General features: G+C 58.4%; 43 protein-coding genes, 1 tRNA gene, 1 pseudogene and 1 riboswitch. Of the genes and pseudogenes, 18 read left to right on the forward strand and 27 right to left on the reverse strand.

Annotated elements, in window-relative coordinates; all coding sequences use genetic code 11:
• Window positions 1-118: 118 nt before the first annotated feature.
• A pseudogene (locus ACP7B1_RS23775) lies at window positions 119-417 on the forward strand (DDE-type integrase/transposase/recombinase); the annotation flags it as partial.
• 197 nt (window positions 418-614) lie between these two features.
• On the opposite strand, the gene ACP7B1_RS23780 reads toward ACP7B1_RS23775, so the two are convergent.
• Window positions 615-1,565 carry a flagellin gene (locus tag ACP7B1_RS23780; protein ID WP_426137376.1) on the reverse strand — a complete coding sequence of 317 codons (951 nt, stop codon included), beginning with the start codon at window positions 1,563-1,565 and terminating at the stop codon, window positions 615-617.
• A gap of 632 nt (window positions 1,566-2,197) precedes the next feature.
• Between ACP7B1_RS23780 and ACP7B1_RS23785 the strand changes: the two genes are divergently transcribed.
• A complete protein-coding gene (locus ACP7B1_RS23785) occupies window positions 2,198-3,211 on the forward strand; it encodes a methyltransferase (RefSeq protein ID WP_346307969.1) in 1,014 nt (337 codons plus the stop codon).
• A 573-nt stretch (window positions 3,212-3,784) separates the two neighbouring features.
• Here the strand turns inward: ACP7B1_RS23785 and repC are convergent.
• From repC to ACP7B1_RS23805, 4 genes are all read right to left on the reverse strand, one after another.
• The gene (gene repC, locus ACP7B1_RS23790; protein ID WP_426137377.1) at window positions 3,785-5,173 is read right to left on the reverse strand and encodes a plasmid replication protein RepC; all 1,389 of its coding nucleotides are present in this window, start codon (window positions 5,171-5,173) and stop codon (window positions 3,785-3,787) included.
• Between the two features lie 156 nt (window positions 5,174-5,329).
• Window positions 5,330-6,340: a plasmid partitioning protein RepB gene (gene repB, locus ACP7B1_RS23795; RefSeq protein WP_346307240.1), complete on the reverse strand. Its 1,011-nt coding sequence runs from the start codon at window positions 6,338-6,340 to the stop codon at window positions 5,330-5,332.
• A 3-nt stretch (window positions 6,341-6,343) separates the two neighbouring features.
• Entirely contained in the window at window positions 6,344-7,543 is a 1,200-nt protein-coding gene (gene repA, locus ACP7B1_RS23800) for a plasmid partitioning protein RepA (protein ID WP_346307241.1), read from the reverse strand.
• 389 nt (window positions 7,544-7,932) lie between these two features.
• Window positions 7,933-8,766, reverse strand: coding sequence for an aldo/keto reductase (locus ACP7B1_RS23805; RefSeq protein ID WP_426137378.1), 834 nt, complete (start codon window positions 8,764-8,766; stop codon window positions 7,933-7,935).
• Window positions 8,767-8,891: 125 nt separating this feature from the next.
• Between ACP7B1_RS23805 and ACP7B1_RS23810 the strand changes: the two genes are divergently transcribed.
• Window positions 8,892-9,803, forward strand: a complete 912-nt coding sequence (locus ACP7B1_RS23810) for a LysR family transcriptional regulator (RefSeq protein ID WP_346307573.1) — start codon at window positions 8,892-8,894, stop codon at window positions 9,801-9,803.
• A 52-nt stretch (window positions 9,804-9,855) separates the two neighbouring features.
• On the opposite strand, the gene ACP7B1_RS23815 is transcribed toward ACP7B1_RS23810, so the two are convergent.
• Entirely contained in the window at window positions 9,856-10,206 is a 351-nt protein-coding gene (locus tag ACP7B1_RS23815) for a VOC family protein (protein ID WP_346307572.1), read from the reverse strand.
• Window positions 10,207-10,291: 85 nt separating this feature from the next.
• On the opposite strand from ACP7B1_RS23815, the gene ACP7B1_RS23820 reads away from it, so the two are divergent.
• A complete protein-coding gene (locus ACP7B1_RS23820) occupies window positions 10,292-10,744 on the forward strand; it encodes a DUF3592 domain-containing protein (RefSeq protein WP_346307571.1) in 453 nt (150 codons plus the stop codon).
• 50 nt (window positions 10,745-10,794) lie between these two features.
• Here ACP7B1_RS23820 and ACP7B1_RS23825 read toward each other — a convergent pair whose 3' ends face one another.
• Both ACP7B1_RS23825 and ACP7B1_RS23830 read right to left on the reverse strand, forming a co-directional pair.
• Complete coding sequence (locus tag ACP7B1_RS23825; protein WP_346307570.1) at window positions 10,795-13,938, reverse strand: efflux RND transporter permease subunit; 3,144 nt, start codon at window positions 13,936-13,938, stop codon at window positions 10,795-10,797.
• Entirely contained in the window at window positions 13,935-15,098 is a 1,164-nt protein-coding gene (locus tag ACP7B1_RS23830; RefSeq protein ID WP_346307569.1) for an efflux RND transporter periplasmic adaptor subunit, read from the reverse strand. Before ACP7B1_RS23830 ends, ACP7B1_RS23825 begins: the two co-directional genes overlap by 4 nt.
• 35 nt (window positions 15,099-15,133) lie before the next feature.
• On the opposite strand from ACP7B1_RS23830, the gene ACP7B1_RS23835 reads away from it, so the two are divergent.
• From ACP7B1_RS23835 to ACP7B1_RS23850, 4 genes are all read left to right on the forward strand, one after another.
• On the forward strand, window positions 15,134-15,979 hold the full coding sequence (locus ACP7B1_RS23835; protein ID WP_346307568.1) for a TetR family transcriptional regulator: 846 nt from the start codon (window positions 15,134-15,136) through the stop codon (window positions 15,977-15,979).
• A 152-nt stretch (window positions 15,980-16,131) separates the two neighbouring features.
• Window positions 16,132-16,308: a hypothetical protein gene (locus ACP7B1_RS23840; protein ID WP_346307567.1), complete on the forward strand. Its 177-nt coding sequence runs from the start codon at window positions 16,132-16,134 to the stop codon at window positions 16,306-16,308.
• A 5-nt stretch (window positions 16,309-16,313) separates the two neighbouring features.
• A complete protein-coding gene (locus ACP7B1_RS23845) occupies window positions 16,314-16,607 on the forward strand; it encodes a YkgJ family cysteine cluster protein (RefSeq protein WP_223616087.1) in 294 nt (97 codons plus the stop codon).
• Window positions 16,608-16,800: 193 nt separating this feature from the next.
• Entirely contained in the window at window positions 16,801-17,094 is a 294-nt protein-coding gene (locus ACP7B1_RS23850) for a hypothetical protein (RefSeq protein WP_346307566.1), read from the forward strand.
• A gap of 27 nt (window positions 17,095-17,121) precedes the next feature.
• Here ACP7B1_RS23850 and ACP7B1_RS23855 read toward each other — a convergent pair whose 3' ends face one another.
• The 5 genes from ACP7B1_RS23855 to ACP7B1_RS23875 form a co-directional block, all read right to left on the reverse strand.
• Window positions 17,122-18,411 (reverse strand): Hsp70 family protein, encoded by a 1,290-nt coding sequence (locus tag ACP7B1_RS23855; RefSeq protein ID WP_346307565.1) that lies wholly within the window; start codon window positions 18,409-18,411, stop codon window positions 17,122-17,124.
• Window positions 18,412-18,545: 134 nt separating this feature from the next.
• Window positions 18,546-21,035 carry a DNA translocase FtsK gene (locus ACP7B1_RS23860; protein WP_426137379.1) on the reverse strand — a complete coding sequence of 830 codons (2,490 nt, stop codon included), beginning with the start codon at window positions 21,033-21,035 and terminating at the stop codon, window positions 18,546-18,548.
• 508 nt (window positions 21,036-21,543) lie between these two features.
• Complete coding sequence (locus ACP7B1_RS23865; protein ID WP_426137380.1) at window positions 21,544-22,761, reverse strand: PLP-dependent aminotransferase family protein; 1,218 nt, start codon at window positions 22,759-22,761, stop codon at window positions 21,544-21,546.
• Window positions 22,762-22,870: 109 nt separating this feature from the next.
• Window positions 22,871-24,346 (reverse strand): MFS transporter, encoded by a 1,476-nt coding sequence (locus ACP7B1_RS23870; RefSeq protein WP_346307562.1) that lies wholly within the window; start codon window positions 24,344-24,346, stop codon window positions 22,871-22,873.
• 277 nt (window positions 24,347-24,623) lie between these two features.
• Complete coding sequence (locus ACP7B1_RS23875; RefSeq protein WP_346307561.1) at window positions 24,624-25,913, reverse strand: amidohydrolase family protein; 1,290 nt, start codon at window positions 25,911-25,913, stop codon at window positions 24,624-24,626.
• Between the two features lie 267 nt (window positions 25,914-26,180).
• Between ACP7B1_RS23875 and ACP7B1_RS23880 the strand changes: the two genes are divergently transcribed.
• A complete protein-coding gene (locus tag ACP7B1_RS23880) occupies window positions 26,181-27,245 on the forward strand; it encodes a nucleotidyltransferase domain-containing protein (protein WP_346307560.1) in 1,065 nt (354 codons plus the stop codon).
• A gap of 40 nt (window positions 27,246-27,285) precedes the next feature.
• Here the strand turns inward: ACP7B1_RS23880 and gcvP are convergent, their stop codons facing one another.
• The 5 genes from gcvP to ACP7B1_RS23905 form a co-directional block, all read right to left on the reverse strand.
• Window positions 27,286-30,084 carry an aminomethyl-transferring glycine dehydrogenase gene (gene gcvP / locus ACP7B1_RS23885; RefSeq protein WP_346307559.1) on the reverse strand — a complete coding sequence of 933 codons (2,799 nt, stop codon included), beginning with the start codon at window positions 30,082-30,084 and terminating at the stop codon, window positions 27,286-27,288.
• A gap of 10 nt (window positions 30,085-30,094) precedes the next feature.
• Window positions 30,095-30,463 carry a glycine cleavage system protein GcvH gene (gene gcvH / locus ACP7B1_RS23890; protein WP_223616047.1) on the reverse strand — a complete coding sequence of 123 codons (369 nt, stop codon included), beginning with the start codon at window positions 30,461-30,463 and terminating at the stop codon, window positions 30,095-30,097.
• A 5-nt stretch (window positions 30,464-30,468) separates the two neighbouring features.
• Window positions 30,469-31,572 carry a glycine cleavage system aminomethyltransferase GcvT gene (gcvT, locus tag ACP7B1_RS23895; protein WP_346307558.1) on the reverse strand — a complete coding sequence of 368 codons (1,104 nt, stop codon included), beginning with the start codon at window positions 31,570-31,572 and terminating at the stop codon, window positions 30,469-30,471.
• Window positions 31,573-31,722: 150 nt separating this feature from the next.
• Window positions 31,723-31,819: riboswitch (glycine riboswitch) on the reverse strand.
• 129 nt (window positions 31,820-31,948) lie between these two features.
• Complete coding sequence (locus ACP7B1_RS23900) at window positions 31,949-32,956, reverse strand: adenylate/guanylate cyclase domain-containing protein (RefSeq protein WP_346307557.1); 1,008 nt, start codon at window positions 32,954-32,956, stop codon at window positions 31,949-31,951.
• A gap of 158 nt (window positions 32,957-33,114) precedes the next feature.
• Window positions 33,115-33,387: a hypothetical protein gene (locus ACP7B1_RS23905; RefSeq protein WP_346307556.1), complete on the reverse strand. Its 273-nt coding sequence runs from the start codon at window positions 33,385-33,387 to the stop codon at window positions 33,115-33,117.
• 19 nt (window positions 33,388-33,406) lie between these two features.
• Here ACP7B1_RS23905 and ACP7B1_RS23910 point away from each other — a divergent pair, with 19 nt between their 5' ends.
• The 8 genes from ACP7B1_RS23910 (at window position 33,407) to ACP7B1_RS23945 (ending at window position 42,603) form a co-directional block, all read left to right on the forward strand.
• Window positions 33,407-34,411, forward strand: a complete 1,005-nt coding sequence (locus ACP7B1_RS23910) for an LLM class flavin-dependent oxidoreductase (RefSeq protein ID WP_426137381.1) — start codon at window positions 33,407-33,409, stop codon at window positions 34,409-34,411.
• 16 nt (window positions 34,412-34,427) lie between these two features.
• Window positions 34,428-35,780: an LLM class flavin-dependent oxidoreductase gene (locus tag ACP7B1_RS23915; protein ID WP_426137382.1), complete on the forward strand. Its 1,353-nt coding sequence runs from the start codon at window positions 34,428-34,430 to the stop codon at window positions 35,778-35,780.
• Complete coding sequence (locus tag ACP7B1_RS23920; RefSeq protein ID WP_426137383.1) at window positions 35,780-36,973, forward strand: M20 aminoacylase family protein; 1,194 nt, start codon at window positions 35,780-35,782, stop codon at window positions 36,971-36,973. Before ACP7B1_RS23915 ends, ACP7B1_RS23920 begins: the two co-directional genes overlap by 1 nt.
• Window positions 36,974-36,991: 18 nt before the next feature.
• Window positions 36,992-37,543, forward strand: a complete 552-nt coding sequence (locus tag ACP7B1_RS23925; protein ID WP_346305136.1) for a GNAT family N-acetyltransferase — start codon at window positions 36,992-36,994, stop codon at window positions 37,541-37,543.
• Between the two features lie 220 nt (window positions 37,544-37,763).
• The gene (locus ACP7B1_RS23930; protein WP_346305137.1) at window positions 37,764-39,569 is read left to right on the forward strand and encodes an amino acid ABC transporter permease/ATP-binding protein; all 1,806 of its coding nucleotides are present in this window, start codon (window positions 37,764-37,766) and stop codon (window positions 39,567-39,569) included.
• Between the two features lie 43 nt (window positions 39,570-39,612).
• Window positions 39,613-40,548, forward strand: coding sequence for an ABC transporter substrate-binding protein (locus ACP7B1_RS23935; protein WP_346305138.1), 936 nt, complete (start codon window positions 39,613-39,615; stop codon window positions 40,546-40,548).
• A 35-nt stretch (window positions 40,549-40,583) separates the two neighbouring features.
• Window positions 40,584-41,633, forward strand: coding sequence for an LLM class flavin-dependent oxidoreductase (locus tag ACP7B1_RS23940; protein ID WP_346305139.1), 1,050 nt, complete (start codon window positions 40,584-40,586; stop codon window positions 41,631-41,633).
• Window positions 41,634-41,667: 34 nt separating this feature from the next.
• Window positions 41,668-42,603 carry an ABC transporter substrate-binding protein gene (locus ACP7B1_RS23945; protein WP_346305140.1) on the forward strand — a complete coding sequence of 312 codons (936 nt, stop codon included), beginning with the start codon at window positions 41,668-41,670 and terminating at the stop codon, window positions 42,601-42,603.
• Between the two features lie 56 nt (window positions 42,604-42,659).
• Here ACP7B1_RS23945 and ACP7B1_RS23950 read toward each other — a convergent pair whose 3' ends face one another.
• The 8 genes from ACP7B1_RS23950 to ACP7B1_RS23985 form a co-directional block, all read right to left on the reverse strand.
• A complete protein-coding gene (locus ACP7B1_RS23950) occupies window positions 42,660-45,059 on the reverse strand; it encodes an aldehyde dehydrogenase family protein (protein ID WP_346305141.1) in 2,400 nt (799 codons plus the stop codon).
• 11 nt (window positions 45,060-45,070) lie between these two features.
• Window positions 45,071-46,030 carry a deoxyribose-phosphate aldolase gene (gene deoC, locus ACP7B1_RS23955; RefSeq protein WP_346305142.1) on the reverse strand — a complete coding sequence of 320 codons (960 nt, stop codon included), beginning with the start codon at window positions 46,028-46,030 and terminating at the stop codon, window positions 45,071-45,073.
• 41 nt (window positions 46,031-46,071) lie between these two features.
• Window positions 46,072-47,079 (reverse strand): ABC transporter permease, encoded by a 1,008-nt coding sequence (locus ACP7B1_RS23960; protein ID WP_426137384.1) that lies wholly within the window; start codon window positions 47,077-47,079, stop codon window positions 46,072-46,074.
• Window positions 47,066-48,562, reverse strand: coding sequence for a sugar ABC transporter ATP-binding protein (locus ACP7B1_RS23965; protein ID WP_426137385.1), 1,497 nt, complete (start codon window positions 48,560-48,562; stop codon window positions 47,066-47,068). Before ACP7B1_RS23965 ends, ACP7B1_RS23960 begins: the two co-directional genes overlap by 14 nt.
• Window positions 48,552-49,547, reverse strand: coding sequence for a sugar-binding transcriptional regulator (locus ACP7B1_RS23970; RefSeq protein WP_346305145.1), 996 nt, complete (start codon window positions 49,545-49,547; stop codon window positions 48,552-48,554). The genes ACP7B1_RS23965 and ACP7B1_RS23970 overlap by 11 nt, the downstream gene beginning before the upstream one ends.
• Window positions 49,544-51,064, reverse strand: coding sequence for an FGGY-family carbohydrate kinase (locus tag ACP7B1_RS23975; RefSeq protein WP_346305146.1), 1,521 nt, complete (start codon window positions 51,062-51,064; stop codon window positions 49,544-49,546). Before ACP7B1_RS23975 ends, ACP7B1_RS23970 begins: the two co-directional genes overlap by 4 nt.
• 44 nt (window positions 51,065-51,108) lie before the next feature.
• The gene (locus tag ACP7B1_RS23980; RefSeq protein ID WP_346305147.1) at window positions 51,109-52,131 is read right to left on the reverse strand and encodes a galactitol-1-phosphate 5-dehydrogenase; all 1,023 of its coding nucleotides are present in this window, start codon (window positions 52,129-52,131) and stop codon (window positions 51,109-51,111) included.
• 71 nt (window positions 52,132-52,202) lie between these two features.
• Window positions 52,203-53,192, reverse strand: coding sequence for a substrate-binding domain-containing protein (locus ACP7B1_RS23985; RefSeq protein WP_346305148.1), 990 nt, complete (start codon window positions 53,190-53,192; stop codon window positions 52,203-52,205).
• 292 nt (window positions 53,193-53,484) lie between these two features.
• Between ACP7B1_RS23985 and ACP7B1_RS23990 the strand changes: the two genes are divergently transcribed.
• The gene (locus tag ACP7B1_RS23990) at window positions 53,485-54,426 is read left to right on the forward strand and encodes a threonine/serine dehydratase (RefSeq protein ID WP_346305149.1); all 942 of its coding nucleotides are present in this window, start codon (window positions 53,485-53,487) and stop codon (window positions 54,424-54,426) included.
• A 90-nt stretch (window positions 54,427-54,516) separates the two neighbouring features.
• Here ACP7B1_RS23990 and ACP7B1_RS23995 read toward each other — a convergent pair.
• Window positions 54,517-54,593: transfer RNA gene (locus ACP7B1_RS23995), tRNA-Met, on the reverse strand.
• Between the last annotated feature and the right edge of the window lie 103 nt (window positions 54,594-54,696).

The following is a 54,696-nucleotide window of genomic DNA, read 5'->3' on the forward strand; positions in this document are numbered from 1 at the left end:
CTGGAACGAAATTGACCGACCCCTCGAACGCTTCAGGCCAATCCGGGCTAACCGCTTCAATCCAAACAACTTCAAATTCCCTTAGCGTGTATTAATGTAGAAATGCCCACGGAGCCCCAAGAAACATTATCTGTGGCGCCCCGTTGATCAGGACGGTTAAGTCCTCGACGAGATCACGCAGACCCGGCGCAATACCAAGGCTGCCAAGCAATTGCTGATGCGTCTGTTGACACAGCAGGGCATGCCTCCCAAGCGCATCATCACCGATAAACTGCGATCCTATGGTGCAGCGAAGCGACAGATCATGCCTGCCATTGAACACCGCTCGCACAAGGGGCTCAAGAACCGCGCCAGAATTCCCACCTTCCGTTAAGAAAAAGGGAACGATCCATTCTGGCACATCGAGGCCGTCGGGGAGGACGTCCACCCCATCAGAACAGTAAAAACCGGCCACCAATTTTCCTCTTGCGACGAAAGCAGGGGGCTAGGAGATCTATAGCGTGGAACTTTATCTGAAAATCCGCCTAGCTTGCTCGGGAGGGATGAGCCGGAAAGAAAAAGGCCACGCACGAGGCGTGGCCCAATTCAGTACCGATCCCGAAGGATCGTCATCCTTAGCGGAACAGCTGCTGGATGGTCTGGTTGCTTGCATTGGCAATCGACAGCGCCTGAACGCCGAGCTGCTGCTGAACCTGCAGAGCCGACAGACGAGCCGATTCCTTGTTCATGTCAGCATCGACCAGCGTGCCGATACCACGATCAACGGCATCCGAAAGCGCGCTGATGAACGACTTCTGGCTGTCGATACGGGTCTTGGCAGCACCGAGCTGCGAAGCACCGGAAGCCAGGCCCTTGGCAGCAGCTTCGATACCGGTCAGCATGCCGTCAAGCGCCGTGTTGTCGACGGTAGCAGCGGAAACGTCGACCGTCAGGATCGAGGTCTGCGTGGTGACAGGTGTGGTTGCGGCGTTGGTAACGGCAAACTGCTTGTCGAGAATGCCGGTCTTCGTTGCAGGGGTGCCGCCCGCGTCGATAAGACGGGTATTGGCAAGCGCAACGTCGATCGAACCGGTCGTTACCTTGCCGGTCGAGTCGCGGCTGTAGGAAGCGATCGTGCTGAAGTTTGCCGTTGCAGGAGCAGCGTCGACAGCCTGGTCAGTGGTGAGCAGGTTGGAACCGGCGTAGGAAGCGCCTGCGTTTTCCTTCAGGGCACCGATAGCCGAGTTGATCAGCAGCTGGTTCTTGGCGCGGTCTTGAGCGCTGGCATTCTTGGAAGCCAGAACCAGGTTCTTGATGGTGTTTACCGAATCAATGGCCTTGTTCATTGCGGAATAGGCAGTATCGATCTTGGAGCTGCCGAGACCGAGAGCGTCATGGATAACCGAGTTGGCACCATTATCCGAACGCATTGTCGTGGCGATCGACCAGTAAGCGGCGTTGTCGGAAGCTTCGGAGATCTTCAGGCCCGTTGCAATGCGGTTCTGAGTGGTGGCAAGGTTTTTGCCGGTTGCAGTAAGTGTCTGAAGCGCGGTCATTGCTGACGCGTTGGTAAGAATGCTGGCCATGGAAAAAGCCCCTATAAAAGATACATGGATGGGGACAGGTCGGATCAGAACCGACATAACAGAGCGGCATGATGCCTGTAACCGACGCGGTCACCTGTTATGACGAGCAGGAGTGCGCCAGGATTATTGCGGTTACATTACGGTTTCAATAATGGCAGGATTAATTTTCATCATGGTTGCGAAAACGATCGGATCAGAGTGCCGACCAGAATACCTGTGGCGCCAACTGGCGAATTTGTAATGCTGCGGGAGTTTCTCATGGGGCCCGGTGTCCGTCATCAGATGATTTGAGACCAGTTTGGTTATTGAAGACAGGAGTTTCTGGCTCGTCTGGTTGTGTTCTCCGAGTTGGCCGTTTTCGCAGCTTCGGGCCTATTGGGCCTGTTCGCAACTGCGGCACATGACAGACACGGCGGCAAGTGGGCGAGGCATAGCTCGTCGGATGCACGGGCATTCGCTTGCTCACGTAGTGCTTATTGATTAATTGCCGGACATCGCAAAGCGCTCTATTTTTCCCTTGCAGGGTGCCTCGACGAGACGAGATGGGACTGGGCTTGCCAAGCCGGACCGCTTCGGTTTCCGCATCAATCCCAAATTACCGTTCGACGATGCGATCCAGGAGGAGACGTACGATGGGCGAAACGACGCCGGACAACATCATGCAGCTCGGCATGGGGTTCTGGGCCTCCAAAGCCATGCTCAGCGCGGTCGAGCTCGGCGTCTTCACCGCGCTCGCAGCCGGCCCGGCCAACCTGCCCGACTTGCGGGCCAGGCTGCAACTGCATCCACGCTCGGCCCGCGACTTCTTCGACACCCTAGTGGCCCTGAAGCTGCTCGAACGCGAGGACGGCCGCTATCGCAATGCCCCTGATACAGATCTCTTTCTTGACAAAGGCAAGCCCTCCTATATCGGCGGCATGCTCGAAATGGCCAATGCCCGGCTCTACGGTTTCTGGGGCTCGCTGACCGAAGCCCTGCGCACCGGGGAGCCGCAGAATGAAGCCAAGCACAGCGAAGACTTCTTCGCCGCGATCTATGCGGAGCCGGCGCGCCTCCGCGGGTTCCTCGAGGCGATGAGCGGGATCAGCGCCGGTGCTGCGCAGGCGATCGCCACCCGGTTCGACTGGTCGAAATACACGACCTTCGTCGATGTCGGCGCGGCGCAGGGAATGGTGCCGGTGGTGATCGCGCAAGCGCATCCGCATCTTCAGGCCATCGGCTTCGACCTGCCCGCCGTGCGGCCGATATTTGACGAGTTCGTCGCCCGGCAGGGTCTCGCTGACCGTATCCGCTTCCAAAGCGGCAACTTCTTTGACGGCCCGATGCCAAATGCGGATGTGATCTTGATGGGGCACATCCTGCACGACTGGGATCTCGCCGAGAAGAGGATGCTACTGGAAAAGGCCTTTGCCGCGCTGCCGAACGGTGGGGCCGTGATCGTCTACGATGCCGTCATCGATGACGAGCGCCGCTTGAACGCTTTCGGCCTCCTGATGAGCCTGAACATGCTGATCGAAACCCGCGGCGGGTTCGACTACACCGGCGGCGACTGCCAGGCCTGGATGCGCGACGCCGGTTTCGTGGCCACGCGCGTCGAACCGTTGCAGGGGCCGGACTCTATGGTGATAGGCCTCAAGCCCGACTGAGCGGAAACCACGACAGCGGCCGGTGTTCCGCAAGATTGACCAAGGATGCAATGTCGATCGCCTGGCGCCGACATGGTCGATGCCGCCGCTTCGCTCTTGATTTGAACAACGCTCTCGATGAAGAGATACCAAGCGGGCTGCCACCGCACAGCAACTGGACGCCGGCTTGGCCGCATTCAGCGACGTTGCCCAACGAACCGGCAGTGTCATACAATCTGTCCCACTAACAATTCTTGGCATCGGGCGTCCTAGTGATCCTAGGCGTTCCGCTCATTGTTTTCATTAACAATTGTACCCGATTATGCACCTACATCCACGTTAGTTTCCTCTTTCCAGACACAAATCAACCTTACTAATCTAGTCGTGAAATATTGAATGCAGTTTGCGTGATCATGCATCCAGGTGGTCTCTATCTTGAGCTATTTCGGTATTGTCCAAGGCTAGGTTGAGCCTTATCGGCATATATAACTGTTCGTTTTCTTGCGTCTTTCGAGTTTGTACATGCTGGATTTGCAGGGGTTTTTCCGGGTGGTTTCGCCCGCGAAACGGTGTGGTTGGCGCGTGGCATCGGCGTCATTCCAGCTGCTCCTTGACCAGTCTGACATGGGTGCCATTAGCCCTGAGCTGGGCCAGCAGCATCGGCCAGACGGAGAATTCGCCCTTGGCCGCCTTGTCGGTGAGGGATCGCAGATAACCGCCGGCCGAATTGATCTGATCGGCCCTTTGCAGGATGCAGGCCATGGCAATGGCGGCGTTTTCCTGGCCGAGCACCGCACAGGCCTCCTCATAGGCGGACGGGCTGACGCCGAGCATGGAGCGCACGACAATGGCCGCACCCATCAGTTCGGCCCAGCTGGCAAGGCCGTTTTTGGCATAGGCGGCAATATCCGGACAGGCCTGGCGCACCAGCCCGAGCGGAACCGGCTTTGCCTCGAAGGGCTCCGTGCCCAGCCCGGAAAGATCGACGCTGCGGCCGGACATATCTGCCGGCAGCCCGGCGGCCTCCTGCATCCTCCGGTCCGGGCCCCTGCCCAGGTTTTCCGCTGTCTGGTCTTCCCCCTGCTCTTGCTGCGGTTCGCTCGGCAGATCGCCGTTGTGGTTGTGCGTGTCGGCTTGGCCTTGGTCTTTTCTAAAGCCAGGTTCAAGATCAGAAGTGGATTGGGTATTTGAAATTTGTTTGTGACGCTCAGAATGAGACTCTTTGGCGCTTGTTTGTGTCAAATTCAGCTTATCCTGCAACAACTTGGAGATCTCCAGCTGGATGCATTCCAGACCGTCGACAATCGGCTCCAGATCGCGGATCGTTGCCTGGCGGGGAATATCATCAAGCACAGCGCGAAACGCCGTGTGGTGGCCGTTCCAGTCGATGTCTGGCATTTCCTCAAAGCCGAGCTCAATCAGCTTGACGATGTCGCGGCGCAACAGCGTCACCTTCTCCTTCATCAGCTTCAGCTGCAGCCGCGCGGCCCGCACCTTCTCTGCCATGGTGTCGAACTCCTGCGCCCGCACCACCAATGGTGCCAGCGAGAAGCCAAAGGCCTCGCCGCCCTCCCCTGCCCCCGTCACCCCTGCCCGGGCTTTGCGCGCATAGCGCTTGCCGTTGGGGCTGTCCTTGCGGAAAATCAGGCCGGTTTCCACCAGCGCGCTCAAATGCCGGCGCAGCGTTGCCGGCGCCATGCCGTGCGCGCGCAGCGACAGTTGCGCATTGGACGGAAACACCACCAGGCCGTCCGCCTCGCTGAGCGCGTTCTGCGGATAGAACGTCAGCAGCGCGTTCAAAACCACCAGCGCCCGGTCGGAAATCCCGATCAGCGCCCGCGCCTCGCATAAGGAGCGAAACAGCTTCCATTTGTCGACCGAAGCCTCTGGATCGACGTCGCTGGCCTGCGCCTGCGTCGCCAGCATGCCAAGCGACAGCGATCGCCGCCCGAAGGGCGTCGTGAATACATTCCCCGACTGCATCGTCTTCTACCTTTCAATAGGCAAAAGAAATCCATCCGCCCAAACGACGCCAAAATGTCTTGACACTGATTCCCGGAAATGCGATTCTCAAGTTACCACACTGTGAGAAGGGCTTCCGCGACGGCAACGTTCGGGAGCTTTTTTCTTTTGCGGTGTCTAGTCTCCTGTTTCCTTCCGGAACTCTTCAAACAAAGTCAGCAGCTTGCGCTCGACAAAAGCACCGAATTGCGCGCCACTCCGTTTGTCGAAAGCTATATTAAGCGCCGTATCGGTCTCCTTGATCTTCGCCGGAGATGTTCCGTCAGGCGCAGTCCAGGCCGTCACACGCGGCTTGTCTTTGCTGATCTTGAGGAGATCAAAGATAATCTGAAAGCGGGCATCGCTCCTGGCTGCGAGAAAATCCGCATCTTCAACGTGCTTGAGGGCCCGCATACGCTTGGCCCTGTCCTCGACCATATCAGCGATTTCTGCCCACCGTTGCCGCCCAAAAGACGGAGCCGGGCCGATCGCTTCGATCAATGGTGATGGCACACGCCTTACCAGGGCGATCATCCGTGACAGTGCCGCTTTATCCACGCCCAGTGACGACATGATCGTCTCGCGGCCAAACCCCTTGGTTTCCAGCTTCGCCGCAAAATAGCACCGTTCAATGAACGACAGGTCCGTGCGGGCGTTGTTTTCCTGGCCCTGCGAGACGATCAGTTGCTCGTCCGTGAGATCGCGTACAACAGCTTTGACCGTCCCGCCGATCTCCTTGATGGCGGCCAGACGCCTGTGACCATAGGCAACCTGAAACCGCCCTGCCCTTTCAGGGTGCGGGCGCACCAGGATCGGAACCTGCTGGCCGTGTTCACGGATCTGGTCGACCAGACCGGATTGATCCTCTGCATCAACGCCAAGACGATCAACAACAAACGAGGCATCAACCAGCGAAGGATCGAGCTCGATGATCGCCTGCCCCTCGGCAAGACGCTTTTCAATTTCTTCCGCGCGCTGCGCCTTGGCGGATATGCCATCCAGCGATTGGGAGATTGCACCAACGGGGCTTGCCGGGCGCAATGGACGATCAAGGCCCAGCAAAGGCCGGCCGAGCGTTGTCCTGACAGGTGCCGCAGCTTCCGGTTCAGCGGTATCCGGCGTCATTTCAAACAGGTTCTTGCGCGCCATGGGTTACTTCCTTCCCCACGTTCTACGGAGCAGTTCTTCGATTTCACCATTGACCAATGTCAGGCTTTCCAGTGCGCGATCGTAGGTGCCGCGCGTGAACAGCGAACGGTCCACTTCGTAGAGCGTCTGCTTGGTCAGGCCGGCATCGGAAATCGCCGTGGATTTCAGCATTTCATTCTCAAGAACGCGATTGCCGAAAATGGAACGCATGAAGCCTGCCATCTGGTTCTGCGGGCCGTCATTTGGTTCAAAGCGCGTCACCAGATAGCGCATCCAGTCATAGTCGGTCTTGCCGCCGGCATTCTCCACCACGGCAAGCAGATCGCTGGTCATGTGCAGAAACTGCGACATCGACATCACATCCAGCATTTGCGGATGAACCGTGATCAGGATGGCGGTTGCCGCACAAAGGGCCGACAGCGACAGGAAGCCCAGCTGTGGCGGGCAATCGAGGATGACCACGTCATAGGCGGATTCGATATCAGCAAGACATTCGCCGATACGCGAGAAAAACATTGTATCGGGGCGCTTGTCCGCCAGAACTTTCGGCGTTTCATGCTCGAATTCCATCAATTCCAGATTGCCCGGAATGATGTGCAGGTTCGGCGTATAGGTTGCGCGGACGATTTCGGTGATATGCCTGCGGTCGGAGCCGTAGCGGATGGCGCCGTACAACGTCTCGTTCTGATCCACATCCAGTTCCGGCTGGTGCCCGAACATGGCGGAAAGCGAAGCCTGGGGATCAAGGTCGATGGCAAGCACGCGATATCCCCGCAGCGCCAGATACTGCGCCAAATGTGCGGATGTCGTCGTCTTGGCGCTTCCACCCTTGAAGTTCATGATCGAAATGATCTGCAGCTTTTCACCGTCCCGACGATGCCGCACATATTTGGCAGCACTCTTGCCGTTAGCATCGAGCAGACGGCGCAGTTCTTCCAGATCGTTAACGGAATAAAGCCTGCGGCCATTGGGTTGCGGCGCAGGGCCATGACCATCCGCCACGATCTGGCGCAGATACCCTTCATGAATTCCGATGAAGTCTGCGGCCTCGGCCGGCGTGAAAAGACGGATTGTCTTTTGCGCCGTGGGCGGGAAAATGCGCGATTGATGAGCCTGCAGCTGCCGCGCCAAATCTTCAGCGTCAGATGCGATCAACGACCGCAACGTCGTTGCGGTCACATCTGCCGGGTTCTGATCAAGCATCTCAACCTCTCATCCGCGCATTTTGGTCCAATCTTTAAAAATATGCGCTGATTACAATATGGAGAGATTCTCTTTTTGTGGCAAACTGTTTTAGGTTAACCAACAGTTAAGTGGGCTGACGCCCAGGAAGCCACTGCAGTTGTACGCGTACAACCAATTTCAGGAATGCTTACCTGCGATTCCCGCACTGGCAGATGCTCGCCGTTGCCGCTGAGTTGTACGTGTACAACATCGAACAATCACAAGATTCCCTAGCCTTCGCTAAATGAAATGGAATCACTATTCGTTGCATTATAACAGTCATCCTGCAATTCACCCCCTTGCAAAGAGAACGGAGGTGAATTGCAGTTTCATCCCGTCACGGGCAACTTCTTTGCATGTGGCCTTGCTTATGCAACTTTATCCCATACCGGAGCCAAGCCACTCGGGCTGACGATACGGCCATCCGTGCGCGCAAGTCCATGGATCGCCGCCATATCCGCATCACTGAGAGCAAAGTCGAAAACCTCGAAATTTTCGATCGCACGCGCCTCGCTCACGGTCTTCGACAAAGCAATCACCCCACTCTGCTGCACCATCCAGCGCAGCACAATCTGGGCAACGGTTTTCCCTTCGCGCGCAGCGATATCCTGGAGCACGGAATCGGTAAAGACAGCGCCGTCTGCCATCGCGTAATAACCGGTCACCGACAGGCCAGCCTTTCGCGCCGCATCGATGACGGGCTTCTGGTCGAGATAGGGATGATACTCCACCTGATTGGTCACCAGTGGTGCATCGGTCAGTGCCACTGCTTCGGCCATCAGCGCCGTATTGAAATTGCTCACCCCGATGTGGCGCACTTTGCCCTCCGCCTTCACTTCGTTCAGAGCACCGATCTGTTCGGCAAGCGGTACTATATTGTTCGGCCAATGCAGCAGCAGAAGGTCTACGTAGTCGGTTTTCAGTTTTTTCAGACTCTCTTCCACCGAGGCGACAAAGGCATCACGCCGATAATTATCAACCCAGACCTTGGTTGTCAGAAATACGTCACCGCGTGCAACACCCGAGCTGAGAAGACCTTCGCCGACCTCGGCTTCGTTCCCATAGATCTGCGCGGTATCGATGTGGCGGAAACCCAGTTTGAGTGCATGCGGCACCATGCGCAGAACATCGGCCCCGGGCATGCGGAACGTGCCAAAACCCAGAGCGGGTATCGAGGCACCATTGGCTGAAACGGAATGCATTGTATTCTCCTGTGTTGTTCCACGGTTACTGACCGACATATGGCGCAAACCCATTGCTGTTATAATGCAGTAAAATATACTATGGTCTGTGAAATAAATTCATATGAATGGCCGAGGTGTTTGCCGTGAACAATCGCGCAGGCGAGATGGAGGTTTTCGTGGAAGCCGTGGAGCGCGGTAGTTTTACCGCTGCGGCCGAACGGCTCGGTTTGTCGCCCTCTGCAATCAGCAAGCTGATCACCCGGATCGAGGAGCGTCTCGGCACGCGCCTGCTTGTTCGCTCGACGCGGGCATTGCAGCTGACGCCGGAAGGCGAGGCCTATCACCAGCGCGCAGTGCGTATCATTGCCGAAATCGAGGAAACGGAACGGCTGATGACCTCGGGTGGCGCTGCCGTTCCTCGCGGTCTGTTGCGCGTCAACTCGTCGGTGGGTTTCGGGACGCGCTGTATCGTTCCCCTGGTGCCGGCTTTCCTGGCGCGTTATCCTGATGTCGAGCTAGACCTGTCACTCTCGGATGGTGTCATCGACATCATCGAAGAGCGCGCCGATGTGGCCATCCGCACCGGCCCCATGCGGGACTCGGGTTTGAAGGCGCGCAAACTGGGCGAGAGCCGCCGCGTGGTCGTGGCTGCGCCGGACTATCTGGCCAAACACGGTGTTCCGCAGACGCCGGACGAGCTGGCACAGCACAATTGCCTGACGTTCAACTTTCGTCGCAGCATGGATGAGTGGGCGTTCCGTTATCCGGGGGAGGAGCGCATCCGCCCCATCGCGGTGAAAGGCAACTTCAAGGCCAATAACGGATCGAGCGTGCGCCAGCTGGCGATTGCGGGACTGGGACTGGCGCGCATTGGCCAGTTTCACGTGCAGAAGGATCTGGATGCTGGTACACTCGTACCGGTTCTCGATGATTATAATCCGGAAGACATGGAGTTTATCCATGCTGTCTTCGCCGGACATGAGCATATGGCTGCCCGCATTCGCGCCTTCATCGACTTTCTAGTGGAAAGTAACCCTGCGGACATCACCGTATAAGAACTATCTTGTTTTAAAATCATATAGTTAAATGGTTAACCGAAATACAGTTTTATCCATGTGAGAGAATATTGACGATATTTCCGAAGGGATCGCAGACATAGAAGCGGCGCACGCCCCATGGCTCATTGCTTATATCGTATGGAATCTCCAGTCCGGCTGTTTTCGCCCGCTGATAGATGAGGTCGACATCATCGACCTCGATGGAAAGGGAGGGGAGGGGGGTGCCTGAACCGCCTTCGCTTGCCACACTTACTTCCGGCCTGGACGTCACGTCAGAGGCGAATGTCAGTATCCATCCGTGATCCATAACCACGTCGAGATCGAGCAATTCCTGATAAAACTTCCTGGCAAGTTCAGGATCGGATGCCTTGAGATTTGGCACTATGCGTCGAACGGCCATCGCTTCCTCCCACGTATCGCCAGCCGCCTTCTTAGCGTTCAGCGCAGACTTGATCTATACGCCAAGTTAATTAAAAACTCTGTCCATGCGTGGCTCAACAATCGCCAAACCTGTTTTTCTCGCCGTGACGCTGATTCTCTTCGGAGTTTCAGGTTATTTGGCGATACACGCACACCGTTTCATTGTTCACGCGCAACGGGCTCAAGGGCGCGTCGTTGAAATGCTGATAGAGTCGTCAGGGAACGGGGGACCTGCTCTTTCTCGGCCCATGGTCGAGTTCATGACGGCGGATGGCACCAAAATCGAATTCAAATCGACAAGTGCTTCCTATCCACCGTCCTTTGCACGCAACGAAATCGTTACGGTCTTCTATGATCCCGATGAACCGCAATCCGCCGAGATCAATGATTTCTTCTCCTTGTGGGGCGGGGTGTTGATCACAAGCGGGCTCTGCGTGGTCTTTGCAGGTTTTACGACCGCGTTCTATCTTCGCGTGCAAAAGTTCCGGCACAAGCACACATCGCAAGCAAAATCTTAACCGGAAAAAGAAAGCCCCCTCGTTCCAGAGCGGGGAGGGGGCTTCATCTGCTATTCAGCTGGCGCCGGCGCCGGTTGCGTATCGGGCAGGGATGATTTCTTTTTACCCGGGTCCTTCCAGGCGATAAGCCGGTAGAACATGGGGATGAAGAATGTCGCGATAAAGGTCGCCGCCAGCATGCCACCAATAACGCCCGTACCGATCGCATGACGGCTTGCCGAACCGGCACCTGAACTGATGGCCAGCGGTACAACACCCAGAATGAACGCGAGGGAAGTCATGACAATCGGCCGGAAACGCAGCCGTGCAGCCTCAATCGCAGCTTCTGCTGCCGTATAGCCTTCCTGGCGTTTCAGGACGGCGAATTCGACAATCAGAATGGCGTTCTTTGCCGCAAGACCGATCAGCGTCACCATGCCGATCTGGAAGTACACGTCATTGGTCAATCCGCGCAGCATGGTCGCGGCCAAGGCACCGAAAAGCGCGAAAGGCACCGCCATGATAACCGCCAGCGGCAGGCTCCATTTTTCATACTGGGCCGCCAGGATCAGGAACACCATGATGATGCCGAAAATCATCGCCTGCGAGCCTGTACCGCTCGTTGCCAGTTCCTGGAAGGATGAACCGGTCCAGGCGATCTGGAAGCCTTCGGGTAGCGTCTCCTTGGCCACTTGCTGCATGGCCTTGATGGCATCGCCCGATGTATAACCCGGTGCCGGATTGCCGGTCACCTTGGCGGCGCTGAAGGCATTGAACCGCTCGAGCTGATCCGGACCAACAATGCGCTTGACGGTCACCAGGGCGCTGAGCGGAATCATACTGCCGGAATTGGCACGCACAAACACCTGGCGCAGGTCATCAGGCGTACGGCGGAAATCCGCTTCCGACTGCAGGTTGACCTGATAGTTGCGGCCATACAGCGTGAAATCATTCACATAGAGACTGCCGAATGACGCCTGCATGGCATCGAAGACAGAATTGATCGGGACATTCAGCGCCTTGGCCTTGTCGCGATCGAGATCAAGCTGGTACTGCGGCACATTCGGATCAAACGTCGTTCTCACGCTCGTGAGTTCGGGGCGCTTGGATGCGGCCTCAACGATTTTATTTGTGGCGTCCGTGAGCTTGGCCACGTCGCTCCCTGTACGGTTCTGTACGTAAAGTTCGAAACCGCCCGTCGTACTCAATCCCTGAATGGGTGGCGGATTGAATGCCAGCACCATGGCATCCTTGATACCCGCATTCATCCCCATGATCGGCCCCGCCATATTGCGGGAATCAAGTTCCGGCGTCTTGCGCTGGCTCCAGTCCTTCAAGGTGAGGAAGGTGGTGCCGGCATTGGATTTCTGCCCACCGGAGAGGAGATCGAAACCAGCGATGGCAAAGACGTTCTCGGCTGCAGGGTGTTTCGCCAAATTCTGCGATGACTGTTCCATGGCCGCTTTGGTTCGCGTCAGGGAAGCCGCAGGCGGCAGGACCGCAACGCTGAGAAGAACACCCTGGTCTTCATCAGGGACAAGCGAGCCCGGTATCTTGTAGAACATATAGGCCGTGCCGCCGATCAGGAAGGCAAACAGCGTCAAGCCGATGGCGACCCGTTTGATCAGGAAGCGAACGCCCGAGGTATAGCCTGATGCCACGCGGTCAAAAGCCCGGTTGAAGATTCGGAAGGGCAGGGCCGGTTCATGATGACCCGGCTTCAGGATCAGGCCGCAGAGCGCCGGCGTCAGCGACAATGCGACAATGCCTGAGATGGTCACCGACATGGCGATGGTAACGGCGAACTGCTTATACATGGCGCCGGCAAGCCCGCCCATGAAGGAAACAGGCACGAACACCGCGCACAGCACCAGCACGATGGCGACAACGGGGCCGGTGACCTCGCTCATCGCCTTGATCGCAGCCTCGCGCGGCGGCAGCTTTTCCGTCGACATGATGCGTTCGACGTTTTCCAGGACCACGATCGCGTCGTCGACCACGATACCGATCGCCAGCACGAGACCGAACAGCGTCAGCAGGTTGATGGAGAAGCCAAGCACGTACATGCCGGCAAATGTGCCGATGATCGAGATTGGAACGGCAATGACCGGAATAAGCGTGGCGCGCCAGTTCTGCAGGAAGATGAAGACCACCAGCACGACGAGAATGATCGCTTCGATGAAGGTGGTCACGACTTCATCGATCGACGCCTGGATGAATTTGGTGGTGTTGTAGGGGATCGAATAGTCCATGCCTGTGGGGAAGGCGGCTTTCAGCTCATCCATGCGGCTGCGCACGGCTTCCATCGTGTTGAGCGCATTGGCGCCCGGCTGCAGATAGACCGCAATAGGGATAGCCGGCGTTCCATTGAGCTTGCTGTCCACCGCGTAGCTTTGCGCCCCGAGTTCCACCCGGGCCACATCACCCAGCCGCAGGGTTGCCGCATTGGGCGAGGAACGCAGGATGATGTTTTCGAACGCCTTGGCATCAGGCAGGCGACCCATTGTTGTGGCGGAATAGGTGAAGGCATTGGACTGGGGATCAGGCTGATCACCAAATTTGCCTGCGGCGAACTGGGAATTCTGCTCGCGAATGGCCGTTGCCACATCCGTCGGGGTCAAACTGTATTGTGCCAGCTTGTCGGGGCGCAGCCAGATGCGCATGGAGTAGTTGGGATTGCCGAGAACCTGCGCGTCGCCGACACCTGGAATGCGCTTCAGATCGTCGACAACGTTGAGCAGCGCGTAATTGCCGATATAGGTGCGGTCATACTGGCCGCCCTCGGAAAACATCGCGACAAGGCCGAGAATGGATGTGGAGCGCTTGGCGACGGTCACACCCTGCCGGGTCACGTCCTGTGGCAGTGTCGATGTCGCGCGCTGCACACGATTGTTGACGTTGATCGTCGCCTGATCCGCATTGGTGCCCAAAGCAAAGGTCACGGTCAGCTGCATCTGGCCGCTGGCTGAGTTGGTCGACTGCATGTAGAGCATGTTTTCGACGCCGTTGATCTGCTGTTCCAGCGGCGATGCAACGGTTTGGGCGATAGTTTCAGCGCTGGCGCCCGGATAATTGGCGCTGACCACCACCTGCGGCGGCGTCAATTCCGGATACTGAGCAATCGGGAGCACCCTTATCGCGACAATACCGGCGAGAACGATGATGATCGAAATGACGGCCGCGAATACGGGCCGGTCAATGAAGAACCGGTTCATTGGGTCACCAGCGCCTGTTTCACACTGTCAGTCGCCGAAACCAGTTGTCCCGGTTTGACCTTGATGACGCCTTCCGTGACCACACGGTCACCCGCGGCGAGGCCGGAAAGCACGATCCAGCCCTTGTTGACCTGCTGACCAAGATTGAGCGGCCGAACCTCGGCCTTGCCTTCATTGTTCACGATATAGACGAACTGGCCTTTGGGGCCTTGCATCAAGGCCGCTTCGGGAATGACGATCGTATCGTTCACCGTCACGCCCGTCACAGTCGCACGGACGAACTGCCCGGGAAGGAGACGGCGATCCGGATTGTCGATGATGGCACGCACACCCAGCGTGCCCGTTTCCAGATCAAGACTGCTTGAGGTGAAATCGATGGTGCCAAGATGATTATAAACCGTCCCGTCGCCAAAGGAGAGTTTGACCGCAAGCCTGTTGGCTTCGAGCCCCTTGGCTTTGCGCTCATCCAGCAGACGGCGGATTTCCGCCGCTTCCGTATCGGTAAAGGAGAAGTTGATGTAGACCGGATCGGTCTGCGTAATCGATGTCAGCAAGCTGGAAGCCGCATCTGTTCCGATCAGGCTGCCTTCCGAAACCTGCTCGCGTGTTGTCACACCGCTGATAGGCGCAGTCACCTTCGTATATTGCAGATTGAGTTCTGCTGTCCTGACCTGCGCCTTTGCAGCGGCAACCGCTGCAGCGTTCAGATCCCGTGTCGATACTGCCGTATCGCGCGCCGCTGTACTCTGCACTTTCTGATCCACCAGTGTCTGCGCCCGATCCGCATCCCGTATGGACTGGGCGTACTGAGCCTGAGCCTGCTGCAGCTGGGCCTGGACGCGGGCGAGCTCTGCTTCATAAGGCGCTGGATCGATCTCAAACAGCAGATCGCCGGCTTTCACTTCCGAACCTTCGATAAAATTCCGCTTCAGGAGAATACCGCCGACGCGGGCACGCACCTGCACATCACGGTAGGCCGTTATCCGCGCCGCATATTGGTAGGACAGGTCCACTTCCTCCGGTTGAACGGCAACCGCCGTTACTTGCGGCGGGGGAGGGGCCTTGCCACCTGCTTGCTGGGCATTAGCCGGCAAATTGAGTGCCAGCGTCGCGCCTGCAAAAAAAACGAGACTGAAAAAACGGGTACCGAGCAAAGTCATGGGAGGGTTCGCTTGTCCGAGGAATATCTGGGTGCATGTACAAACATACATCCGTGATTGTAAATAAACGAAAGCGTGATATTGTGTCGGAAAATCGACCGGACGCGATCACGTTTGGGTTATCGAACCAGCGGTACGAATGGCCGCCATCGGATAGCTCGCTGACGACGTCCCGGCATCCCCGGAGGGATAACCCGAGCGAAGGAGGCATTATGCGCAGGACCAAAGCCGAGGCAGGAGCAACGCGAGAAGCCATTCTGGATTCCGCGGAGACTGTCTTCTTGGAACATGGTGTCAATCGGTCAACCCTGAACCAGATTGCCGAACATGCCGGCGTGACGCGTGGCGCCATCTATTTCCACTTCAAGGACAAGATCGAACTCTATCAGGAAGTCGTCGAGCGTGTGCGACTGCCACAGGACGATCTTCTTACCAAAGCAATCTATTGCGAGAACGCCAACCCTCTCGATATTGCCCTGGATGCCGGTATCTATTGTCTTGAGAATTTTGCCGGTGATCCGAGAAAACAGCGGGTTTTCACCATCATCACCCAGCGTTGTGAGTACGTCGGTGAAATGGCGCAGGTCCTGGAGCGGCTGCGTGCGCTCAACGACGAGGTTCATCACATGCTGTTGCGTTTGACGACACTGGCCAAGAAGCGCGGCATGCTGTCATCCGCCTGGCATCCGGATATTGCGGCGCGCGCCTTGCAAAGCACGATGTCCGGGCTGCTATTCGAATGGATGCGGCTCGAGAAGAATTTCGACCTGGTCGCGGCCGGGACAATGACGATGACCGCCATTGTCGACTCCTTCCGCAAAAAGGACATCCCTGTTGATGCGCATGTCGTCAGAAACAAGAGGCAGTTGGTGGCATCCTGATCATCCCATTGTCTCATGCTGCTTCCCCAGATAAATAGGGCCCAAGCCTAGTATCGGTGCCGCATACGGAGTAAACAACGGCTCCCTTCCTGCGCTGTCGGTCTGCTTGGCAATCCGTATCGCTCATCAGGGCGAACACGAGAGGATTGAACATGGCCATCAAGTTTACCGCCAAGGAACCCGCGCCGAACGAAGCTCCGGCAAAGGTCGCAAAGCCTGCGAAGATTGAACCGGATGCCGCTGAGAAGGCTTCCGATATCGGATCGGGTGATGGTGATCTGTTCAATGCGGCGTCCAAGCCGCCGGCGCGCAAACGCAAAGGCAAATAAGACGTATGGAGGCAGGCGAGATTTTTGATTGCCAATCCTGCGGCGCCTGTTGCTGCTACTCATCCCAGTGGCCGCGATTTTCCACGGAAGATGACGCGCAACTTGCGCTTATTCCAGCCAAATATGTTGCCAGTGATGAAAGCGGCATGCGATGTGTCGGTGTCCGTTGCTCCGCGTTGACTGGTGAAATCGGCAAGACCACCGCTTGCGGAATTTACGACGTGCGGCCCGAAGTGTGCCGCTCCTGCATGCCGGGCGATCCGGAATGCCTCATGGCGCGCAAGGCCCACAATCTCTGAGTTTGGACCTCGCGACATATGCCGCATCCAGCGCGGTGCGGAGACGTTAAAATTCACCGCATGATTTCCATCAATAAGATGTGATTCCGATGTGTCCGGATCGGTCAAAAACTTGCCCCGATTGCGGCGGTAACTCCCGCAGCCTTTCGAACTGTACTGCCTGCATCCAATTCAAACTATCCGGAGAGTCATCATGCATAGAAGCAATGTCGAGCGTGAACCGGAATATGTAAGGGAACGCACCGAAGGACCGCAAAATCTGGGACGGATTTATCTGTTGAGTCTGGCGCTGTGTGCCGCGCTGATTGCCACGACCGCCGTTGGATATGAATCCGAATGGCCAGATGTCATGACGATAACCGCTTCAACGGCAAATCCAGAATTTTACCAGAGGGCAGCCGGCAAGACGCCCCTGACCTTCTGCAACACCGCCGAGCACACACCAGGGGCGGATCCAAAGCCGGCATGGCGCACATTTGATATCTAATACCCGGCCACTAGGGCCGGGCAGCGTTTATGCAGTCCACTGCGGGATGTCGTCGCGTTCGCCAATGAGCGCAAGCCCATGTGCGATCGAGAGTAGTTCGCCGCCTGTCTCGATCCGGTCCTGCGCGAAACGTTCCGTGAATATGCGTCGCACGGCTGGGACAAACGATGTCCCGCCCGTCAGGAACACTTTGTCAATTTCACCTGCCACCGTGTTGGTCCGTTCAAGGACATCGTCAAGTGCGCCTTCGATGCGGGCGAGATCACCGGCAATCCATCCCTCGAATTGGCTGCGCTTGATAAGCTTGCGGCTGCCGCGACCGAGCGGTTCGAAATTGAACTCAGCCTCATCGGCGGTCGATAGAGCCATCTTGGTGGCTGACACGGCCTGATACAGTGGATAACCTTCATCGTGGTCGACAAGATCGACGAACGTCTCAAGTTTTTCCGGCTCCAGACTGGACCGCACCAGCTTCTTCAGTTCGGAAAACTCCCGGGATGTCTTGAAGATGGACAACTGGTTCCACCGGCCGAAATTGGCATAATAGGAGGACGGGACTTCGAGCGTCTTGTCGAAGCTCTTGAAGAAACTTCCCTTGCCGATCTGCGGAGCGACGATGCAGTCGATCATCCGGTAGTCGAAATGATCGCCCGCAATGCCGACACCGGAATAGCCGATGGGCGTTGCGCTGAGCTTTCCGCCGTGCGTCTCGAAACGAATGAGCGAATAGTCGGTCGTACCCCCGCCAAAATCCGCCACAAGAACGGTCGCATCGGCCTTGAGGTTCTGGGCAAAATAGAAAGCCGCAGCCACCGGCTCGTAGACATAGTGGATTTCAGGAAAACCGAACCGGGTGAGCGCCTCGTTGTAACGCGCCGTTGCCAAGGCGGGATCCGGATTGGCTCCGGCGAAATGCACCGGCCGGCCGGTCACGATGCGTTTGACGTCCGTGGGCCAATCGTTACCGGCATAGCTCCGCAACCGGCGCACAAAAATTTCCATCAGATCTTCGAACGAATGGCGCTTTGCAAAGACAAGCGTGCCCTGGAAGAGGGCACTCGCGGCAAATGTCTTGATCGATTGCAGAAAGCGGCATTCGCCAGGGTTATCGATGAACTGCCGGATCGCCGCATGCCCGGCCTCAACCTTCAATGCCGCAGCACCGGCAAGAGGGTCCTTCATGAAAGACAGTGCCGTGCGCATGCTATCGGCTGTGCCGGTCGCATTGGTGAAGGATAGCGAGCGTGTCTTTGTCCCATCCGCCAATGCCAAAACCGTATTGGTTGTGCCAAAGTCGAAACCCAGCGCCTGAGCCATTGCCGCGCTCCTTTATGCCATGAATGTCAGAAATCGGGACAAAGCCCGTCGAATGGGCCCAGCGCGCCCAGATCAAGGACGCGCGTCATGACATAGCAAACGTGCAGACGCAAGGTGCGTTTTATTCGGACAGGCTATTCCACGCTATCTGCAGCGCTGAACGGGGCATTGTCCCGGCTGTGCGAGAGAATTTCCCGCTTGCCGACATGATTGGACGGTCCGACAAGCCCTTCCTTTTCCATGCGCTCCACAAGCGATGCAGCTCTGTTGTAACCGATCTGCAGACGCCGCTGGATATAGGACGTGGAGCACTTCTTGTCGCGCATGACCACCTTGACGGCCTGGTCGTAGAGTTCATTGCCGTCTTCCGCCGCAACAGCTCCCTTATCGAAAACCGCTCCGCCGGTTTCCGCTTCCGGTTCTTCCTCTTCGCTCTCGTCGGCAGTGACCGTATCGAGATAATCCGGGCGACCCTGCGCCTTCAAATGCGCGACCACGCGCTCGACTTCCTCGTCGGAGACGAACGGGCCATGCACGCGGGAAATGCGCCCGCCGCCCGCCATGTGCAGCATATCGCCTTGACCGAGCAACTGCTCTGCACCCTGTTCGCCCAGAATCGTGCGGCTGTCGATCTTCGAGGTCACCTGGAATGAAATACGGGTCGGGAAGTTCGCCTTGATCGTGCCGGTGATGACATCGACCGACGGACGCTGCGTGGCCATGATCAGATGGATACCCGCAGCACGAGCCATCTGGGCGAGGCGCTGAATGGCGCCTTCGATGTCCTTGCCGGCCACCATCATCAGGTCGGCCATCTCGTCGACGATAACGACGATATAGGGCATCGGCGTCAGATCCATGACTTCCTGCTCGTGAATGGGCTCGCCCGTCCCTTTGTCGAAGCCGGTCTGGACGGTGCACATCACCGTCTCGCCCTTTTCCTTGGCGAGGGCAGCGCGGGCATTGAAGCCGTCAATATTGCGCACGCCCAGCTTTGACATCTTCCGGTAGCGGTCTTCCATTTCCCGTACCGCCCACTTCAGTGCCATGACCGCCTTTTTCGGGTCGGTCACAACAGGGGTAAGGAGGTGCGGAATACCGTCATAGATCGACAGCTCGAGCATTTTGGGGTCGACCATGATCAGCCGGCACTCTTCCGGCGTCAGCCGGTAAAGCAGCGACAGGATCATGGTGTTGATCGCAACCGACTTGCCCGAACCTGTTGTACCGGCAACCAGCAGATGCGGCATCTTGGCGAGTTCAGCGATAACCGGCTCACCGCCAATGGTCTTGCCAAGGCAGAGCGCCAGCTTGAGCTTGGTGCCCTCGAAATCCGGCGAAGCGATCATTTCGCGGAAGTACACGGTCTCGCGCGTCGTGTTCGGCAGTTCAATGCCGATGACGTTACGTCCGGGCACCACTGCGACACGGGCTGACAAGGCCGACATGGAACGGGCGATATCATCGGCAAGGCCGATCACGCGAGAGGACTTGATGCCGGGCGCCGGCTCGAATTCATACAACGTCACCACCGGTCCGGGGCGCACATGAATGATCTCGCCGCGGATGCCGAAATCCTCAAGCACGCTTTCAAGAAGTCCGGCATTCTGTTCCAGCGCTTCCTGCGTAATGATCACTTCCGCGCGTTCCGCCGGTTCCTGTAGCAACGACAACGGCGGGCGCTCATACATCTCGCCATAGGATTGTACGGCAAGCGGTGTAAGGCGGGTCGGCACGATAGCGGGCTTCTCCTGCCGCACCGTTACCTGCAGCCGTGACGGCTTTTCTTCAGCGGCCGCTTCTTCCGGCGGTAATGGTGCCACCGCAGCGGGAATAAGGGTCACTTCCTCTTGCACATCAATCGCCGGATTCACAACCGCGGCGCTTTCCACGACCGGATCCGCCTGGCGCTGCCGGGCGGCAGCTGCAACGGCCGCTGGTGCAACCGGAATAACCGGTGCGGCAGGCAAAGGAGCCGGCGCTGCGGGCACTGTGGTCTCAGGAGCGGTGGTGGCCCGCGGCTGCCGGAGCTCGACAACACGGAACAGCGCGGTAATGGCATCGGGTGCGATCTTGCGTACAGCCTTCGATGCAGAGGCTGCGGGGGTAGCAACAAAGCCGCCCGAGAACTCCATCGATTCCCAGAATGCATAATCCGAGAGATAATCCAGCGTTCCGGATTTTTGTGGAATTGGCTGCGCACCGCTTGTTTGCAGGCTTGGTCGGGCCTCACGTGCAACGGGGGCGGCTGGTGCATGCGTGACGACCGCCGGTGCATAATTTGTGACGAATGCCGGGGTCCGCGGCAAACCAGACTGCGCCGGGGCAGGGGCCTTGCGAAGAGCAGTCTCGCCAGCAACCGGCTTGGGAGCCGCCGGCGCGACAGCAGGAATCTTCGGGGTTGGGGCCGGGATGGCCGCCTTTGGCGCGGCAATCGGCCTTTCCACTTTGGGAGCAGGTGCCGGCGTTGCGCTTTCGGCCCCGTTGCGGTGTTTTTGCAGAACGGTATCGGGGGTGCGGGTGAAACGCACATTGGCCGACAGGGAGAACATCCGCTTCGAAATGGGAGCCGTGGGATCCGTATCCGGCTCAAGTGTGATCGGCGCACGTGCAGGCGCGCGCATCCCGCCGCTGGGCGTGGTTGAAGCGGGCGCCTCGATAGAACGTCGGGTTGAGACCGGCTCATAGGGCGAAGCAGCAGGAGTACGCGTGTTTCCCGAACCGTTTGGCACACTATTTCGAGCCGCCTGAGTCGGAGCTGGCGGTTGCACTGCCTCCGGTACCGGGGGCTTTTGTGCCAAAGGCGGCTGTGCAGACGCTGGCGATTCGTGCGCATCGCCATATTCGTCTACGTAATCGTCTGACTTCATTGAGAAATTTGTTCTTGGAATACGCATGATACCTGCAAGCGAAGCGATTGGATGTTGCTCGTAAACTTGCCTAATCGAATAGAAAATGAAGGTTAATAAGTTGCTACTGATGGCTGCAAACGCTCTCCCTGTTGCCGCCTCCTGACAGGGGCAGCGACGGCCCGGATCGACGCAGGGCATGTGCGCAGGCACGCCCCGGATAACAAAAAAGCAGCCCGTTTGAGATCAGGCTGCGTTGTTTGTCATGTATCAGTGCGAGCCGTCAGGCGGCTTCTTCGGCAATCAGCTTGCCGAGACGGGAAATCCCGGTTTCGATCGCATCCTTGTTGGGCAAGGAGAAGTTGAGCCGGATGGTATTCTTGCCGGTCCCGTCCGCATGGAATGCAAAGCCGGGAACGAACGCCACGCGCACCTTTTGCAGCGCTTGCGCGAGGAGCCCTGCGCCGTCCATGCCTTCCGGCAAGGTGACCCAGACAAACATGCCGCCCTCCGGCTTTGTCCACGTCACGCCTGGCGGCATGAAACGGGCAAGGGCATCGAGCATATAGTCGCGGCGCTGGCGGTAGCTGTTGCGCACCTTCTCGACCTGCTTGTCGAAATCCCGGGACGCCACGTGATGGATTGTCATCTGATTGATGGTCGGGCTGTGCAGATCGGCAGCCTGTTTGATCAGGACCAGCTTGGCAATCACAGGCTGTGCAGCGCAAATCCAGCCGACGCGCAAGCCGGGCGTAAGGGTCTTGGAGAAACTGCCGGAGTAGACCACACGCGTGCGGTCGATATGCCCCTCCCGTTCGCAATCGAGGGCAAGCATCGACGGCACGGGCTCTCCATCGAACCGCAAGGCCTGATAGGCCGCATCTTCGATCAGCGGTATGTCGAGTTCGTGCGCCAGCTCAATCAGGCGGATGCGGCCATCCCGGCTGACTGTTTCGCCTGTCGGGTTACAGAAATCCGCGGTCAGATAGGCGAGTTTCACATCACCGCCTGCAGCCTTTGCACCGTCACGATAGGCGGCCGGTGTCATGTTTCCCTGTTCGGGGTTGAGACGGTCATAGCGCGGCTCATAGGCATTGAAGGCCTGGAGGGCACCGAGATAGGTGGGCCAGGTCGTGAGCACCGTATCGCCGGGTGATATGAACAGCTTGCCGAGGTAGTCCAGTGCCTGTTGCGAGCCCGTGGTGATGATGATGTTGTCGATCGTGCAGGGCACGCCGAGCGACGCCATGTGCTGCACCAGCCATTCGCGCAGCGGGCGATATCCCTCACTCACGGAATATTGCAGCGCGACGTCAGCATTCTTGCTGAGAACAGCCTCATAGGCTTCCCGTATCGCTTCCTTGGGAAAAAGAGCAGGGTCCGGAATACCGCCGGCAAAGGAAATGATGTCCGGCTGATCAAGCAGTTTCAACAGTTCACGTATCTCGGACGCACGCATATTTTTGGTGCGTGTTGCGTACAGAGCATCCCAATCGCCCATTTCTTCCTCCCAGCTGTTTGTCGGCGCATAGCACCGTAAAACAGCCGATATGTCAACAATACTGACATATCGATTGCCGTTGTTTTGCACGGGCTACCGCCGCACAACTTCATTCGCCGGGAGCCTTGACCATTTTCGTGTGGCCGCTGATGTCGGCGCCTGCCGATTGCGAGAAGCGGAGATTCCAGATTGTTGCGGTCAGCGAAATCGCCGTTACAACAAGAAACGCCGCCGAGAAGTCACCAAGCTCCGGCGTCGCGTGACTTCTCAGCAGCATTGAACCCGAAAGGGCCAGTGCGCCGACGCAAATACCGAGCGACAACATGAGCTGCTGGAATGTCGTATAGAAACTGGTGGCAGAACTCATGCGTTCCCGTCCGATCTCATCATAGGCAATCGTGTTGTAGGCAGTGAACTGGAACGACATGAAGAACCCGCAGCACAGCAGGACAGAGAAGATAAGGGGCAGGGGCCAGTCCGGCCGGAAGGCTGCACAAAGGGCGTAACCAAACGTCGCAATGAGGCCATTGACGATAAGGCTGGCGCGGAAACCGAAGCGCCGCAGGATTTTCGGTGCAACGGCCTTCATCATCATAGAGCCCAGCGCCGTGGCGACAACGATGCCGCCCGCGCGCGCCGCAGAAAATCCGAAGCCGAGCTGCAGCATCAGGGGCAGCAGGAACGGCTGCGCCCCCTGGGTGATGCGGGTCAGCGAGCCGGCGATGACAGACGTGCTGAAACTGCTGACGCGCATGAGCGAGAAATCGAGAATGGGGGAGGGATGCCGCTTGGCATGTGCGAGATAACCCGCACCGAAAACCATCCCCACAGCGACAAGAACAGCTGCCATTTCACCTTCACCCGGGCGGCTTGCCATTTCGAAACCGAAGAGGAGAGAGCCGAGTGAAATGCCGGAAAGGAAAAGACCAAGAAAATCAAAGGGACCGTCGGACACCCCCTTCACCTCTTCGATGAAGCGCCTGACAAGAATGAAACCAATGCAGCCGATCGGCACATTGATGTAGAAAATCCAACGCCAGTCGAAATAGGTGACAATCAGCCCGCCCACGGGCGGCCCGAGAATGGGCCCGACAAGCGCGGGAACCAGCAGCCAGGACATCGCTGAAACAAGATCCTTGCGCGCGACGCTGCGCATCAGTACGAGGCGGCCAACCGGCATCATCATTGCACCGCCAAGGCCCTGAATGATGCGCGCGAGAACGAGAAAGCGCAGATCCGGAGCCTGCGCACAAAGGATCGAACCAAAGACGAAAACCGCGATTGCCGCACTGAAAACAGTGCGGGATCCGAACCGGTCGGCAATCTTGCCACTCGCCGGGATGAAGATGGCGAGACTGAGGAGATAGGAGGTGAGCGCCAGGCTCATGGCAGGTGGCTGAACGCCAAAATCGCGTGCCATGGTCGGCAACGCCGTTGCCAGCACCGTCGCGTCGAGCTGTTCCATGAACATGGCGCTGGCAATGATAAGCGCTATGGTGCGGAAGTTCGGACCCGTTGTTTTGTTGTCAGGCGTTTTGATCGTTCGTGGCCGGGCCTGGGAGGCCTGACTGATTTGGTCCGACATGGTCGGGTTCGCTCTCGGTAGCGCGTACACATCGGAAAGAAAATGTCGCGGATTTGCAAACGGCGGCTGGCCGTGGGGAAACGACCACCGACATAAACCCGCGATTATGCGATATCCATATACAATCTCGTGATTCATTGTACCTGGTACAAAATAATCGTCCGAAACAGAGCGCGTATTTTGGAAACAAGCCTGAACGACGGTGCACTTCGAAATAGAACCCACCCAGGTTGCCGATCAAAATCGCATAATCTGTCTTATGGAACTCACATCATCCTTAGTGAATGAAGGGCGCGTAGCTTGCGGGATCAACCATAGCGGGACGCCGGTCCAAAGCGAGTGTGCTGATCCGTTTCGGCGTGCGCGCAATGACCTTGCCTGCCTTGATGACGGCAAGCCGCGTTGCCTTGAGGCGGATTGCTTCGATTGCATCGGCAGCCTGCAGCAGCACCATGTCTGCCTTGCAACCCACATCAAGACCATAACCGTTCAAATTGAGTATCCTGGCAGGCTCGGTGGTAACCGCGGCAAAACATTGGCGCATGGCGCTGCGGCTCGTCATCTGCGCCACGTGTAGACCCATGCTGGCAACGTCAAGCATGTCAGCCTGGCCGAGTGAATACCAGGGGTCCATCACGCAATCGTGGCCGAAGGCAACGGTAACGCCATGGGCCAGAAGCTCCGGCACCCGGGTCATGCCCCGACGCTTCGGATAGGTGTCGTGACGACCCTGGATGCCGATATTGATCAGCGGATTGGCAATCGCCGCCACGCCGGCCTCTGCAATCAACGGCAAAAGCTTGCTGACGTAGTAATTGTCCATCGAATGCATCGAGGTCAGATGCGACCCCGTCGAGCGGCCGCCAAGACCGAGGCGCCGTGTTTCATAGGCCAGTATTTCGATATGCCGTGACATCGGATCATCGGTCTCGTCACAGTGCAGATCGATCATCAGGCCGCGATCCGCCGCAATCTCGCAGAGGGCTTTGACACTCGCTGCGCCATCGGCCATGGTGCGCTCGAAATGCGGAATACCGCCAACCACATCGACGCCGAGATCAAGCGCCCGTTTGAGCAGGTCGATGGCACCCGGATAGCGGTAATAACCGTCCTGCGGGAAAGCCACCAGTTGCAGGTCGATATAGGGTGCAACCTGTCTTTTGACGTCGAGCAGCGCTTCAACGCCCAGCAGGCGCTCGTCGCAGATATCCACATGGGTCCGGATCGCCAGCAGCCCCTGTGTGACCGCCAGATCGCAATAGCGCAGGGCCCGCTCGATCACAGCTTCATGGGTGAGAAGCGGTTTCAATTCACCCCATATCTGGATTCCATCGAGCAGCAACCCGCTTTCATTGAGGCGCGGTTGACCGAGCGACAGCGTTGCATCCATATGAAAGTGACTATCGACAAAGGGAGGCGAAACCAGAAGACCGCCGGCATCGATCGTCTCCCCCGCCTCCCCGCCGAGATTGACGCCAACCGCAACAATGCGGCCGGATTGCACACCGATATCGAGACCTGTACGGCCGTCAGGCAAGGTTGCGTTGGTAACTTTCAGATCGAACATGGAACCTCTTTGACTGCTTTGCCGGTTGCACTGTCTCTACATTAACAGGCAAACACCGGATAGCTGCAACGGGTAAACAGCACTGCAGGAAACTGCGATTGACACAGGCGCATTCAACTCACGTTAGTTATTGAAGGACAACGGATTATCCCTATTCTAATGGAAAAATTATATAATAGGGATAATCCTTTGAATATCAACTTTCTAATTTAGTTTTACCGGTGTATTATCCCTTCCACTGCCAACAATGCAAGATTTGGGGATAAAATGAGCAAATTCAGAGAATTATCTTCAGATCAAATACGCCAGCTCATTGATACGGAACAGGCCTACGATGTCTACCGGACCAGTCTGAAGGAGTATGAACAGCGTTTTTCCGGATCAATGTCGTGGAAGAAAAGCACGAACGACAAGGATTATCTTTACAAGAAGACACAGGGCATCTGGAAATCCCTTGGGCCCCGCTCCCCCGAAACGGAAGTGATCTTCGGGCAGTTTCATACGGGGCGTGAAAGCGCCAAGACCCGTGTTTCCCGCCTGGCAAGACGGTTGGATGAGCTCGCCCCCGTCAACCGTGCCATGGCTTTGGGCCGGGTGCCGCTTCTGACAGCACGCATCATCCGCGCGCTCGGAAAATCCGGATTGATCGGCACGGCGGTCGATGTCGTCGGCACAAATGCGCTCTTTGCCTATGAACGCATGGCCGGTGTCCAGATTACCGGCGGGCTCTTATCGACCCAGGATGTTGACCTGCTGTTCGACTCCCGGTTCAGCCTGCGGCTGATCAGCAAGGATTTTTCCCACAAGGGTTTGATCGGGCTTTTGCAAAAAATCGATCATTCCTTTGCACCGCTGGCGAGAAATGGGTATCGCGCCGCCAATCGCGACGGCTTTCTCGTCGACCTGATCAAGCCAACGCCAAAGGACCGCATGTCGACGCGGGAGAAAGCGCGCTTCAGCACCGATGATGAGGACCTGCAGGCAATCGAGATCGAAGGCCTGACATGGCTGGTTAACAGTCCGAAAACCTCGACCGTCGTCATCGATGAAAAAGGCTATCCGCTGGACTATACCTGCCCCGATCCGCGTGCCTTTGCCTTGCACAAACTGTGGTTGTCGCGCCGCAGCGACCGCGATGCCGCCAAACGTATACGCGATGAACTGCAGGCAAAAACCGTTGCCGGGCTGATCCGGGCAAGACTGCCGCACCTGTCCTTCGAGGCGAAGGACCTGCAGGCGCTCCCCCTGGCGTTGCGGCAACTGGCACCGGAACTTGAGCCGACGCCCGATGGTGATGTCGGCGAAGCTCTGAGCTTGACGCCGAACTGGTAAAAAAAGCCCCTCCCGGATGATCCGGAAGGGGCGCTCTATTTTAGCTGTAGGCCTGCATGGGCGGGCAGGCGCAGACGAGATTGCGATCCCCGGCGACGTTATCGATGCGCGACACCGGCGGCCAGTATTTCGGGTTCTCTTCGCTCTCGCCTGCCGGCAGGCTGGCTTCCCTACGGGTGTAAGGATGCGACCAGTCATCGGCCAGCACATCACCGGATGGGTGCGGTGCATTGACGAGCGGGTTGTCGTCACGCGGCCAGACGCCACTGGCAACCTTCTCCGCTTCCCCGGCAATGAGGATCATTGCATCACAGAAGCGGTCGATCTCGCGCTTGGATTCCGATTCCGTCGGCTCGACCATCAGCGTACCGGCAATCGGCCAGGACATGGTCGGGGCGTGGAAGCCGTAATCGATGAGGCGCTTGGCGATATCCTCGACGCTGATCCCGGCACTGTCCTTCAGCACGCGGGTATCGAGAATACACTCATGCGCCACGCGGCCGTTCTGTCCCGTGAACAGCACGGGATAGTGGCCCTTCAGCCGCTCCGCAATGTAGTTGGCGTTGAGAATAGCCATCTCGGTTGCACGCTTGAGGCCCACCCCGCCCATCATACGGATATACATCCACGTGATGGGGAGAATGGATGCGCTGCCGAACGGAGCCGCTGAAACCGCGTGCTGCGATCCCTTGGCCACGTGGCCGGGCAGGAATGGCGCAAGATGCTTCTTCACGCCGATCGGACCAACACCCGGCCCGCCGCCGCCATGGGGAATGCAGAAGGTCTTGTGCAGGTTCATATGGCAGACGTCGGCACCGATATCGCCGGGACGGGCAAGCCCGACCAGCGCATTGAGGTTGGCGCCATCGAAATAGACCTGGCCGCCATGCTGGTGAATGACCGCGCAGATATCCTTGACACCTTCTTCGAACACACCATGGGTCGATGGGTAGGTGATCATCAGCGCCGCAAGATTGGCGCTGTGCTGGTCGGCTTTTGCCTTGAGGTCCTCAAGATCGATATCGCCAGCCTCTTCACATGCCACAACCACCACCCGCATGCCCGCCATATGGGCACTGGCCGGATTGGTGCCATGCGCCGATTCCGGGATGAGGCAGATATCACGATGCGCATCGCCCCGATCCAGATGATAACGGCGAATGGCCAGGAGACCGGCATATTCACCCTGGCTGCCGGCATTGGGCTGCAATGAAACCGCATCGAAGCCGGTGATCTCGGACAACCATGCTTCCAGATCGTCCGTCATCGCCTTGTAGCCAAGCGCATGGTCGGCAGGAGCAAATGGATGCACATTGGCAACGCTGTTCCAGCTGACCGGCAGCATTTCGGCGGCAGCGTTGAGCTTCATCGTGCACGAGCCGAGCGGGATCATGGCCCGGTCGAGCGCCAGGTCCTTGTCCGCCAGACGGCGCAGGAAACGCATCATCTCGGTTTCCGAGCGCTGCTGATGGAAAACGGCCTGGGTCATGAAACCCTCGGCCTGCCTTTCGCCGGGCAATGTTGCCTTTGCTTCCGCAGGCAGATCGGCACCGAAAAGCGCAGAGAGAGCCTTCAGGTCATCTTCCGATGTCGTTTCATCCACCGTGATGCCGAGGCGGTCCTGATCGACAATGCGCAGCAGACGTCCGCCGCTTTCAGCCTCCGCTGCAATGGAGGCGGCTTTGCCGGGAACAGTGACCGTAACCGTATCGAAGAAATGCGATCCGGCGATGGAAAGGCCCGCCCCTGTCAGCGCAGCGGCCAAACGGGCCGCCTGGGCATGCACGCGGCGGGCGATGGCCTGAAGCCCCTGCGGACCATGCCAGATGGCATAGGACACCGCCATATTGGCCAGCAGTGCCTGCGCGGTGCAGATGTTGGACGTCGCCTTGTCGCGGCGGATATGCTGCTCGCGCGTCTGCAGGGCAAGGCGATAGCCGGCCCGCCCCTTGCTGTCGACGGACTGACCGACAAGACGGCCGGGAATAAGCCGGGTCAGCGTTTCGCTGACGGCAAGGTAAGCGGCATGCGGGCCGCCATAACCGATCGGCACACCAAAGCGCTGCATGGAACCGGCAGCAATATCGACACCGGCCTTGGCAGGCGGAGCGGTGATTGTCAGGGCCAGCGGATCCGCCACGGCGATCACCAGCACACCAGCGGCCTTGGCCGCCTGAATGACCGAAGCATGGTCACCATAGACACCGAATGTGTCCGGCCATGGAACGATGATCGCTGCAACGCTGGCATCGATCTCGCCTTCATCCACGGTCATGCCCAGCGGCTCGGCGCGGGTCTTGACCACATCGACGGTCTGCGGGTGCAGGGCACCGGCGATCACAATGCGGGTGCGCTTCTCGCGATGATGGCGATAGGCGATGCCGACGGCTTCCGCAACGGCCGTCGCCTCATCCAGAAGCGAAGCGGATGCAACGGGCAAACCGGTCAGTTCCGTCACCAGCGTCTGGAAGTGGAACAGGAGTTCCAGGCGACCCTGGCTGATTTCCGACTGATACGGTGTATAGGCAGTATACCAAGCCGGATTTTCAAACAGATTGCGCAGGATAACGGCGGGTACATGGGTGCCGTGATAACCCTGACCGATAAAGCTCTTGTGAGTCTTGTTCTGGCTCATCTTAGCGGCAAGCTCGGCCAAAGCTTCCGACTCATTGACGGCTGCAGGAATGTCAAGCGGCCGTTCAAGCCGGATGGATTTTGGCACAGCCTGCGCAATCAAAGTTTCCAGCGACGGAATGCCAAGAGCCGCCAGCATAGCGCGGGAGCCTTGTATGCTCGGACCGATATGGCGGTCAGCGAACGGGAATATGGTGTCTTTCATCATCATGCCTTCAGCCAATGATTGCTTTGTAGCCTGCCTCGTCGAGAAGGCCGGTCAGCTGATCCGGATTGGACAGCTTCATCTTCCATAGCCAGCCGTCGCTTGCGGCGGCCGAGTTGACCAGCGACGGATCGCTTGCAGTTGCTTCGTTCACTTCCGTCACTTCACCGTCCAGCGGCGCATAGACGTCCGATGCCGCCTTGACGGATTCAACGACAACCGTGGCATCGCCTTTGGACAAGGACTGACCGACATCCGGCAACTGGACAAAAACCAGATCGCCGAGCTGATCCTGCGCGTGATCGGTGATGCCGACCGTCGCGATGTCATTCTCGACGCGGACCCATTCGTGATCTTCGGTAAAGTAAGTGGCTGCCATCTCAATTATCCTTTGTGGTAGCGATGTGGAGTGAAGGGAAGTGAATGAATATCGACCGGGACGCGGTTGCCCCGCACCTCGGCGAAAACCTTGGAGCCCAGCGCGGACAGCTCTTTGCTGACGTACCCCATGGCAACGGGAAAACCGGCCGATGGTCCAAAACCGCCTGAGGTGACCAATCCAACCCTGTTGCCATCGGCATCAAAGAGTTCGGCATCGGCGCGCACCGGCTGCCGGCCATCGGGCTTCAGGCCGACGCGCTTCCAGGTGGATCCTGTTGCGATTTTGGCGAGAAGGGCTGCAGCACCGATAAAGCCCGCTGTCTCGCGCACCGGCTTGGCAATGGCCCAGAGCAGTCCGGCATCCACCGGATCATAGTCCGGCGTTATGTCATGGCCGTGCAGGCACAGACCCGCTTCAAGGCGCAGACTGTCGCGGGCAGCAAGCCCGATCCAGGCGACACGCTCGTCGGCGAAAAGCTTTTCGACAAGCACGCGGGCATCGGCTTCCGGCAGGCCGATCTCAAAACCGTCCTCGCCGGTGTAGCCGGAGCGGCTCATGAACCAGCCCGGCTTCGGCTCAAATCCGTTCATGAAAGCAAGATCAGTCCCGGCAATACCGGCATCGCGCAACACATTCACGGCCTGCGGCCCCTGGACGGCCAGGAACACACGATCCAGCGCGTCGATCTTGCAGTCGAAATCCTTGGCGACACCGCGCAGATGCGCTTCGTCAGCCGCGGCATTTCCGGCATTGGCAACGACCATGAAATGCTCGTCGCCGAGACGCGTCACGATCAGGTCATCGAGGATGCCTGCCTTGTCATTGAGAAAGAAGGTATATTTCGACTGACCCGTCTGAAGCGCAGACGCATCAAGCGGGCATGCGCGTGACAAGAGTGCCGCGGACTGTGGCCCGGCCACATCAAAGAGCTGCATATGCGAAATGTCGAAAAGCCCGGCCTTCTCGCGCGTGTGAAGGTGTTCCTTCATCACACCGAGCGGATAGGTGATCGGCATCGACCAGCCGGCAAAACCGCCAAAGCGCGCATTGGCGGCCTTGTGCAGATCGTCAAGCGGCAATTGTTTCAGATTATCTTCAGTGCCCATTTTTACTCCAGAGACGTGCAAAGACCTCCGCCACACGACGGAACATTTCTTTGCCCCTCTGTCGGAAGCCTGAGAGACTCGCTCAATCAGGACCCCTGACTGAACTTACACCTTCGGCGCGGAGTTTCCCCCGACTTTCCAGAGTTGCCTTCCCGGTTTGCGGTTCCTGGTACCTGAGAGATTTCGGGCGATTTCCCCTTCGGTGGCCTGCACATTTCCATGCACGACACTCTCCCGCAAACTGACAGGGCCGAAGCCCTCGACAGGCTGGACCATAGCGCAACGGCCTCTGCCTGTCATCGTGCAAATGGCCGATTTGCCGCTTTGTGGACAGAAATTGTCTGAATGAGGATACTTCGACAGGGAGCGCCCGATGTCAGCGGGTCAGGGCCATCACCCCGAGCGCCTGCCCCCTGCCCTTGACGCCATGCATTCCAAGGTAATTTGCCTTGATTTCATTGGAGAAACTCATCCTCTGCGCCAATTCGCTGGAGATCAAAACCGGCGTGGCCAATGTGCGGCAGAGGCTTTCGAGCCGCGCCGTGGTGTTCACCGTATCGCCGAAATAGGTGATCTTGTGATGATCCACCCCGATCTCGGCTGTGATGATCGGGCCGCCATGCAGGGCCGCACGCAGGCGCGGCACCCTTCCGAATCGCTCAAGCCATTGATTTGCATTCTTTTCGATACTGTCCAGAATATCGAAGACACAGCGCGCGCAACTCGCATCCTTGATGCCGCGCTCAATGGGCCATGTGATGATGGCCGCATCCCCGACATAATCGTCAATGGCTCCGCCGTGACGCCGGACAGGTTCGGCAAAGGCGGCAAAGAGCGCGCCGAGAAACTGCTGGGCCCGCAGATCGCCATGTTCTTCGGCAAACGACGTCGACCCGACAAGATCGATGAAAAGAAACACCCGCTCTTCGGCCACAGGCTGGCGGTACCGGCTCATCAGAAGGCTGGCAAAAATGTCGCGGCCGAGAAGATCGCGCACCCGCAGGATGAAAATCATGACCGTCAAGACGGCAAGCGTGTAGAGCAGCACCTGTGGTGACAGCGTTGCCGCGCGCCAGAAAGGCCCATCAATCCAGCCGAAGCTCCACAGCGTTATCCCGCAAACGGCATTGCCGATGCTGATCAGCACATAATCGGCTATCAATGCGGCGACGAGAAACCCCGCAGTCGGCAATGTGTTGATCCAGGCACGCAATTTCGGAAAGATGAGGCCGCGTTCGAACGCCAGGATCGGCACACAGATGGAAAGGGCAAACACGGCCCCTAAAAAATATCCCTGCCTATAGACCAGCCAACTATAGAGATAGCCGCTTGCCGCGACTGCGCCGAGAAGAAATACCCACAATCCCACCGAATTTCTGCGCATATTTCCGTTCCGATCCATTTCAAACCTTCAGGGCTGGCTTCAAGGCCGCGTCCCTCCGTGATTTCATTTATGCGCCGAACAATATTATCCAACCAACAGATATCCGCGATCTCGCGATATCCATCTGGAGAATTACACCAAGGATCATCCCATCAGACTCACTGCCGTGCAAATTGTCCATCGGATGCGGTCAATTTAAGGCTCCAGATTGTTGGAAAATGACCATCGTTGAACAGGAGATCAGCGATAAATCTCGTGCCCTGCATCCAAGCCACCAGGTTAATCCACGCCGTCAGCGAGGGGAATATTAATACAGTTTGCCCGCTGATTTTTAGCAAAGCGTTCTTTGACGGGTCTCGAAATCCGATAAAATCTGACTGCCTCTGAAAACCGAGTTCGCGCTGCCTCTGGCGACGCGTGGCTTCAATCACATGGAGGCTATACCCTAACATGGGCTACGCACTGAGTTTGCTCGATAAAAGTCCGATCCACGATGGCGAAACGGCCAGCACGGCGCTGAAGCGGACAGTCGCGCTGGCCCGCCAGGCGGAACAGTGGGGTTTCCACCGGTTCTGGGTGGCCGAACACCATGATGCACCGACATTGGCAAGCTCGTCACCGGAAGTGCTGATCGCCTTTCTGCTGGCCAATACGGCGCGCATCCGCGTGGGCTCCGGCGGGGTCATGCTGCAGCACTACAGCCCCTACAAGGTGGCCGAAAATTTCAATCTCCTGGCTGCACTGGGACCCGGCCGCGTCGATCTCGGCGTGGGCAAGGCTCCCGGCGGACTGCCGTTTTCGACGCGCGCCCTGCAGGGCGTTGTCCCGCGGAAGCAGACGCAGGATTTTTCCGCCCAGCTCGCCCAGCTCAGCGCCTTTCTCGACAAAGGGTTGCCTGCGGATGACCCGCTTGCCGGCGTTCAGGCAACACCGCGTCCTGCCGTCGCTGCCAACCGCTTCCTGCTTGGCGCCAGTGTCGACAGCGCACTGCTTGCCGCGTCCGAGGGTTGGGATTTTGTCTTCGCCAGCCACCTCAACGGCGACGAAACGATCCTGCAGCAGACACTGGAGGCATACCGGAAGGCAGCACCCGGCCGTGCGCCTCTCCTTGCCGTGGGGATCGTGGCAGCCGAGACGGATGCGGAGGCTGACCGGCTGGCCGGCAATATCCAGCATTTCAAGGTGCATGTGGACAATGGCCAGAGCGTCACCGTCGGCAGCGTGGAACAGGCCGAAGAATATGCACGCCAGGCAGGGGCTGCCAATTACAGGATCGAGAAGAAGACGCCCAATGTCCTGCGCGGCGCGGCCCGCACGGTTTCAGACCAACTCGACCGGCTGCATGACCGCTACGGCATCGGCGAATTCATCATCGACACCCCCATCAATGACGCTACGAAGCGCCTCAGATCCATCGAACTTCTGGCTCAGGCGCAATTCGCCGCTGCCGCATGATCAAGGAGATTAAATAATGTCCAAGCGACCCATTCCATTCGGTGTGATGCTGCAGGGTGCCGGCGGCCACATGAATTCCTGGAAACACCCGAGTTCGCCTGTTGATGCCAGCGTCAATTTCGAATTCTTTGTCCGCAATGCCCGCAAGGCCGAAGAGGCAGGCATTGCCTTTGCCTTCGTCGCTGACGGGCTCTACATCAACGAAAAATCCATCCCGCATTTTCTCAACCGTTTCGAACCGATTGCCATTTTGTCCGCACTGGCCGCGACAACCTCGAAACTCGGTCTCGTCGGCACAGTCTCGACCTCCTACAGCGATCCGTTCACCGTTGCCCGGCAGTTCGGCTCGATCGACAAGATCAGCAACGGCCGCGCCGGCTGGAACGCCGTGACATCGCCGCTTGAAGGCTCGGCCAAGAATTACGGCCGCGACCATCCCGACCATGCCCTGCGCTATGAGATTGCGGACGAACATCTCGAAGTGGTCAAGGGCTTGTGGGACTCATGGGATGACGACGCCTTTGTCCGCAACCGCGAAACAGGCCAGTTCTTCGACAAGACCAAGCTGCATCGCCTGAACCACCATGGCCGGTTCTTCAACTCGGAGGGCCCACTGAATATCAGCCGTTCCGAACAGGGACAGCCGGTCATTTTCCAGGCCGGATCGTCCGACGACGGCATCGACCTCGCCGGCAAACATGCGGACGGCGTGTTCACCAACCACGTGCCGATCGAGGAGGCGCAAGCCTTCTATCGCCGGGTTAAGCAAAGTGCGGTCGCGCACGGTCGCAAGCCGGGCGATGTCCTGATTTTCCCCGGCATCGCGCCCATCGTCGGTGCAACGGAGGAGGAAGCGGAGGCAAAGTACCGCATCATCCGCGATCTGGTGACCGTTGGCGAAGCACTTGCCTATCTCGGGCGCTTCTTCGACCATCACGATTTCAGCGCCTATTCCATTGACGCGCCGTTCCCGGAACTCGGCGATATCGGCAAGAACAATTTTCGCTCCACGACGGACCGCATCAAGCGCAACGCCAGGGAAAAGGGCCAGACCTTGCGTGAGGTTGCGCTGGAAGTCACAACGCCGCGCAATGCCTTCACCGGCACACCGCAGAAGATCGCCGACGAACTCATCCGCTGGGTCGAGACCGAAGCGGCCGACGGGTTCATTCTCGGCTTCCAGATCCTGACCGAAGGGCTCGAGGACTTTACGCGTGACGTGCTGCCGCTGCTCGAGGAGCGCGGCTATCACAACAGGGTGCTTCCCGGGGCGACATTGCGCGAAAACATCGGCCTGCCCTTCCGCGAAAGCCGCTACACCAAAGCCCATCAGGCCACGAAGGAACCCATCAAAGAGACGGCACTCTGATGGGCCGGCAGGCGGATCCGGTTGTGGAAAGAATCAGCAGCTATCTCGATGAGATGGTCGCTCTTCGCCACGACCTGCACCAGAATCCCGAACTGGGTTACAATGAGCACCGCACCAGCGCGCTCGTTGCCGGCCGGTTGCGCGACTGGGGCTATCAGGTCACCGAGGGCATCGGCAAAACCGGTGTCGTCGGAGCTCTGCAAAACGGCAACGGCCCCAAGCGGCTTGGCATTCGCGCGGATATGGATGCCCTGCCGATCGTCGAAGCGACGGGGCTGCCCTATGCCAGCACCATACCCGGAAAAATGCATGCCTGCGGCCATGACGGGCACACCACCATTCTTCTGACCAGCGCCCGCTATCTCGCCGAAACGCGTGACTTCTCCGGCACCCTCCACGTCATCTTCCAGCCAGCCGAGGAAGGCGGCGCCGGGGCCCGCAGCATGGTTCGCGATGGCCTGTTCGAACGCTTTCCCTGCGACGCTGTCTTCGGGTTGCACAACTGGCCAGGTGTTCCAACGGGCCAGTTCGGGTTCATCGCCGGCCCTGCCATGGCCTCGGTCGACAAGGTCACCGTACGGATCATCGGCAAAGGCGGTCACGGCGCCCGCCCGCAGGAAACCGTTGATCCCGTCGTCGCCAGCGCCTCTTTCATCATGGCGCTGCAAAGCATTGTCGCCCGCAATATCGATCCGCTCGACGCCGCGGTGATTACGGTCGGCACCATCCACGCAGGCATCGCTCCCAATGTCATTCCCGATAGTGTCGAGCTGGAGCTGACGGTGCGCACTTTCCGCAAGGAGGTGCGGGAGGCCATCAAGTCCCGCCTCACCACGCTGGCGAAAGCGCAGGCCGAAAGTTATGGCGCTATCGCTGAGGTGGCCTATCCCAGCGGCTATCCTGTGCTGGTCAACCATGCCGATGAAACGGCGTTCGCCAGAAACGTGGCGCTTGAACACTTCGGCGACGCGCGGATCGAGAAGGATTTCCGGCCGATTTCCGCCAGTGAGGATTTTGCCTTCATGCTGCAGGAAACACCGGGAAGCTACCTTTTCCTCGGCAATGGCGACAGCGCTCCGCTGCACAGTCCGCTCTACAATTTCAACGACGAGATACTGCCGTCAGCCGCCCGTTACTGGGTGAAGCTGACCGAAACCTATCTCGCCAGGAATCCCTCCGACAGGCCCATCTGACAAGAACGCGAGACAACCATGACTGATGTTTTTGTTTACACGACACCGAACGACGAACGCTCACAACCGTTGATCGACGCGCTGATCATCGAATACGAAACGCGCTATGGCAACTTTTATGGTGAACCGGCGCGCAACGAATTGAGTCGCTACCCAGCCGAGCTTTTCGCCGCGCCGGACGGTGCCTTTCTGCTCCTGATCCGCGACGGGCAAACCATCGGCGGCGGCGCGTTCAAACGCTATGACGAGCAGACGGCCGAACTCAAACGTATCTGGACCCACGCGGATTTGCGCCAGCAGGGCCTTGCACGCAAGGTTGTGACCGAACTTGAAGAACAGGCTGCGCGCCAGGGCTACACGCGGATTTACCTGACCACCGGCTTCCGCCAGCCCGAGGCAAAGGAACTGTATCTGCGTTCTGGATATACCGCTCTTTTCGATGTCAATGCCGATCCGGAAGTCTATCGGCACCTGCCCTTCGAGAAGGATATCAGTGCATTGGCAGCACAGTTGTCCAAGGTTCCCGCTTCTGTTTCGTCAGACTGTAACCTTCTGCGTCAGGCCGGGTGACTTCACCGGCATCATGATTGCCCGGACCGTGGGATTTCATGCTCAATAAACCCGGTTCTTTGCAACAATGCTTCTCTAACCCCTTTGATTTCGCAGTCCGTCGTCTTTGACTGTTTCGCTTAAACACTACTAAATCAGTCGAGTAAAATACGAGCCCGCAGAAGATTTTCCGATACGGACTCGCTCGACTGAAAAGTGTTGCACAGGGGAATTTGCAAGCATGGCGATTACAGCAGACTATTCGGCTACGCATTCCATCCAGCCGCCCGCCGCCACAACTGAGGATTACACCCACTACAGGATTGTGAAAGCGAAATACCCGGCGCGTTTCTTCGGAACATTGTTTGCCGCTCTGATCATTGCTGTCACGCTTCAATCCATTCTGACCAATCCGAAATGGGGATGGAACGTTTTTGCCGAATGGTTCTTCTCGGCTCCCGTATTGGCTGGCCTGGCGCGCACGCTCCTGCTGACCGTACTCGCAACCATTCTCGGCTTCGCGCTGGGAACAGCGCTTGCATTGGCCCGTGTGTCGAAATCGCCCCTCCTGTCGGGTCTGTCCTGGGCCTATATCTGGCTTCTGCGCTCGATTCCGCTGATCGTGCTGCTCCTGATCCTCAACAATCTCGGCTATCTCTATGCGACGGTGCGCATTGGCGTGCCCTACACGGATATTCTCTTTGCCGAATATCCAACCATCTCGATCCTCAGCCCTTTTGCAGCGGCGCTCATCGGTCTCAGCCTCAATCAGGCAGCCTTCTCCTCTGAAATCATCCGCGGGGGTATCCTGTCCGTCGACCAAGGCCAGCTTGAAGCCGCGGCCGCGCTCGGCCTGCCCCGGCGCCGGCAGGCTTTCCGCATCGTCCTGCCGCAAGCCATGCGCACCATTCTTCCCACCGGATTCAACGAGATCATCGGCTTGGCAAAGGGCACATCCATGGTCTACGTGCTGGCCCTGCCGGAGCTCTTCTACACGGTTCAGGTGATCTATCGCCGCAACCTCGAAGTGGTCCCGCTGCTGATGGTGGCAACGGTCTGGTACCTGATCATCATGACTGTGCTGTCGGTCGCCCAGCACTATATCGAACGGCACTTCTCCAAAGGCGCCCTGCGTAATCCTCCCGCCCCGATTTTCCGCAAACTGTTTCGCCGGCTCTTCGGTGCCCCGATTCTTGCCCGTCCGCAGAGCGTAACCGTGTCCGCCCTGCAAAATACGGCCGCGGCCAAAACCAGCGACCGCAGCATACCTCTCGCCACTTGGCGGGCGCCGGGATCAGTGAAAATCCAGGGTGTTTCGAAAAGCTTTGGCCAGCTAAAGGTGCTCGACGATATCCGGCTCGACATCAAGGCAGGCAGTGTCACCGCAATCCTCGGCCCTTCCGGCTCCGGCAAGTCCACCCTGCTGCGCACCATCAACCATCTGGAACGCGTCGACGACGGTTTCATCACCGTGGACAACGAGCTGGTCGGTTATCGCAAAAGCGGCCGGACACTCTATGAGCTGAAGGAGAAGGACATTCTCAAACGCCGCGCCGACATCGGCATGGTGTTCCAGAGCTTCAACCTGTTCCCACACCTCACTGTTCTTGAGAATATCATCGAGGCACCGGTGTCGCTCGGCCAGCTGACCCGCCCGGAAGCCATCAGCCTCGCACGGGAACTGCTTGCCCGCGTCGGCCTTGGCGACAAGATCGACGCCTATCCGCGACAGCTCTCCGGCGGGCAGCAACAGCGCGTGGCGATCGCACGGGCGCTGGCCCTGCGGCCGAAAGTGCTGCTGTTTGATGAGCCGACATCCGCACTCGACCCCGAATTGGTCGGCGAGGTGCTGGATGTCATCAAGGAACTGGCCCGCTCCGGCACGACCCTCATCATCGTTACCCACGAGATCGGTTTTGCCCGGGAAGTAGCAGATACGGTGATCTTCATGGACGGCGGCAAGGTCGTTGAGACCGGATCACCCGATCAGGTCCTGAACCGGCCAAGAAATGCCCGCACCAGCGAGTTTCTGGCCAAGGTCCTCTAACCCCAGCGCCGGTTCCGGCATGCATATATCCAAGGAAAGCAACATGATTTTTCGCCCATCCCACATCTCCTTCGCTCTGGCAGTGCTTATCGCCACTGTTTCCGGTCTCGCCATGGTTCACGCCGAAGGTTTTGATCTCAGCCCGGACCAGAGCGGCCGTATCCGGGCGGAAAAGAGCGAAAAGGTCGTTGCCTCGATTCCCGCGACGTTCAAATTCGTCAGGGACGATACGCTGACCGTCGGCATCAGTGTCGCGCACCCGCCGCTCAGCACCTACGCAACGGATGCCAAGACTGTGGTCGGCTATGATCCGGACTTCGCCCAGCTGATTGCCGATATCCTGGGCAAGAAGCTGGACCTGGTGCCGGTTGCCTGGGCGGATTGGCCGCTCGGCCTGGAATCGGGAAAATTCGACGCCGTCATTTCCAATGTCGGCGTCACGGAGCAGCGCAAGGAGAAATTCGATTTCTCCACCTATCGCCTCGGCCTGCATGGTTTCTACGTCAAAGCCGATAGTCCGATCACATCGATCAAGGAGCCAAAGGATATTGCCGGGCTCAGGATCATCACGGGATCGGGAACCATCCAGGAAAAAATCCTGCTCGAATGGGACAAACAGAATGCGGCAAAAGGGCTGAAGCCTGTTGAGCTCCAGTACTATGACGATGACGCTGTCAGCGCGCTTGCCATCCAATCGGGCCGGGCCGATGCGGAATTCAATCCCAATGCGCCCCAGGCCTATCGCGCAGCGATCGATCACAAGATCAAACTGGTGGGGACGGTGAATGCCGGATGGCCGCTCATCGCCGACGTTGCAATCACCACCCGCAAGGGGAGCGGCATTGCCGATAGCTTGACCGCAGCAATCAACGAACTGATTGCCGACGGTAAATATGCCCAGTCGCTGGAACGCTGGAAACTCAGCCCCGAAGCCCTTGATAAATCGCGGACAAACCCGCCCGGCCTGCCAAAGATCTGATTGGCCCGATTCACGAAGCAACAGGGCATTTTCCCATGACAAACACATCCCTCGCCATCAACCATGTGGGCTTCCTCACACCAGGCAATTACCGGGACGACAATCCATATGAAGGATTGGAAAATACGCTCCAACTGCTGGAATTCGGCGAGAAACTGGGATTTGACAGCGGCTGGGTGCGGCAGCGCCATCTCGAACACGGCATATCCTCCGCGGGCGTGTTCCTTGCCGCAGCAACCCAGCGCACCAGCCGCATCCAGCTGGGCACAGCGGTCATCCAGATCGGTTATGAAAGTCCCTATCGGCTCGCCGAGGACCTTTCAACTGTCGACGTCCTGTCGCGTGGCCGGCTCAACATCGGCCTGAGTGCAGGGACGCCCGCCCATGCGGAGCTGCTCGGCCCACGGGTGTTTGATGGCAACTGGAAGGAATACGACCTTTCCCACGAGCGCGTCATTCGCTTCGCCGAAAACCTGCGCGGTGGATTTCTCGCCGATCCCCAGACCGTCATCGCAACGCCGGGCGGGCCGCAACGGCCGCGCCTGCAACCCCATGCCGAGGGGTTGGTCAACCGGATCTGGTATGGCGGTGGGTCGCTCCGATCCGTGGGATGGGCCGGCAGGAATGGCTTCAATCTCATGATCGGCAATGTGACCGCCGGTGAAAACACCGACGATTTCTTCGAAGCTCAGGGCCGCCAACTCGACGCATACCATCACAATCTCGACGGCATCTTCCGCCGCGTGTCGCTTGGACGTGTCATTGTCCCGACTGACAGCGCGGATGCTGGTACCCGCAAGAAATATGCCGACTATGCCGCGAGCCGTCATGAGCGCACCCTGAAGCCGCAGGGCGAGCGTCGTACCCTGTTTCCCAAGGATCTTGTGGGAACATCCGAGCAGATCCTCGAACAGCTTTTCAACGACCCGATTGTTGCGCGCGTCGGAGAATTGCGGCTGGAGCTGCCCTACGAGTTCCAACAGCACGAATATCAGCAAATCCTCTCCGATTTCATCTCCCACATCGCTCCGGAAATCGGCTGGGGCAATCAGCCCGTGCGCATCAGTGCGGGGGCACGGCGCTGAAAAACAACCACAAACCACACTCAAGGGGTTATCCATGACAACCAGACTGCGACTTCTATCCTTTGTGGCCGGGGCATTCATTGCCGCCACCACCCATCTCGCCTTTGCAGCCGGAGACGGCTTCGATCTCAGCCCGGACCAGAAAGACCGCGTGCGGGCCGAGAAAAACGAGAAGGCCATCGAATCCGTATCCAAGAGCTTCAAATTCGTCAGCGACGGCAAGCTCACCATCGGGCTGCACCCGTCCAACCCGCCGCTCAGCACCTATGCCAGCGATGCCACCACCGTCGTCGGTTTTGACGTCGATCTTGCCCAACTGGTGGCGGACAGCCTCGGACGCGAACTGGTACTGGTACCGGTCGCGTGGGCCGATTGGCCGCTTGGGCTTGAATCCGGCAAGTTCGATGCGGTGATTTCCAACGTCACCGTTACCGAACAGCGCAAGGAGAAGTTCGATTTCTCCACCTATCGCAAGGATGAGCTTGGCTACTACGTCAAGGCGGACAGCGCCATCAAGGCCATTAAGGAACCCAAGGATATCGCCGGGCTGAAGGTGATTACCGATGCCGGCACCAATCAGGAGAAAATCCTGCTGGCCTGGGACAAGGAAAATGTCGACAAAGGCCTGAAAGCCATCGAAGTCCAGTATTATGACGATGATGCGGTGAAGTATCTGGCAATCGAATCCGGGCGTGCCGACGCCGTCTTCAGCGTCAATGCAACCCAAGCCTACAAGGCCGCCGTCAACGGCAAGACCAAGCTCGTCGGAACCGTCAGTGGTGGCTGGCCGATCACCGCTGAAGTGGCCGTTACCACGCGCAAAGGCAGCGGCGTGGCGGACGGTGTCACAACGGCGCTTAACGCTGTTATCGCCGACGGCAAATACAAAAAGGTACTCGATCGCTGGAATCTTGGCTCGGAAGCCATCGACAAGGCAACCACCAACCCGCCCGGTCTGCCAAAGAGCTGAGACCCGTTCACATCGAAAGGCCGCACCGGTACAACCGGTGCGGCCTTTTGCTTGGCCTATTCGCCGTAGGGAACCCAGATGTTCTTCACCTGGACAGCGCGGCGCAGATAATCCTTGCCCTGTCCCTGCTGCGTGTTTGCCCAGTCGCGCTGGCGGCCATTGTTGACCCAGGTGGCTTTCAGATTGCCGCACGATGCCTTTTCAACCATCGCACTGCCTTCTTTGGAGCCCACGTACCACAGCGCATCCACTTCGTCGTGTTCAGCCAGGGTCTTCGCCAGAACATCGCGTTCGCCGGTGACGATATTGACCACGCCGCCCGGGACATCCGAGGTGTCCAACACCTGATAGAGATTGGCTGCGAGAAGCGGATGCTTGGTGGATGGCACAGTCACGACACGGTTGCCCATGGCAATGGCTGGCAGAACCAGTGAGATGAACGATAACAGAGGCTGGTCATCCGGACAGACGATACCAACGACGCCCCATGGCTCGTTCATTGCCAGGGTCACATGACGTGACTTGGTGGAATGCACCGCGCCGTCATATTTGTCAGACTGAGCAGCATAGTAGAATATGCGGCGAAGCGCCGTGGCAAACTCGTCAGCTGCCACCTTGGCTGAAACGCCGGTGCTCTCCACCAGCAATGCTTCAAACTCCGCCTGCCGTGCGCTCAAGTTTTCGCCGAGATAGTACAACACCTGCGCCCGGTTATGGGCTGTGACGCCACCCCAGGAACCAGCCTTTGCAGCCGCTTCCACGGCATTGCGGATATCCTTGCGATTGCTGATGCCGGCCTGACCGATGATCTGGCCGCCCTTGCCGACGACCGAATAGCTGTAACCGCCGTCGGGGCGCGCCTGCTTGCCGCCAATGTAGTTCTTGACGGTGCGATCAATTGAACCGCCAAGCGCGACTTTCGCCTCGCCATCCGGCGCTGCCGATGGCTTGAATGCCTGTTCGGCCTTACCGGATGGCAGACGCTTCTCCCAATCCGCGGTCAGGTATTCGTAGAGCCCTTCGCGTCCGCCCTCGCGGCCATAACCGCTTTCGCGGTACCCGCCGAAACCCGCGCCCGCATCCAGCAGGTTGGTCGAGTTGATCCAGACCACACCGGCCTTGACGCGGGCAGCCATGTCGAGGGCCAGATTGATGTTTTCCGACCAGACCGATGCTGCGAGCCCATATTTGGTATTGTTGGCAAGGGCGATGGCTTCGTCGGGTGTGCGGAACGTCGTTGCGGTGGCAACCGGTCCGAAAATCTCCACTTCGCACACGGTCGACGCCGGTTCGACATCGGTGAAGAAACCCGGTGCAAAGAATGCACCCTTGCTGGGCAGTGTTACCGGCGCTTGCCAGAGCGTACCGCCCTCCACCTTGCCCTGTTCTACCAACGATGTAATGCGCTTCAGCTGTCCCTTGGAGACAATCGCGCCGACATCCATGGTCTTGTCGAGCGGATCACCGACCCGCAGGGTTTCCATGCGCTTGCGCAGTTTTGCATAAAACCGCTCGGCAATGCCTTCCTGGATGAGAAGACGCGAACCGGCACAGCATACCTCACCCTGGTTGAACCAGATGGCATCAACCACGCCCTCGACAGCGCCGTCGATATCGGCATCTTCGAACACGATGAAAGGCGATTTGCCGCCCAGTTCCAATGACAGCTTCTTCTCCGAACCGGCAATCTGCTCGCGGATGATACGGCCAACTTCGGTCGAACCGGTGAAGGCCACCTTGTCAATATCGTCATGGCCGCAGATCGCTGCACCCGTGGCGCCATCGCCGTGGACGATGTTGACGACACCAGCGGGCAGGCCGATTTCGTGACAGACTTCGGCGAAAGCAACCGCTGTCAGCGGTGTCAGTTCGGCCGGTTTGAGAACAACCGTATTGCCGGCGGCAAGCGCCGGCGCGATTTTCCACGCCAGCATCAGCAGCGGGAAATTCCACGGGATCACCTGACCGCAGACACCCACGGGTGAAAAGCCTTCGAATTCTGTTTCCACCATCTCCGCCCAACCGGCATGATGATAGAAATGCCGGGCGACCAGCGGAATATCGATGTCGCGGGTCTCGCGGATCGGCTTGCCATTGTCCATGGTCTCCAGAACGGAGAAGAAGCGCTCGCGCTTCTGGATATGGCGGGCAATCGCGTAGAGATATTTGGCGCGTTCGTGACCGGGCAGCTTCGACCATTTGCCGAAGGCCGCACGGGCCGCCTTCACAGCCGCATCGACATCGGCCGCCGTGCCGTGTGCCACCTTCGTCAGAACGGCATCATTGGCCGGATTGATGACGGCAAATGTCTCGCGGCCCTCGGTGCCGGTGAACTTGCCATTGATGAAGTGACCAAAACCCGCCTTGTTGGCATCAAGCCAGCTCTGGACGTCGGTATTGCTCTCTGGTGCCGGGCCATATTCCATCGTGCGAAGAATATCCTTGATCTGTCCCATATTCCTGTTCCTCAAGCGAGTGCGTGGCGCGAAGACGCGGCGTAGCGACCCGTCACATAATGTTCCAGCTGTCGTTCGATATCGCCAAGCATCGAGCTGGCTCCGAGCCGGAACAGATCCGGCTGCATCCACGGCAACCCCAATTCTTCCTTCATCAGGATCAGCCAGTTCATGGCATCCTTAGCCGTCTTCATGCCGCCCGCAGGCTTGAAGCCCACGGTCTGGCCGGAAAGCTCGCCGTAGTCCCGCAAGGCGCGCAGCATCACTAGACTGACGGGCAGCGTGGCGTTGACATCTTCCTTGCCGGTCGACGTCTTGATGAAATCGGCACCGGCCTGCATTGCAACCATCGACGCACGGTAGACATTGCGCAGCGTGTTGAGATCGCCTGTTGCCAGAATGGCTTTCAGATGTGCCTCGCCCGAAGCCTCGCGCATCCGGGAAATTTCATCATAAAGCGCCGACCAGTTCTGGGTAAGAACGTGTTCGCGTGTGATGACGATATCGATCTCCTTGGCACCCTCGCCCACCGCATAGTGAATCTCGGCCAGGCGCTGCGGCAGCGGTGTTAGGCCAGCGGGAAAACCCGTGGCAACGGATGCAACGGGAATGCCCGAACCTTCCAGCGCCTTGACCGCATGGGGAACCATAGTCGGATAGACGCAGACCGCACCCGTTGTAATATGCGCATCGGCTAGTCCGAGCGCTTCCAGAATGTCATCACGCACCGGCTTTTTCGCCTTGGCGCACAGGCGGCGGACGCGGCCCGCCGTGTCGTCTCCGGCAAGAGTCGTCAGGTCGATGCAGGTGATCGCCTTAACGAGCCAGGCTGCCTGATACTCCTTCTTGACCGTTCGCCTGGTGGTCAGTGTCGCCGCCCGGCGCTCCGTAGCCGAACGGTTGACGGCGATGTCCTCGAACCAGTCCGGCAGAAGTTTCGTACCGGTATTGCGCGCGTGGGAATGTGGCATTTGGATTTCCGTGCCCTTTTGGACCAATGGTTGTTGCGTGTTCATCCCCGACCCTTCCTATGATCGATGAAGCGATTGAGCAGGATGGCTGCAACGATGATAATACCGGTGACAGTCATCTGGTAGAAGGAGCCCAATCCCAGAAGATTGAATATGTTGCGGAGAACCTGCAGCAGCATCACGGCAAAAAAGGTACCGAGCACGCCGCCGCGTCCGCCGAAAAGACTTGTACCACCCAGCACGACAGCAGCGATGGCGTCAAGCTCGAGCCCTTGCGCCGCTGTAGGCTGGCCAATGCGCAGGCGCGATGTCAGAAGAATACCGCCCAATGCGGCCATGAACCCTGACACCGCGAAAACCGCCGTGATCATGAACCGGGTCGGCAGGCCGGACAGCCGTGCTGCTTCGGGATTGCCGCCGGTCGCGAAGACATATTCGCCGAACACGGTGAAGCGCAGCACAAGCCCGGCGACAATGCACAGGACAACGAAGATCAGGCCCATCGATGACAGGGAGAAGCCGGGCAGAAGCGGGATCATCGTCGAGCTGATCGACGCGAAACCCTGCGGCAAACCGCTCACGGGTACACCGTCGGTTATCAGATAGGTGATGCCACGGAACGAGACGAGCCCGGCCAAAGTCACGATAAAGCTCGGCACCTGGGCAAGCGCGCTGATCGCCCCCATCCCAGCACCGCAGGCCGTCCCCACCAGTGCCGTTATCGCAACCGCCACGAAGGGGTCAAAGCCATGCGACATCAGCACTGCAACCAGCATGCCGCAAAGCGCAACGACACTGCCGACAGACAGGTCGATATTGCCGGTCAGGATGACGAAGGTCATACCGATGGCAACCACGCCAACAACCGCAGCCTGCTGAAACAGATTGGCAATATTGGTAAAGGTCAGGAAGTTGCTGGACAGCGAGGTCGCGATAACAACCACTGCCAGAAAAATGACGATGAAGTTGTATTCGATCGCCAGATCGACAAGACGCTTGCCGAATGCCGGCGTATCGGCTGGCGGCAATGCGGTTTCAGTGTTGGACATGATTTTCACCCAGAATTGTTGCCCTCAATATTGCGTCGCGGTCCGCAACCGAGGGATCGTATTTGCCGATGTTGCGGCCTTCATGAAATACCCAGATCGTGTCGCAGGCCGCATAAAGCTCATCGAGCTCACTGCTGGCAACGATGACGGCGGCACCTTCCCGCGCGAGCCTGTCGACCAGATTGTAGAGATCTGCCTTGGCGCCGATATCGAGGCCACGGCTGGGCTCGTCGAGGAGCAGCACGCGCGCGCCGTTGATGATCCATTTGGACAGGACGACCTTCTGCTGGTTGCCGCCGGAAAGCTGCACGACAGCCTGCTCCGGCCGGCCATATTTGGTCGACAGGCTTTTCAGAACCGGCGCCGTCTTTTGCTTTTGCAGCGAATGGCGTGTCAGCCAGCTCTCGCGCATCGATGGCAAGGTTGCATTCTTGTAGATCGGGGCGTGCAGGATGAGGCCTTCCGTCTTGCGGTTTTCCGGCACCAGACCGATGCCGCTGCGGATGGCGTGAGCCGGATGACGCGGATGGAACGGCTTGCCTTCCAGCTTGATGTCGCCGTCAAACCTGTTTGCACCGAAGAGCGACTTCAGAAACGATGTGCGGCCGGAGCCGTTCAATCCCGTGAGGCCGACGACCTCGCCCCAGCGCACATCAAGACCGCTGATATCAAGTCCTTCCGGTCCGCGCAGCCGGTTGACGCGGAGCGCGACATCGCCGGTCACCGGCTCACGGGTTTTCCGTTCGATCAGCGAGCGCTGTTTGCCGATGATCGCTTCCACAAGTGCGCCATCCCCGGTGCTCTTGACGTCGAATGTCTCGATGGTCCTGCCACCGCGCAATACGGTGACCCGGTCGCCGATTTCGCGCAGTTCACCCAGCCGGTGGCTGACATAGAGTATGGCAACCCCCTGCCTGACGAGTTCGCGAATGACCTTGAACACACTCTCAAGCTCGGTTTCATTGAGCGATGCCGATGGCTCGTCCATGATGATGATCTTGGCATCCATGGTCAGCGAGCGGGCAATAGCGGTCAGTTGCTGGTTGGCGACCGACAGGGTCTCGACCCGCACTTCCGGTTTGAAATGCGCGCCCACGCGCGTCAACGCTGCGGCTGCCCGTTCCCGGCGCTCCCTGTGATTGATCAATCCAAACCGGCCCGGTGCATGGCCGAGAAACAGGTTCTGTTCGACGGTCAGTTGCGGGACGAGATCGAGTTCCTGATAGATCATCGAAATGCCAAGCCGCGCGGCCTGAGACGGAGAATGCAAGTCAACAGGCTTGCCATCCAGCAGAAGCGAACCATCGGTCGGGCGGAAAGCTCCCGCTATGATCTTGAGCAGTGTCGATTTGCCGGCGCCATTGGCGCCAAGAAGACAATGCACCTCTCCGGCACGGACATTCAGCGAAGCCGACTCCAGGGCGGTGATATTGGGCGGGAATTTCTTCGACACCTGCTGGACGGTCAAAACATCAGTCGTCACTTGCGGCCTCCAATGCATAGCGGGCCGTTGCTTCGTCTGTAACGATAACCGAGACAAAACCGGCCTTCAGGGCAGCCAGGGCTATCTGCAATTTTTCCTCGCCCGCAACGACCCCTATCGAGCGCTGCTTGGTCTTGAGGTAATCAAGCCGAAGCCCAACCGTGCGGTCGTCAATCGTCTGATCAACGATGTTGCCATCCTTGTCGAGGAAGCGACCAAGAATGTCTCCGACGGCGCCCGCATCTTTCAGCCGGTCGATATCGGCCTCTTCAAGATAACCGGAACTGAGCAGCACGGATTCGTGTGTAATGCCGCCCATGCCGAAACAGACCACATCCGCCTGCATCGCAAGTTTGAGAACACGCTCGATGATCGGATCTTCTTCAAGCACTTCGCGGGTGCTTTTCTTGCCCAATATGGCAGGAACCGGCAAAAGCGTGGCGATGCCGTTGCCTGCCTTGGCGAATTCCTCCGCAACGGCACTTGTATGGGTTGAGGTCGAACGCAAATTCGTCGAGCCGTTGACCAGAACCACATGCACGCCCGGGTTCCAGTTGTTCGGCAGGAATTTGGCAACCGCGGACATGGTGCGGCCCCAGGAGACACCGATCAGATCGGCCTTGGGATTGAGGCCCGCCAGATACTTTGCGGCTGCCTGCGCTACACTCTCCATGAGAAGGGCTGAATCCGTTGTTCCGCCCGATGGGACGACGATGGCGTCGCGCAGACCGAATTCCTGTTGCAGGCGCACTTCGAGCTCCGTCCGCCGATAGGCGCGCGGCGTGATCTCGATGCGCACAACCCCCAATTCCTTGGCTTCGATGAGCAATCGCCCTACCTGCCAGCGCGTCAGACCGAGTTCCGTGGCAATCTCGCTCTGGGTGCGCTCAAGATCGTAATAAAGCTTGGCGACGCGCACCATCAGGTGCTCCCGCTGCTCGTCGGAAGGCAACCGGACAGATGGATTGATCCGTGCGTCGCTCATTGTGCAGCCCCCGCCAATTGCCTTGCGCTCAATGCATGCAGCGCCGGCGTCAATGTTTCGGTCGTATCCCGATAGAGCGCCATCGTATCCCGATAGCGCCTGCTGCGCACGGGGTCAGGCTGCACTTCCCGCGTCGGAGCAGCGCAGGCTTCCGACGCCGCGATGAGGTCGGGAAACAGTCCAAGCGCATGGGCGGAACACACGGCCGTTCCGATGAGAGAGAGATTGTCATCACTCGCCACGTGAACGGGCCGGCCGATGGCGTCGATTGTCGCCTGCAACCACAGCGGGTTCTTGCAGATGCCGCCAGCCATGACGATCCGCTCGACGGAAACGCCGCGTTCTTCCAGAACCGCAACGACATTGGCGGAACCAAGCGCAATGGAATCCACCGCCGAGGAATAGATGTCTGCCCTATCATGACTGAGCGACAGGCCGAGGATTGCTCCGCGCAGATCAGCATCCCGGTAGGGTGTGCGGTTACCCATCCAATAATCGAGCGTCAAAAGGCCTGAATCCTGCGCTGAAACCACAGACGCCTGGCGGATCAGATCGCGGTGGCCCTGCTCGTCCAATCCGAAAATCGTGCTGCTGAACCAGTTGAGGATTGACCCGGCCGAAACCTGTCCCGCCTCCACCAGCCACAACCCATCGACGAGTGCATTGGGATAAGGTCCCCAGAAGCCGGTGACATTCCCCTGTTCCTTCAGGTGTGTCAGATGCACAACGGATGTCCCGCCGATGATCAGCATTCCACCCGCAGCAACGGTTCCCGCACCAAGCAGACCGATATGCGCATCGATGCCACCCTGGGCAAGAAGCGGTTGCGAAGCGATGCCAAGGGCTGCCGCAACGTGCGGTTTCAATGATCCGATAGCATCGCCGACCGGAACGATCCTTTGCGGCAGCTTGTCCTGCAACGCGGGAATACCGAGCGCTTCATAGATCTCTGGAACAAACGCGCCATTCTTTGAATCATAATTCCACTTGCAGGCGGCATTCATGCGCGAGCCTACCCACGCGCCGCACAGCCTGTAGTTGATGAAATCCAGCGCTTCGCAAATGATATCAGCCTCGGCAAAGATGGCTGGTTCATGTTCGGCCAGCCACATCGCCTTGGGAACCAGCCATTCGACGGCATCGCCGCCGCCGCTATAGGCCATGACGGGATGATCAACCTTTTCCGTGGCGCGAGCCTCTTTGGCCGCCCGGCAGTCCATCCAGAGAATAGCCGGATAAAGCGGCGTGCTTTCCCTGTCGCAAATCACAACGGAGGAAGCAGTCGTGGCAACACAAACCGCAGCTATTTCAGTCGATCCACATTGCTCGACGGCCTGACGGCCGGCCCTCAGAAGCGCATTCCACCACTCCTCTGGCTGCTGTTCTGCCCAGCCAGCATGGGGATATATGGTGGAATAACTGGCTTCCGACAGCGAGAGCATGGTCCTGCGCTCGACATCGTAAACACCGGCGCGGACTCCTCCCGTGCCAAGATCAAAGTTCAGGACAAGTGTCATCCTGCCGTCTCCTCCCTCGATTCCCTGCCTCTTTCCGAAGTCTTTCAGGGCCGGAACATGACCTTCGAAAAGAACATGCTCCTGTCAGTCCGGAACTTTTCGAACATTCCCGGCAACTCGGCAAGGTCGAGATCATGGGTTATCATGAATTCCCATTCCAGTGCGCCGGATCCCAGCTTTTCCAGCGTGACCGTCCATTGCGGTCCCGGATAGGGCGCGCCGAACGAATTCCACGAGCCATGCAGCGACACCTCCTGCCGCAGGAAATGCTGGAATGTCTTGTTGTCCAGGGTTACCTCCGCAACCGGAATGCCGATGAAGACCACATGACCGCTCGGTGCGGCCATCTTCACCGCCATATTGATCGATGAAGGGTGTCCGGCGGCTTCGATAATCGTGTCGCAAAGCAGGTTGGCGGGAATGTCCGCACCGGACAGGAATGTGTGCGTTGCACCGGCACGGCGCGCCATGGCCAGCTTTTCCTCCGATACATCGACGGCAACCACATCGCTCGCGCCCATCAGCTTGAGCCATTGAATGGCAAACAGGCCAATCGGACCACAGCCAATGACGCCGCCGCGCCGGCCCATTTCGATACCGCCCGCTTTCCATATGGCATGAATGGCGATGGACGCAGGATCGGTCATGGCGACCGCTCTTGGATCAATCCCCTTTGGTGTTTTCAAAAGGTTGGAAACGGGAACGCAGACAAATTCCGCATAGGCGCCGTCCCGGCGCGAACCGAAATAATCATAGTCACGGCAGCGTGAAAACTGCCCTTTCTGGCACTGGTCGCATTCGAAGCATGGCAGCATCGGTGGAATGGCCACCAGTTCGCCGAGGTCAAAGCCTTCAACGCCTTCGCCAAGCTCAGTGATATGACCGGAAAACTCATGGCCGCAGATGAGCGGCATCCTGTGCGCGCCCTTGATCAGCATGCGCGGCAGATCCGACCCGCACACACCCACCGACGCGACGCGGACAATCACGTGTCCCGGCTTGATCTGTGGTTCCGGGACGTCTTCGAGGCGAATGTCGCCCGGGGCATAGAGAACTGCTGCACGCATCATGGTATCCTGTGGGTATATAATAATGGGAGCTGCGGAACAGGTCTGCTCCGCAGGCTCGGGAGGAGGCCTTACTGGCCGAGAACGTGCGGGCGATATTCGGCAAACAGTCCGGCGCGGGGGAAATCCGCAACATTCTTGGACGTCACCAGTGCCGTGCCCGCATCGACAAAGGACGAAACCGGCTTCTTGGCCGCCGCTTCGCGGGCAACCTGAATTGTCACGTCACCGAGATATTTGGGATCATTCAGCGCTGAGCCGACATAGTTGCCGCCGTCGGCAATGATGGTGAGCGCTTCCGACAAACCGTCCACGCCAGCAACCAGCACATCGCTGCGGTTGTTTTCCTTGAGCACCTGCAGGGCGCCAAGCGCCATATCGTCATTGTGCGCATAGACAACCTTCACATCCGGATTGGCCTGAAGCAGGTCCTGCATGGCGGTGACCGCATTGGCGCGGATATATTCCGCATAGGGACCTTCGACGATGGTGTGACCCGACCCTTCAATGGCGCTGTGAAAACCGTCGCGCCGATCCATCATGACCGCACCGCCGGCATCGCCCTGGATCTCGATGATCTTGGCTTTCTCGACACCGTCAGCCTTCAGGCGCGCGACTACCGCTTCGCCGACCAGCTTGCCCATGTTCTTGTTGTCGCGGCCGACATGGGCGGTCACGCCCTTGCCGTTGACGCTGCGGTCAACCGTAATGACCGGAATACCGGCAGCAACGGCTGCTTCGAGCGATGGCACGACCGCATCGGGATTGACCGGGTTGATGATCAGCGCGTTCACGCCCTGGGTAATCAGATCCTGAATGTCATTGTTCTGCTTGCTGACATCACCGTTGGCATCGAGGAAAACCAGTGTATCGCCGCCGGCCTTGGCGGCCGCTTCCGCTCCTGTCTTGAGCTGCACATAAAACGGCGACTGCAAGGTCACCTGACTGAACCCGATTTTCAGGCCTTCCGCATTGGCTGCGGTCATGCCCAGACCTGCCACCAATGAAATGGCGGTTCCGGCAAAGGCGAATCTGAACAAAAAGCTGCGACGGTTGAGCATGGTTTTCCTCCCCAAAGACTCATTTTTCTGGCAAATCTACATTTGAGCAAATATCGCTCATTTGTTATTTTAGATAATCAGAAGTTGCTGAATGAGTCAACGCGGTTGACAAGATCGCTGGAGAAAACAAATAAGCAGTTGAAATATATGTGATATTCATCCGCCCCATGTGGCGTCTGTCCGGCGAATGCAGAGGGAATGGTGTGAACAAAGGATCCGCAGCAAACCACAAAAGTTGCATTTGCAGGTGAGAGCGCTCTAAGCTCAGCTCTTCGCATCGTGAGTTCGCACCATGTCCAGCCCAATACAGATCACGCCGGAACGCATTGTTGAAACCGAGCGTCTCATCCGGCCGCACATCCGGCATACTCCTGTCATACGGGCCGATCTCGGTGACTTCGGTCTGCCGCCGCGCGGTGTCGATTTCAAACTTGAATTTCTGCAGCACTCTGGTTCGTTCAAGGCGCGCGGCGCCTTTGCCAACCTGCTTACCCGCCCAGTGCCGGAAGCGGGCGTGGTTGCCGCATCAGGCGGCAATCATGGTGCTGCTGTTGCTTATGCCGCCATGCGGCTTGGGGTACCCGCAACCATATTTGTGCCCGGCGTCACCGCACCTGCCAAGGCGGACCGCATCCGCAGTTACGGTGCAAACCTCGTTGTTTCCGGAGACCGGTATGCCGATGCCCTGGCGGCGAGCGAGCAGTTCGTGGCGGAACGCAGGGCCATGCCGGTTCACGCCTTCGATCAGCCGGAAACCCTGCTCGGCCAGGGAACGCTTGGCCTGGAAATCGAAATGGACCTGCCTGCCATCACGACCCTTTTGGTCGCGGTGGGTGGCGGCGGCCTGATTGGCGGGATTGCCGCCTGGTTTTGCGGCCGCGTCAAAATCGTCGCTGTCGAACCGGAGGGGGCACCGACCCTGCACAGGGCATTCAGCGCAGGCAGACCCGTTGATGCGCCGACGGAAGGCATCGCCGCCGATTCCCTGGCGCCGAGGCGCGTCGGAGAACTGATGTTCCCGTTTGCCCGGGATTTTGTCGCGCAGTCCGTGCTTGTCTCGGACGATGACATTCGAGCTGCGCAATCCGCCCTTTGGGAGCGGCTGCGCATTGTCGCTGAGCCCGGTGGCGCCGCCGCCTTTGCTGCGCTTCTGGCACAGAAATATGTTGCCGGTCCGGACGAGCGTGTTGGCGTTCTCCTGTGCGGCGCAAATACGGGCGCTGTGCACTTTTAAGAGGGCTGCACCTGCACGCCTTGCATCCAACGACGAAAGCCCCGCTTTTGGCGGGGTTGTGTTTGTGTTTTGGGAGAAGCTGGTTTTTGTTGGTTGCGGGGACAGGATTTGAACCTGTGACCTTCAGGTTATGAGCCTGACGAGCTACCGGGCTGCTCCACCCCGCGCCACCATATCGCCGCTTGGCGATGGAAGTAATTATGCTCTTACATTGGTGTTATTGCAAAAGCAAAAGGCCGCTTTAGGCGGCCTTGGATGCGTTGGTATGGA

Source organism: Phyllobacterium sp. SL163, assembly GCF_049896885.1.
In the GTDB taxonomy this organism is placed as follows: Bacteria; Pseudomonadota; Alphaproteobacteria; order Rhizobiales; family Rhizobiaceae; genus Phyllobacterium; species Phyllobacterium calauticae.

What these genes read in the sequence shown, in the direction of transcription:
- ACP7B1_RS23780 (WP_426137376.1), bottom strand. Translation starts at nt 1,565, where the DNA reads ATGGCCAGCATTCTTACCAACGCGTCAGCAATGACCGCGCTTCAGACA.
- ACP7B1_RS23785 (WP_346307969.1), top strand. Translation starts at nt 2,198, where the DNA reads ATGGGCGAAACGACGCCGGACAACATCATGCAGCTCGGCATGGGGTTC.
- repC (WP_426137377.1), bottom strand. Translation starts at nt 5,173, where the DNA reads ATGCAGTCGGGGAATGTATTCACGACGCCCTTCGGGCGGCGATCGCTG.
- repB (WP_346307240.1), bottom strand. Translation starts at nt 6,340, where the DNA reads ATGGCGCGCAAGAACCTGTTTGAAATGACGCCGGATACCGCTGAACCG.
- repA (WP_346307241.1), bottom strand. Translation starts at nt 7,543, where the DNA reads ATGCTTGATCAGAACCCGGCAGATGTGACCGCAACGACGTTGCGGTCG.
- ACP7B1_RS23805 (WP_426137378.1), bottom strand. Translation starts at nt 8,766, where the DNA reads ATGCATTCCGTTTCAGCCAATGGTGCCTCGATACCCGCTCTGGGTTTT.
- ACP7B1_RS23815 (WP_346307572.1), bottom strand. Translation starts at nt 10,206, where the DNA reads ATGGCCGTTCGACGCATAGTGCCAAATCTCAAGGCATCCGATCCTGAA.
- ACP7B1_RS23820 (WP_346307571.1), top strand. Translation starts at nt 10,292, where the DNA reads ATGCGTGGCTCAACAATCGCCAAACCTGTTTTTCTCGCCGTGACGCTG.
- ACP7B1_RS23825 (WP_346307570.1), bottom strand. Translation starts at nt 13,938, where the DNA reads ATGAACCGGTTCTTCATTGACCGGCCCGTATTCGCGGCCGTCATTTCG.
- ACP7B1_RS23830 (WP_346307569.1), bottom strand. Translation starts at nt 15,098, where the DNA reads ATGACTTTGCTCGGTACCCGTTTTTTCAGTCTCGTTTTTTTTGCAGGC.
- ACP7B1_RS23835 (WP_346307568.1), top strand. Translation starts at nt 15,134, where the DNA reads ATGTACAAACATACATCCGTGATTGTAAATAAACGAAAGCGTGATATT.
- ACP7B1_RS23840 (WP_346307567.1), top strand. Translation starts at nt 16,132, where the DNA reads ATGGCCATCAAGTTTACCGCCAAGGAACCCGCGCCGAACGAAGCTCCG.
- ACP7B1_RS23845 (WP_223616087.1), top strand. Translation starts at nt 16,314, where the DNA reads ATGGAGGCAGGCGAGATTTTTGATTGCCAATCCTGCGGCGCCTGTTGC.
- ACP7B1_RS23850 (WP_346307566.1), top strand. Translation starts at nt 16,801, where the DNA reads ATGCATAGAAGCAATGTCGAGCGTGAACCGGAATATGTAAGGGAACGC.
- ACP7B1_RS23855 (WP_346307565.1), bottom strand. Translation starts at nt 18,411, where the DNA reads ATGGCTCAGGCGCTGGGTTTCGACTTTGGCACAACCAATACGGTTTTG.
- ACP7B1_RS23860 (WP_426137379.1), bottom strand. Translation starts at nt 21,035, where the DNA reads ATGCGCGCGCCTGCACGTGCGCCGATCACACTTGAGCCGGATACGGAT.
- ACP7B1_RS23865 (WP_426137380.1), bottom strand. Translation starts at nt 22,761, where the DNA reads ATGGGCGATTGGGATGCTCTGTACGCAACACGCACCAAAAATATGCGT.
- ACP7B1_RS23870 (WP_346307562.1), bottom strand. Translation starts at nt 24,346, where the DNA reads ATGTCGGACCAAATCAGTCAGGCCTCCCAGGCCCGGCCACGAACGATC.
- ACP7B1_RS23875 (WP_346307561.1), bottom strand. Translation starts at nt 25,913, where the DNA reads ATGTTCGATCTGAAAGTTACCAACGCAACCTTGCCTGACGGCCGTACA.
- ACP7B1_RS23880 (WP_346307560.1), top strand. Translation starts at nt 26,181, where the DNA reads ATGAGCAAATTCAGAGAATTATCTTCAGATCAAATACGCCAGCTCATT.
- gcvP (WP_346307559.1), bottom strand. Translation starts at nt 30,084, where the DNA reads ATGAAAGACACCATATTCCCGTTCGCTGACCGCCATATCGGTCCGAGC.
- gcvH (WP_223616047.1), bottom strand. Translation starts at nt 30,463, where the DNA reads ATGGCAGCCACTTACTTTACCGAAGATCACGAATGGGTCCGCGTCGAG.
- gcvT (WP_346307558.1), bottom strand. Translation starts at nt 31,572, where the DNA reads ATGGGCACTGAAGATAATCTGAAACAATTGCCGCTTGACGATCTGCAC.
- ACP7B1_RS23900 (WP_346307557.1), bottom strand. Translation starts at nt 32,956, where the DNA reads ATGCGCAGAAATTCGGTGGGATTGTGGGTATTTCTTCTCGGCGCAGTC.
- ACP7B1_RS23910 (WP_426137381.1), top strand. Translation starts at nt 33,407, where the DNA reads ATGGGCTACGCACTGAGTTTGCTCGATAAAAGTCCGATCCACGATGGC.
- ACP7B1_RS23915 (WP_426137382.1), top strand. Translation starts at nt 34,428, where the DNA reads ATGTCCAAGCGACCCATTCCATTCGGTGTGATGCTGCAGGGTGCCGGC.
- ACP7B1_RS23920 (WP_426137383.1), top strand. Translation starts at nt 35,780, where the DNA reads ATGGGCCGGCAGGCGGATCCGGTTGTGGAAAGAATCAGCAGCTATCTC.
- ACP7B1_RS23925 (WP_346305136.1), top strand. Translation starts at nt 36,992, where the DNA reads ATGACTGATGTTTTTGTTTACACGACACCGAACGACGAACGCTCACAA.
- ACP7B1_RS23930 (WP_346305137.1), top strand. Translation starts at nt 37,764, where the DNA reads ATGGCGATTACAGCAGACTATTCGGCTACGCATTCCATCCAGCCGCCC.
- ACP7B1_RS23935 (WP_346305138.1), top strand. Translation starts at nt 39,613, where the DNA reads ATGATTTTTCGCCCATCCCACATCTCCTTCGCTCTGGCAGTGCTTATC.
- ACP7B1_RS23940 (WP_346305139.1), top strand. Translation starts at nt 40,584, where the DNA reads ATGACAAACACATCCCTCGCCATCAACCATGTGGGCTTCCTCACACCA.
- ACP7B1_RS23945 (WP_346305140.1), top strand. Translation starts at nt 41,668, where the DNA reads ATGACAACCAGACTGCGACTTCTATCCTTTGTGGCCGGGGCATTCATT.
- ACP7B1_RS23950 (WP_346305141.1), bottom strand. Translation starts at nt 45,059, where the DNA reads ATGGGACAGATCAAGGATATTCTTCGCACGATGGAATATGGCCCGGCA.
- deoC (WP_346305142.1), bottom strand. Translation starts at nt 46,030, where the DNA reads ATGCCACATTCCCACGCGCGCAATACCGGTACGAAACTTCTGCCGGAC.
- ACP7B1_RS23960 (WP_426137384.1), bottom strand. Translation starts at nt 47,079, where the DNA reads ATGTCCAACACTGAAACCGCATTGCCGCCAGCCGATACGCCGGCATTC.
- ACP7B1_RS23970 (WP_346305145.1), bottom strand. Translation starts at nt 49,547, where the DNA reads ATGAGCGACGCACGGATCAATCCATCTGTCCGGTTGCCTTCCGACGAG.
- ACP7B1_RS23975 (WP_346305146.1), bottom strand. Translation starts at nt 51,064, where the DNA reads ATGACACTTGTCCTGAACTTTGATCTTGGCACGGGAGGAGTCCGCGCC.
- ACP7B1_RS23980 (WP_346305147.1), bottom strand. Translation starts at nt 52,131, where the DNA reads ATGCGTGCAGCAGTTCTCTATGCCCCGGGCGACATTCGCCTCGAAGAC.
- ACP7B1_RS23985 (WP_346305148.1), bottom strand. Translation starts at nt 53,192, where the DNA reads ATGCTCAACCGTCGCAGCTTTTTGTTCAGATTCGCCTTTGCCGGAACC.
- ACP7B1_RS23990 (WP_346305149.1), top strand. Translation starts at nt 53,485, where the DNA reads ATGTCCAGCCCAATACAGATCACGCCGGAACGCATTGTTGAAACCGAG.